Raw genomic sequence first — 57,671 nt, 5'->3', positions numbered from 1 at the left:
GCTCATCACGTTCGCCGTCACCCGACCCGGGCACGTCAACCTCGACCACGTCGTCGTCCGGCCCCGGGACCAGGCCGACGCGTACCACGTCGCAAGGGAGCTGGCCTCATGACCACCGACGCGCTCGTCACCACCGACGCCGCCCGGACGTACGCGATGGACCGCGCGCACGTCTTCCACTCGTGGGTGGCGCAGGACCTCATCACCCCGCTCGTCATCACGGCGGCCCAGGGGTCCTACGTGTGGGACGGGGACGGCCGCCGGCTGCTCGACCTGTCCTCCCAGCTGGTCAACACCAACATCGGACACCAGCACCCGAAGGTGGTGGCCGCCATCCAGGAGCAGGCGGGCCGGCTCTGCACGGTCGCCCCGCAGCACGCCAACGACCAGCGCAGCGAGGCGGCCCGGCTGATCGCCGAGCTCGCCCCCGACGGCATGGAGAAGGTGTTCTTCACCAACGGCGGCGCCGAGGCCATCGAGAACGCCGTCCGGATGGCGCGGCTGCACACCGGGCGCGTCAAGGTGCTGGCGCAGTACCGGTCCTACCACGGTGGGACGAGTACCGCGATCAACCTCACCGGAGACCCGCGCCGCTGGGCGAACGACTACGGATCCGCAGGGGTCGTGCACTTCTTCGGCCCGTTCCTCTACCGCTCGGCGTTCCACGCCACCACGGAGCAGGAGGAGTGCGAGCGCGCGCTGGAGCACCTGGAGCATCTCATCCGCTTCGAGGGGCCGGACACGATCGCCGCGATCGTGCTCGAGAGCATCCCCGGCACCGCCGGCATCATGGTGCCCCCGCCGGGATACCTGCGCGGGGTGCGGGAGATCTGCGACCGCTACGGCATCATCTACATCGCCGACGAGGTGATGGCCGGCTTCGGCCGCACCGGCGCGTGGTTCGCCTTCGAGCACTTCGACGTCGTCCCCGACCTCATCACCTTCGCCAAGGGCGTCAACTCCGGCTACGTCCCGCTCGGCGGCGTCGTCATCAGCGAGGAGATCGCGGCGACGTTCGGCACCCGCGCGTACCCCGGTGGGCTGACGTACTCCGGCCACCCGCTGGCGTGCTCGGCCGCGGTCGCGACGATCGGCGCGATGCACGACGAGGGCATCGTGGAGAACGCCGCGCGGCTCGGGGAGACCGTCCTCGGCCCAGGCCTGCGCGCGCTGGCGGAGAAGCACCCGAGCATCGGAGAGGTCCGTGGCCTCGGCGTGTTCTGGGCGCTCGACCTCGTCAGTGACAGGGAGACGAAGGAACCGGTCGCGCCGTACGGCGGCACCAGCCCGGTGATGAGGGAGCTCGTCGCGGCCTGCCTCGCCGGCGGGGTCCTGCCGTTCACGAACTACCACCGCCTGCACGTCGTGCCGCCCTGCACGGCGACGCCGGAGGAGCTCGCCGAAGGGCTCGCGGTGCTCGACGCGGCGCTCGACGTCGTGGACGCTGCGGTCTCGGCGGGGTGACCTCCTCCGTTCCGGCTCCGGCCCGCGCCGCTCTCCCCTAGGGTGCGGGCCGGAGAGCGCGACGGTGCGCTCCGCTTACGGCTGGAGGCGTTCGTGCGCAAGCTGCTCACCGAGTTCAAGACGTTCGCGTTCGGGGGCAACCTCGTCGACATCGCGATCGGCATCGCCATCGGCGCGGCCTTCGCCGGGGTCGTGCAGTCGCTCGTCGACCACATCATCCTGCCGATCGTCGCGGCCGTCTTCGGCCAGCCGAGCTTCCACTCGCTGCACGGCTCGATCCGCGGGACGCGCATCCCCTACGGCGACTTCCTCACCGACCTCGTGAGCTTCCTGCTCCTCGCGCTGGTGATCCTGCTGCTGGTCAAGCTCATCAAGCGGCTCACCGGCGTCGAAGCCGCTGGCGCGCAGGGCAACCGCGAGTGCGACCACTGCAAGTCCTTCATCCCGGTCGACGCCACGGTCTGCATGTACTGCACGAGGGACATCGAGCCGGTCGTCGCCTGACCCCTGCGCGCATGCGCCCGCGCCTCTTCCCGTGATCATGCAGATCCTGGGGGGGTGCGCGAGGCCGCTACTCCTCGCTCGGCGCCCGCTCCTCCCGCCCGCCCTTCCGGCGGTGATCATGCACATTCTGGGTACCGCAGCGGCTCCTGGCGGGGAGGGGTGTGCGCGAGGCCGCCGGCGGCCGCTCGTCACGCCCACGCTCGTGGGGTCAAGCGGTGGTTGCACCAGCGGCTGTGACTAGCTCAGCGAACGCTTTGGCGGGGGTGCGGAAGTCGAGGACTTTGCGGGGGCGGCCGTTGAGCCGGTCGGTCGCGGCTTGGAGGTCCTCGGCGCTGACCTTCGTGAAGTCGGTGCCCTTCGGGAAGTACTCGCGGATGAGTCCGTTGGTGTTCTCGTTGGTGGGCCGCTGCCACGGGGAGTGCGGGTCGCAGAAGTAGACCTCGATCTGCGGGTCGAGGGCGAGGTCGAGGTGACGTGCCATCTCGCTGCCCTGGTCCCAGGTCAGGGTGCGGCGAAGGTCAGCGGGGAGGGACCGCATCCGCGCCTGGATCGCGGTGATGACCTGCTCGCTGGTCTTGCCGTGCGGGAGCAGCGAGGTGATCAGGTAGCGCGACTGCCGCTCGACCAGCGTGATGATCGCCGAGCGCGAGGCCCGGTTGCCCTCGACCAGGTCGCCCTCCCAGTGCCCGGGGACCGCTCGGCCGGCGACCTCGTCCGGGCGGTCCGCGATCCCGACCATGCCGAGGAACCGCGGCGTGTCCCCGGCAGCCCGGGTCGCGGCCCGCGACATCCGGCGCAGCCGCCCGGTCCGCAACGCGACGTCGAGCTCGACGTTTATCCGGGCGCGTCCCAGCACGTAGATGGCGTTGTAGACGGTGGAGTGCGACACCTTCCATCGTGACTGCCCCGGGTGCTCGGGGGCGACCCGCCCGCATGCCTGCATCGGTGAGGCACCCGCCCGCAACCAGTGCGAGACCTCCGCGCGCAGCTCGTCGTCGGCCTCGAGGCGCAGCACCTTGGGGCGCCGGGCACGCTCTCGCGCCCCACCGTTCGCCCGCCGCGGGTGGTAGGCGCCCGCCCGGTCACGGTCAGCGTTCACCTCACGAGCGACCGTCGTGTGCGCGCGGCCCAAGATCGCCCCGATCGCCCGGAAGCTCAGCCTCCGCTTCACCAACTCCGAGATCGCGACCCGCTCATCGAACGACAACCGCTCCGCCACCACGCACCCGCCTCACAGCTCAACGACTGGTGCAACCACCCTAGGAACCGCCCCTCCCTTGGTGATCATGCACACCTTGGGTTAGCGCAGCGGCTCCAGGTGCCGCTTACACCGTTGAAGTGCCTGACAGGCAGAGCTTTCTGCTTGTATCCGAACACATGTTCGAGTATGATGCAGCCATGGGATCGGGGGCAGGCGAGTTGGTGCGGCAGGCCCGCGCCTGCCTTGCCGAACTCGCCGCGCTTGACCTGTCCGAGGTCGACCTGCCGGAGCTGGGCCCGCTGCTGAAGGAGCTGCACGCGACCCGCGCGGTGCTCGACGCCGCTGACGCGAAGGTGCTGGAGGCGTTCGACTCCCGGCAGGCCCACCGCTCGGACTTCGCGGTGACGGCAGCGTCGTGGCTGCGGCACCACACCCACGTCGGTGAGGCCGATGCCCGTGCGCGGGTACGCGTCGCCCGGGCGTTGCGCTCCCTGCCGCTCGCCGCGGACGCACTGGCCGGAGGTGAGGTGTCGTGGCAGCACGTCCGCCGGATCGCCCCGGTGGTCGGCTACCTCGCCGACACCCCGGACGAGCTGGCTCGCCTGGAGAAGACGCTGGTGGACTTCGCCCGGGACAACACCCCGGACGACCTGACCCGCCTGGTCCAGGCCGCGGCGGAGGCCGCCGGTGTCGGGGAGTCCGCGGCGGAGCGGGAGCAGCGCCGGCTGGCGCAGCGCTCCTTCACCACCACGAAGAGCCTGGACGGGTGGCGGCACGTGACCGGTCTGCTCGCCCCGGAGCTCGGGGACCTGCTCGAGCAGGTCCTCACCGGCCTCGCCACCCCGGTCCCGGGCATCGACGGCGCCCCCGATCACCGGACGGCGCCGCAGCGCCGGCACGACGCGCTCGCTGACGCGATCGGCCTGGTCGCCGACCTCGACACCGTGCCCGAGGTCAACGGCTCCCGCCCCCGGCTGACGCTGATCGCCGACGTGGCGACGATCCGGTCGGAGGACTCGGCGTGGGCCGCCCGCTCCCCGCTCGCCTCGGTCCTGACCCGCTCGCTCGGCCCACGAGCCCTCGAGCTGCTCACCTGCGACGCGATCATCACCCCGCTGCTCACCGACAGGCTCGGCGTCCCCCTCACCGAGGGCCGCGCCAAGCGGTTCGTGACGAACGCCCAACTCACCGCGCTCAAAGCGCGGGACGGTGGGTGCATCGTCCCCGGCTGCGACCGGGTCCGGCTCGAAGCGCACCACGTCATCCCGTGGTCGCAGGGCGGGCTCTCCGACGTGAGCAGCTACGTGCTGTTCTGCAAGCGACACCACCACCTCGCGCACGAGGACGGCTGGACCGTCGAACCCGACCCCGAACGGCCCGGGCTCTTCCAACTGAGACCACCCGACGACCGGCCATCCATCAAGGCGTGCCACACCATCGACCGCGACCCCGGCAGCACCACCCCCATCTGGTGAGGGAGGCCGACGGGATGCCCAGCTCGCCGCCCCCAAGATGTGCATGATCACGCGCAGGGCCGCGTACCCGACATGCGGCTGGGCGGCTTCGACGACTCGCAGCTCGTGGTCCGCGACTCGACCTGATCCGGCTAGGCCCGCCGCGCCAGCAGGTACGCCCGCCGGCTCGCGTGCTCCGCGCCCGGTACGGGCTCGCGCTCCAACCGCGCCTCCAGCGCCCACCCCGCGGCGAGCAGCAGGGCGGTCTCGTCGTCGGGGTCGAGGTAGCGGAACTCCAGCTCCACCGGCACGCCGAACAGCTCGTCGGCGTGGAGCACGCTGCCTGCCGGCTGGCCCGCGGCGCTCACGTGGAACGCGAGGAGCAGCCGGCCGCCGGGCGCGACCGCCCGCGCCAGCTCGGCGTACGCGGCTGCGCGCTCGGCGCGGTCGAGGTGGATGACGGCGTACACGCACACCGCCCCCGACCAGCCGGCGTCCGCGACGGCCAGGTCGAGCAGCGAGCCCACCGCGAAGGACAGCCCGGGGTGGCGGCGCCGCGCCTCGGCGACCATGGCGGGGGAGAGGTCCACACCGACGACCGGTGCGCCAAGCGCGGCGAGGTGGGCCGCGACGTGCCCGGGACCGCAGCCGACGTCGGCGAGCGGACCCTCGCCCGCGCGCAGCTCGACCAGCGCGGCGAGCATCGCGCGGTCCAGCGGCTTGCGGGCCAGCTCGTCGGACAGCTCCGCTGCGTACGCAGCCGCGACCGCGTCGTAGCTCGCCCGGACCCGCTCCACGGCGCCAGTCTGGCCCGCGCGGGTGGGGCTCGTCATCCACAGGTTCGCGACGCACACTGGTCGGGGACATGCGAGCCAGGAGGCGGACCATGGAGGAGCTGCAGCGTCGCAGCACGGAGCCCGGACCGGCGCGGGAGCGCGGGCCCGTCGTGCTCGTCGGGGTGGACGGGAGCAGGGCCTCGCGGTGCGCCGCGCTGGCCGCGGCGAGCGCCGCGCGGCGGATGGAGGGCTCGGTCCTCGCGGTCCACGTCCCCACGCTGTCGCCGCTCGCCGCCCTCGCCTGCTCGATGGGGGCGGGTGCGCTGCTCGGCGAGGCGCAGCGCGAGGTGTCGCGCCAGATCGAGGACGAGCTCGCCAGCCTGCTCGAGCTGGAGGACGTCCCCTGGCGGTTCGTCGTGGAGACGGGCCCGGTCGGCCCGGCCCTCGTGCGCCTCGCCGCGAGCACGCGCGCGGCGGTCGTCGTCGTCGGCGCCCCGCGGCGGACCTGGCGGGGCCGGCTCGCCCACCTGCTCGTCCCGTCGGTCCCGCGCCTGCTGCTCCGTTCGGGGACGGACCGCCTGCTCATCGCCTGAGGCCCGACGGAGAGGACGCTGCCTCCGCTACGCTAAGCGGAGCGGAGGGTCCGCTTCAGGAGGCACGCATGTCCAGCGACGTCCGTCGCAGCTCGTCCAGCACGTCCAGCCCCCACTACTGGGTCACGTTCGCCGTGCTCGCGGCGTCCGTCGCCGCGTACGCGCTGCTCCAGTCGCTGGTCACCCCGGTCCTCTCGACCATCCAGCACGACCTGCACACCGACCAGGCGACAGTCACGTGGGTGCTCACCGCGTACCTCCTGTCGGCGTCGATCTCCACCCCGATCCTCGGGCGCATCGGCGACCGCGTGGGCAAGGAGCGGATGCTCGTCGCGACCCTCGTCGCCCTCGCGGTCGGCTCGCTGCTCGCCGCGGTCGCCTCGAGCATCGGCGTCATGATCGTGGCCCGCGTGATCCAGGGCCTCGGCGGCGGCGTGCTCCCGCTGTCGTTCGGCATCGTGCGCGACGAGTTCCCCCGCGAGAAGGTCGCTGGCGCCGTCGGCCTGCTGGCCGCCCTGCTCGCGGTCGGTGCCGGGCTCGGCATCGTGCTCGCCGGCCCGATCGTCGACCTGCTGGACTACCACTGGCTGTTCTGGATCCCGCTGGTCGTCACGGTGCTCGCCGCGGTGGCCGCGAAGCTGCTCGTGCCCGAGTCGCCGGTCCGTACGCCCGGCCGCGTGAGCCTGCTCCCCGCCGTCCTGCTCTCCGCCTGGCTCGTCTGCCTGCTGCTCGCCCTGAGCCAGGGCACCGCCTGGGGCTGGGGCTCGGGCCGGATCGTCGGCCTGCTCGTCGCGGCCGCCGTCCTCGCCGTCGCCTGGGTCGTGGTGGAGTCGCGCTCGTCCGCGCCGCTCATCGACATGCGCATGATGCGCCGCCCGGCCGTGTGGACCACCAACCTGGTCGCGCTGCTCGTCGGCGTGGGGCTGTACGCGACGTTCGGCTTCCTGCCCGAGTTCCTCCAGACGCCGAGCGCGGCGGGCTACGGCTTCGGCTCGAGCATCACGCAGTCGGGGCTGATCCTGCTGCCCTCGAGCGTGACGATGTTCATCGTCGGCATCGCCTCCGGGCCGCTCGCCGCGCGCTTCGGCGCGAAGGCGCTCGTCGTCGTCGGACCGGCGGTCGCGGTCGTGACCTTCGTGCTGCTCGCCTTCGCGCACGACTCCGTCTGGCAGGTCTGCGTCGCGACCGGCGTCATGGGCGTGGGCTTCGGCTTCGCGTTCTCCGCGATGTCGAGCCTCATCGTCGAGGCGGTGCCGGCGGAGCAGACGGGCGTCGCCTCCGGCATGAACGCCAACATCCGCACCATCGGCGGGTCCATCGGCGCCGCGCTCATGGCGAGCATCGTCACCTCGGGCGCGCGGCCCGACGGGCTGCCGCGCGAGGCGGGCTACACCCACGGCTTCGCCGTCCTCGGCGTCGTCACGCTGGCGGCCGCCGTCGCCGCCCTGCTCATCCCGCGTACGCGTCCCGCCGTCGTCGAGGAGCGGCACGCCGAGCTCGGGATCGTCGCGGCCGGCACCCTCGTGGGCAGCGAGCCGGAGTGACCACGGCCCCGAGCGCGGAGCGACCGCTGCGCAAGGACGCGGCGGAGAACCGCCGCCGCGTCCTCAGCGCGGCACGGGAGCTGCTCGGGCGGCACGGGCTCGACGTCAGCATGGACGCGATCGCCGCGGAGGCGGGGGTGGGCACGGGCACGCTGTACCGGCGCTTCCCCAGCAAGGAGGCGCTCGTCGACGCTCTCGTGGCCGACATCGCCGAGTCCGTGCGCGACGCCGCCGAGCGCGCGCTCGCCCGCGGCGACGGGACCGGGCTGGAGGCGTTCCTGCGCGAGGTGGCCGCCTCCTGCGCGAGCTGGCGGGGCTTCCTCGCCCGGCTCTGGGACGCGCACCGCTCGCCCGCGCAGTCCGCGGAGGTGCGCGCCCTGGTCGACCGGCTGCTCGCGCAGGCCCGGCAGCACGGGCGGGTCGGGCCGGGCGTCGAGCTGCGCGACGTGCTGCTCCTGCTCTGGGCGCTGCGCGGGGTCATCGAGACCACCGAGGACGAGGCGCCCGGCAGCTGGGAGCGGCACCTCGAGCTCCACCTCGTCGGGCTGCGGGTGGGGCTGCCGCCGGGGGAGCACCGCTCGGGGGGCGCTGTCGGCGCAGCGGGTTAGCGTGGCAGCGTGACGGTCACCCTCGAGGCGCGCGGCAGTGCACCGGTCGAGGGGGAGGCACCGGGCGCCGCGGACGGCGGCTGGCTGCGCCGGCTCGTGGGCTACTGCCTGCGCTACCGCGCCGACCTCGTGCTCGCGCTCGCCTCGGCGGTCGTGAGCTCGGGGGTCTCCGCGCTGACGCCGCTCGTCGCTCGCCACGTCGTCGACGAGGTGGTCGCTGACGCCACGGCCTCGGTGACCCCGTGGGTGGTGCTGCTCGTCGTCGCCGGCCTCGTGCGCTTCGCCGCGAGCGCGACCCGCCGCTACCGCGCCGGCCGGCTCGGGCTCGAGGTCCAGGACGCGATGCGCCGCGACGTCTTCGCGGCGATCTCCCGGCTCGACGGCCGCCGCCGCGCCGAGATGCAGACCGGGCAGCTGGTCAGCCGCTCGATCAGCGACCTCACGCTGGTGCAGGGGCTGCTGTTCTTCCTGCCCAACCTCAGCGGCAACGTCCTGCTGTTCCTCGTCTCGCTCGTCATCATGCTCGTGCTCTCGCCGGTCCTCACGCTGGTCGTGCTGCTGGTGGGGCCGGGGCTGTGGTTCGTCGTGTCGCGCAGCCGCACCCAGCTCTTCCCGGCCAACTGGCACGCCCAGCAGGTCGCCGCCGAGGTGGCCGGCGTCGTCGAGGGCGCCGTCTCCGGCGTGCGCGTGGTCAAGGGGTTCGGGCAGGAGGGCCGCGAGCTGCGCCGGCTCGAGCGCGTGGCGGGCGACCTGTTCGCCAGCCGGGTCCGCGTCGTCCGCCTCTCCAGCCGGTGGAACCCCACGCTCCAGGCCGTCCCCGCGCTCGGCCAGGTCGGCGTGCTGGCCCTCGGGGGGTGGCTCGCCCTGCGCGGGTCGATCTCGCTCGGGACCTTCCTCGCCTTCTCGACCTACGTCGGCCAGCTGGTCTCGCCCGTCCGCCAGCTCGGCGCCCTGCTGGTCATCGGCCAGCAGGCGCGCGCCGGGGTGGAGCGGGTGCTCGAGGTCGTCGACACCCGGCCCGACGTGCAGGAGGTGCCCGACGCGGTCGACGTCCCTGCCGGAGCGGTCGGGCTCGAGCTGCGCGACGTCGTCTTCGGCCACGACGCCGGCCGCCCGGTCCTCGACGGCGTCTCGCTGCGGGTGCGCCCCGGCGAGGTCGTCGCCCTCGTCGGCTCCTCCGGGTCCGGGAAGTCCACCCTGCTCCAGCTGGTGCCGCGCTTCTCCGACCCGCAGGCCGGCAGCGTCCTCGTCGGCGGCGTCGACGTGCGGCAGGCGCGCCTCGCCTCCCTGCGCGAGCGGGTCGGCCTCGTTCCCGAGGAGGCCTTCCTCTTCAGCGACTCCGTCCGCGCCAACATCGCCTACGCCCGCCCCTCCGCGACCGAGGAGGAGGTCGTCGCCGCCGCGGTCGCGGCGCAGGCGGACGGCTTCGTGCGCGACCTGCCGGACGGCTACGACACCGTCGTCGGCGAGCAGGGGCTGACCCTGTCCGGCGGCCAGCGCCAGCGCCTCGCGCTGGCCCGCGTGCTGCTCGCGCGCCCGGACCTGCTGCTGCTCGACGACGCGACCTCCGCGCTCGACCCCACGACCGAGGCCGCGGTCTTCGCGGCGCTGCGCCCGCTGCTCGCCGAGCGTGCCGCGCTGCTCGTCGCGCACCGGCGCAGCACGCTGCAGCTGGCCGACCGGGTCGTCGTCCTCGAGGCCGGCCGGGTCGTCGCCGAGGGCACCGTCGCGCAGCTGGACGAGCGCTCGCCGGTCTTCCGCCGGCTGCTCTCCGGCGAGCGCGACGAGGGCGAGGAGCCCGGCAGCGCCGTCCGCATCGCCCCCGCCGCAGCCCCTGCCGCGACCCCGCGTGCTGCGGCCCCGGTCGTCGGCGGCCCCGGCGGCGGCGGCAGCGGGATGCTCGCCGCGGTCCCGGCGACGGCCGCCCTCGTCGCGCAGGTCGAGGCGCTCCCGCCGGCGGACGCCCGGCCCGACGTCGACCTCGCTCGGGCCCGGGCGGCGGACCAGGCGTTCGACCTGCGCCGGCTGGTCGCGCCGTTCCGCGCCGCCCTGCTGCTCGGGCTGCTGCTCGTCGCGCTCGACGCGGGCGCGCAGATCGCCATCCCGGCCCTCGTCCGCACCGCGGTCGACCGCGGCATCAGCGCCCGCAGCACGGGCGTCCTGCTCGCGCTGGCGGCGGTCGCCGCGCTGCTCGTGTGCGTCGACTGGGCGGTCAACCGCTGGCAGCAGCAGGTGACGGGACGCACGGGCGAGCGGCTGCTGTTCTTCCTGCGCGTCAAGACCTTCGCCCACCTGCAGCGGCTCGGCCTCGACTTCTACGAGCGCGAGCTCGCCGGCCGGATCATGACGCGGATGACGACCGACGTCGACGCCCTCTCGCAGTTCCTCCAGCAGGGGCTCACCAGCGCGGTCGTCAGCCTGCTCTCCATCGTCGGCGTGCTCGTCGCGATGCTCGTGCTGGACCTGCACCTCGCCCTCGTGCTCGTCGCCGCGCTGCCGGTGCTCGCCGTCGGGACCTGGGTGTTCCGCCGCGCCTCGGTCCCGGTCTACGCCGAGAGCCGCGAGCGCATCAGCACGGTCAACGCGCGCTTCCAGGAGGCGCTCTCCGGGCTGCCCGTCCTCCAGCTCTCCCGCCGCGAGGACGCCGACGCCGCGGCCTTCGCGGCGGCCGGCCGCGCGTACGTCGCCTCCCGGCTGCGCGCGCAGCGCTACATCTCGACCTACTTCCCCGGCGTCGAGCTGCTCAGCGAGGTCACCACCGCCGTGGTCCTCGCCGTGGGCGCCGGAGCCGTGCGCTCGCGCGAGATCAGCGCGGGCGAGCTCATCGCCTTCCTGCTCTACGTCGACCTGTTCTTCGCCCCCGTCCAGCAGCTCTCGCAGGTCTTCGACGGCTACCAGCAGGCGACGGTCGGCCTGCGCCGGCTCTCCGGCCTGCTGCGCACGCCCACCTCGACGCCGCGCACCGACGACCCGCGCGAGCTCGGCCGGCTGCGCGGCGCGCTCGAGCTGGACGACGTGCGGTTCCGCTACTCCGCGAGCGCGCCCGAGGCCCTGCGCGGGATCACGCTGCGCATCGAGCCGGGCGAGGACGTCGCCCTCGTCGGCACGACCGGGGCCGGCAAGTCCACGGTGCTCAAGCTGCTCGCCCGCTTCTACGACCCGACCGGCGGCGCGGTCCGGGCGGACGGCATCGACCTGCGCGAGCTCGACCTCACGGCCTACCGCCGCCAGCTGGGCTACGTGCCGCAGGAGCCGTACCTCTTCGAGGGGACCGTGCGCGAGGCCATCGCCTACGGCCGGCCCGACGCCACCGCGGAGGAGGTCGAGGCCGCCGCGCGGGCGGTCGGCGCGCACGAGATGGTGCTCGCCCTGCCCTACGGCTACGACAGCCCCGTCGGCGAGCGCGGGCGCGGGCTCTCCGCCGGCCAGCGCCAGCTGATCTCGCTCGCCCGGGCCGAGCTCGTCGACCCGGCCGTGCTGCTGCTCGACGAGGCCACCGCGGCGCTGGACCTCGCCACCGAGGCGGCGGTCACCGAGGCGACCACGCGGGTCGTGCGGCGGCGTACCACCATCGTGGTGGCGCACCGCCTGCAGACCGCGGCCCGCTCGAGCCGGATCGTCGTGCTCGACGCCGGGCAGGTCGTCGAGGACGGCTCGCACGAGGAGCTCCTCGCGGCCGGCGGCGCGTACGCCATGCTCTGGCAGGCCTACGGCGCCGCCCAGGTCACCGGCTGACCCCACTTTCCCCCGTGATCATGCAGATCCTGGGGTTCCTGGCACCTCGACCGCCACGGCGCGCGTCGATGTGCTGAACCGGTCAAGCAGTCCCCGGTCACATTTCGAGAACGAATCCGGGCGGACCCTTCCCACCCGGGAGAGCGCTCTCTAGGTTCAGGGGCGCACCAGGGAGCAGGCCGGGCAGGGGGAAGCGGAGCACGTGACGCGCGTCCTCGTCCTGCGCCGGCTCCTCCAGCAGCGTGGCGTCCTCCTCGTCGTCACCCTCGTCGCCCTGCTCGCGACCACCGCCCTCACGACGATGGCCACCCTCGCCGTCTCCTCGGACACGAGCGCCGTACGCCGCACCCTGGGTGACGCCTCGCCCGAGCAGCGCCAGGTCGAGGTGGAGGGCGACCTCGGCGGCGGGGCGTACGCGCCGGCGGACCAGGTCGTCGTCGCCCAGCTCCGCGCGGCCTTCGGTGCCAGCCCGGTGCGGATCGTGCGCCAGGTCACGACCGCGGCGTACGCGCCGGCGGGGACGGACGCGAGCTACGAGGTGCCGCCGCTCACCTACGTCGCGGGCTACGACGGCGCCGAGCGCGAGGTGCGCCTGCTCTCCGGGCGCTGGCCGCGGGCGACGGGCACCGGTCAGCCGGTCGAGGTGCTCGCTCCGGTTGCCGCCCTGGCGCCGTTCCGGCTCGCGACCGGGCGGACGACGCGCGTCACGACCGTGAGCACGTACGCCGCAGCCCGCGTCCGCGTCGTCGGCACCTACGCCGTACGCCACCCCGGGTCGGCGTACTGGGACGACGACCCCACGAAGGGGGCGACGCGGCGCGGGAACTGGCCGCTCAGCGCCTTCTCCCGTACGACGATCTACGGCCCGCTGCTCGGGGACCCGGCGGTGGTGCGGACCCGCCTCCCGGGCGACCGCGTCCGCTGGCTCGCCGACCCCCAGCTGGCGGGGCTGCCCGCGGCGCAGGTCGAGCCGCTGCGCCGCCGGGTGGCCGGACTGCAGCAGGCCCTGCAGGCGCCGCTGGTCGGGCGAGCCTCCCGCGTCTCGGCGTGGACCCCGCTCCCGGCGCTGCTCGAGGGGCTCGGGCGCCAGCGGCTGGTCACCCGCGGCACCGTGCTCGTCGCGGCGCTGCTGCTGGTCGTGCTCGCGGCCAGCGTCCTCGCGCTCACCGCGCGCCTGCTGGCGGAGCGGCGTGCCACCGAGCACGCGCTGCTGCGCGCCCGGGGCGCCTCGGGCCGCCAGCTCGTGCGGCTGGCGCTCGCGGAGTCGGTCCTGCTGGCCGCCCTCGCCGCCGTGCTGGCGCCGCCCCTCGCCCTCGGCGCGTACGCCGTGCTGGCCCGGGTGCCGGCCCTCGCCCGCGGCGGGCTGGCGGCGCCCGGAGCCGTGCCGCTCGACGCGGAGCTGACGGCGCTCGCGACCGCGGCCGGGCTGGTGCTCCTGCTGACCGCACCGGTGCTGCGCCAGCGCGCCTCCTTCGCCGCCGTCGAGTCCCGCCGCCCGGGGCGCCGCGCCGCGCTGAGCCGCGGCGGGCTCGACCTCGCGCTGCTCGCCCTCGCGGTCGTGGGCTACCTGCAGCTGCGGTCGTACCGCAGTCCGCTCGCCGGGTCGGGCGCGCTGCGCCTGGACCCCGTGCTCGTCGTCAGTCCGGCGCTCGCCCTGCTCGCAGGCGGGGTCCTCGCGCTGCGCGTGCTGCCGCTGGTCGCACGGGCGGGAGGGGCGCTCGCCGCCCGGTCCCGCGGTGCTGCGGGTGCGCTCGCGGGCTGGCAGGTGGGGCGGCGCCCGGCGCGGGCGGCGGCCTCCGTGCTGCTCGTGGCGCTGACCGTCGGGGCGGGCTCCTTCGCCGCGTCGTACCGCGCGACCTGGCTGCAGGCCCAGCGCGACCAGGCCGCGGCACTGACCGGGCCGGACGTCTCGCTCGACGGCCTCCCGACCGCGCCGCTCGGTACGGCCGCGGCGCTGCGCGCGCTGCCGGGCGCGACCGCGCAGGGGCCGGCGGCCGAGCGCGACGTCGAGCTCGGCGGCGGTGGTCCCGGCGAGCGCTCGGGCGACTCCGGCCCCACGACGCCCGGCCGGCTGGTCGCGGTAGACGCCAGCCTCGCCGCGGCGGCGCTGCACGTGCGCCGCGACGTGCTGGGCGCCGACCCCGCGGCCGCGCTCGCGCCCCTGCGGGCGACCGCCGCGCCGGCCGGCACGCTCCTGCCCGGCTCCCCGGCACGGCTGTCGCTGCGGCTCGCGCTGCACGTCGGCGCCGGGGCCTCCGGGGCCAGCAGCTCCGAGGTCGCGGTGGTCGTGCAGGACGCCGCGGGCGTCCCGGCCACGCTGCCCCTCGGTGTCGTCACCGCCGCTCGGCCGCGGACCGCCGTGCTCGACCTCGCCGCCGCCGCCGGCGGGCGCGCCCTCGCGTACCCGCTGCGGGTGGTGTCGGTGCGCGCGCTCACCGCGCTCGACCCGCTGCCCGTGCGCCGGGGCGACAGCGCTCCCGCCCGCGCGGACTGGTCGTTGCGAGTGGACCAGCTGCGCACGGCGGCCGCGCGCGGAGCCTGGGGCGCTCCGCTCACCCTGCCGAGGGCCGAGTGGCACGGGCAGGCCCCTCCCGCGGACCCCTTCGGTGACGACCCCGCGCCCGGCGACGGGTCGGGCCCGGCGACCGCGGGCGGCGCGACCCTGCTCGCGACGGGCGGGTCGCTCCCGCTCGGGCCCGACGGCGCGCCGGACGCCGGCACCTGGACGGCGTGGCCGGAGCAGCCGGCCGTCCCGGCCGTCCTCGACCGCGCCCTCGCGGAGGCGCTGGGCGTGGCCGCGGGTGCGGACGTCCCGCTCCACCTCGACGACACCGACGCGCTGCTCGTCCGCGTCGCCAGCGTCGTGCGCGTGCTCCCGCCGTTGCAGGAGCAGCCCTACGCCGACCGCCGCCCCCACCTGCTCGTCGACCGCGGCGCGCTGCTGCGCGCGACGCTCGCGCTGGGCCTCGACGACGCGTACGCCGACGCCTGGTGGGCGGCCGTCCCCGACGGAGCGGCGCGCGGGTGGGCAGCGCGGGCGGCGGCGGCGGTCGGGGCGCGCTCCTCGCTGTCGCGTACGGGCCTCGCCGCCGCGCTGAGCACCGGCCCGGCGCGGGTGGGGGGGTCGGCCGGCCTGCTCCTCCTCCTGCTCGCCGCCCAGGCCTGCGCCGGGGTCGGCCTCGCCGTGCACGCCACGGTCGCGCTGCGGCTGCGCCGGCTCGAGCTCGCCCAGCTGCGCGCGCTGGGCCTCGGCCGCGGGCAGCTCGCCGGGGTCCTCGCTGCCGAGTACGCCGCCCTGGCCCTGCTCGGCGCCGTTGCGGGCGTCGCCGTCGGCGTCGGGCTGGGCCGGCTCGTCGGACCGCTCGTGACCGTCGGCGCCGAGGGCGGCGCGCCGGTGCCGGCGGTCCGCGTCCTCGTGCCCTGGGCCCCGGTGCTCGGCCTCGCCGCTGAGGTCCTCGTCCTCGTGCTGCTCGTCGTCGGCGGCGTCGTCCTCGCGCTGCGCCGCTCGGGGCTCGGCACCGCGCTGCGCATCGGGGAGGAGCGGTGAGCCTGCTGCCGCTCGCCGTGCTGCTGGCCCGCCGCCGGCTGCGCGCCGACACGGGCCTCGCGCTCGCGACCGCGCTGCTCGTCGCCCTGTGCGCCGCGCTCGCCGCCGCCGTCCCGGCCGAGCTGCGCCGCTCGCTGGACGCGGGAGCCCGGGCCGAGCTGGCAAGCGCACCGGCCCTCGTCTCGGCCTCCGAGCAGCTCGTCCGCCACGACGAGCCCGCGGGTTCCGACGTCACGACGGTGACCTACGCGGGGAGCCGCGTCGACTCGCGGGTCGCGCTGCTGCGCCACCTGCCGCCCCGCCTCGCGCGCGTCGCCGGCCCGGTGACCGGGACGGCGGTCAGCGTGGCCTTCGACGGGCGGACCGGGACGCGCGCGCTCGGGACGGTGCGGGTGGCCTACGGCGCCGGAGCCCTGGCCGGTGCGCGCTGGGTGACGGGGCGCGGGCCCGCGCGCGACGACGCGCCGAGGGGGTCGGGCACCGTGCCCGTGGCGCTCTCCGTCGGTGTCGCCCGCGGCCTCGGCCTGGCCGTCGGCGACCGCGTGCGGCTCACCCGGCCCGGCGCCTCCGAGCAGGCCGAGCTGCTGGTCACGGGCACGTTCATCCCGGCCGACGCGACCGCTCCGGTGTGGTCGCGGCTGCCCGGGGCGCTCGCACCAGCAGGGGCCGCGGTCGCCCTGCTCAGCGGCTCGTCGACGACCGCTGCCCTCGCGGCGCTGCCCGGCACCGGGCTGCAGGCGTCGTACGCCGTGGCTCCGGCGCCCGGGCGGCTGACCGCGGCCGGCGTCCCCGCGCTGCGGGCGGCGGCCGCGCGCTGGGCGGTCCGCCCCGACCTCGCCCTCTCCGGCGTCGACGACCCGCCGGTGCTGCACGACGACGTCGAGGGCCCGCTCGCGCGCGCCGTCGCCGCGCAGCGCGCGGCCACGGCCCTCGTCTCGCTGCTGGTCGCGGCCCTGCTCGGCGTCGGCGGGCTGGTGGTCCTGCTCGTCGGGCGGCTGCTCGCGGCCCGTCGGGGCGCGGCGCTGCACCTGCAGGTCGCCCGCGGCGCCTCCCTCCGGCAGGCCGCGCTGCTCGCCCTCGTCGAGGCGCTCCCGCTCGTCGTCGGCGCCGCGGCCCTCGGCGGGCTGGCCGCGCTCGCGGTGGGGCCGGCGTACCCGGTCGTCCCGGTGCTGCTCGTGGGCGTGGCCGCGGCGCTCGCCGCGGTCGCCGCCGTGGTGACCACGGTGCTGCGGCGACCTCCGGCCGGTGCGGCGCGGGTCGTGCTCGAGGCCCTGGTCGTCGTCCTCGCCACCGCCGCGCTGGTGGCGACCCGAGGGCGCGGAGCGTCCGCTGCGGACGGGCTGGACGTGCTGCTCGTGGCCACGCCGCTGCTGCTCGTGGGGGCGGTGACCGTGGTGCTGCTGCGCTGCTACCCGCTGCTGCTGCGCGGCCTCGCGCGCGGCGCCGCCCGGCTGCGCGGCGCGGTCGCGCTCGTGGGCGTCACCCGCGCCCGGACCTCCGCCGCCGCCACGCCCCTGCCGCTGCTCGTGCTCACCCTGGCGGTCGCCCTCGGCGTCGGCGACGTGCTGCTCGCCTCCGGGCTCGCCTCCGCGAGCGCGACGGCTGCCCGCGAGCGGGTCGGTGCCGCCGCCCGCGCGACGACGGGGACCTCGGCGCAGGCGACGCGGCTCGCTGCCGCCGTGCACCGGCGCGCTCCCCGGGCGTCGGTGACGGCCGTCGCCGTCGTGGCGGGAGCCGACCTCGACATCCGCCAGGACTACTCCGGGGTGACGGTGCTCGCCGTGGACCCCTCGTCGTACGCCGCGGTGCTGCGCGCGAGCGCCGAGCCCGGGGCGGGTGCGCTCGCCACCCTCGGCCGGCGGCGCGACCCCGTCGACCTGCTGCTCACCGGCGGCGTGCTGCTCCGGGCCCGCGGCGCGCACGTCGCGCTCGTGCTGGCCAAGGACCGGCTGCCCGCACGTGTCGCGGGGCGCGCGCCCGCCGACCCCCGGGCCTGGCTGCCGGGGGAGGTCGTCCTCGCGGACGCGGCGGCGCTGCCACCCGCAGTCGTCGCGCAGGCGTCCGGCCTGGTGCTGGCCGGCGGCCCCGGAGCCGAGGAGGCCCTCGCCGCGCAGGCGGCGCCGGGGGTGCAGGTGGTCACCCGCAGCTCCTGGCGCGACGGCGACCCCGCCCGCCGGCTGCTGGCGGGCGTCACCCGGCTGCTGCGCGCCGGCAGCATCGCCCTGCTCGTCCTCGCCGGGGCGGCCCTGCTCCTCGTCGTCGTCGCCACCGCCCGCGGGCGGGGCGCCGAGCTCGCCGTCGCGCGGGCCCTCGGGCTGCGCGCGGGCCAGTTGCGTGCCACCGGTGCCGTCGAGCTCGTGCCCCCGGTGCTCGTCGCCGGCGTCGTGGGCGCGGCCTGCGGAGCCGCGCTGCCCCGCCTGCTCGACCCGGTCCTCGACCCGCTGCCCCTCACCGGCGGTGCCTTCGCCCCCGCTCCCGCCGACCCGCTCGCCACGGCCGTCGCTGCGCTCGGTGCGCTGCTCGGGCTGCTCGTCCTCGCCCTGCTCGTCGACGGCTCGCTCCGCCGGCGCGTACCCCGCACGCCCCTGGAGGCCCTGTGACCGCGCCGCCCCTCATCGTCTGCGAGCAGCTCGTGCGGGTCTACCAGGTGGAGCGGATCGAGGTGCAGGCCCTGCAGGGGCTCGACCTCGTCGTGGAGCGCGGCGAGCTCACGGCGGTCGTCGGAGCGTCCGGCTCCGGGAAGTCGACGCTGCTCAACGTCCTCTCCGGCCTCGACGTGCCCACGGCCGGGCGCGTCTCGGTCGCGGGCCACGACCTGCTGCGCATGCGCGCCCGGGACCGGCTGCGCTACCGGCGCCGCGTCGCGGGCTTCGTCTGGCAGCAGACCGGGCGCAACCTGCTGCCCTACCTCTCCGCGCAGGAGAACGTCATGGTGCCGCTCGGCTTCGCGGGCGCCCGGACGCGCGCGGCCAGGGCCCGGGCCGCTGAGCTGCTGGACCTGCTGGCCGTGGTGGACTGCGCGGGCCGGCGGCCGGGGGAGCTCTCCGGCGGCCAGCAGCAGCGGGTCGCGATCGCGGTGGCGCTCGCCAACGAGCCGGAGGTGCTCTTCGCCGACGAGCCGACGGGCGAGCTCGACGTGGCCTCGTCCGAGCAGGTGTTCGCCGCCCTCCGCGGGGCCAACGAGCAGCTGGGCGTCACCGTGGTGGTCGTGACCCACGACGCCACGGTCGCGGAGCAGGTGCGCCGCACCGTGCGCATCCGCGACGGCCGCATCGCGACCGAGACCCTGCGCCGGGCGGTCGGCGAGGTGGAGGACGCCGTCGCCGAGGAGTACGCCGTGCTGGACCGCGCCGGTCGGCTCCAGCTGCCCGAGGACTACCGCGCCGCGCTCGCGCTGCGCGACCGGGTCCGGCTGGCGCTCGAGGACGACCACGTGGGGGTGTGGCCCTCGTGACCGGGCGGCACGTGCGCGTGGCGGCGGTCCCGCAGCTGCCCAGCCAGGGCGCGCGCGGACCGGTGGTCGCGGTGCGCGGGCTGGTGCGCACCTACGGCAGCGGCAGCGGCGAGGTCCACGCCCTGCGCGGTGTCTCCCTCGACGTCGAGCCGGGCGAGCTCGTGGCGGTGGTCGGGCGCTCGGGCTCGGGGAAGACCACGCTGCTCAACGTCATCGGCGGGCTCGACCGGCCGACCGGTGGGTCCGTACGCGTCTGCGGGCAGGAGGTCGCCGAGCTCGACGAGCGCGGGCTGGCAGCGCTGCGCCGCGACGTGCTGGCGTTCGTCTTCCAGACCTTCGGGCTGCTGCCGATGCTCAGCGCGGTCGAGAACGTCGGCATCCCGCTGCGCCTGCTGCGGGTCCCGGCGCGCCAGCGCGAGGCCCGGGCGCGCGAGGTGCTCGAGCGGGTCGGGCTCGGCGCGGCCGCGGACCAGCGCCCGCCGGAGATGTCCGGCGGCCAGCAGCAGCGGCTGCTCCTCGCCGACGAGCCGACCGGTCAGCTCGACACGACGACCGGTGCGGAGGTGCTCGACCTGCTCCGGGAGCTGGTGCACACCGAGGGCATGACCTGCATGGTCTCGACCCACGACCCGGCGCTGACGGCTGCGGCGGACCGGGTGGTCCGGCTGCAGGACGGCGTGCTCGTCCCCTCCTGACCAGCGTGATCATGCAGGTCCTGGGGCCTCGACTCCCGTGATCATGCACGTCATGGGTGCCCGTGACGTCCACGACCACGGAGATCGGGGTGGATCACGAGCTGCCCTGGGTAGTCGACGTTGCGCAAGCAATGACCCGATCCTGAGGAGCCCGCCCATGAAGGCCGTCGTCTACCGGGGCCCGCGCGCCGTCGCCGTCGAGGAGCGCCCCGACCCGACGATCCAGCGCCCGAACGACGCGATCATCCGCATCACCACGACGAACATCTGCGGCTCCGACCTCCACATGTACGAGGGCCGGACCGCCGTCGAGGAGGGCAAGGTCCTCGGCCACGAGAACATGGGGATCGTCGAGGAGGTCGGCCCCGGGGTCGAGCGGATCAAGGTCGGCGACCGCGTGAGCGTGCCGTTCAACATCGCCTGCGGCACCTGCCGCAACTGCACCGGCGGCTGGACGTCGTTCTGCCTGCGCACCAACCCGACCGAGGGCATGGACGGCGCGGCGTACGGCTACGCCAACATGGGCCCGTACGACGGTGGCCAGGCGGAGTACCTCCGCGTCCCGTACGCCGACTTCAACCTGCTCGAGCTGCCCGCGGGCACCGAGCACGAGAACGACTTCACGATGCTGTCCGACATCTTCCCGACCGGATACCACGGCACGGAGCTTGCCGGCGTGCTGCCGGGCGACAGCGTCGCCGTGTTCGGGGGCGGCCCCGTCGGGCTCATGGCCGCGCACAGCGCCTTCCTGCGCGGCGCCTCCCGCGTCTTCGTCGTCGACAAGGAGAAGGACCGCTTGGGACTGGCGGAGCGGTTCGGCGCCACAGCCATCGACTTCTCGGCAGGTGACCCGGTCGAGCAGATCCTCGAGCAGACGCAGGGCATCGGCGTCGACAAGGGCGTCGAGGCGGTCGGCTGGCAGGCGCACGACCCGAGCGGCGAGGAGCACCCCGAGCTCGTCCTCGACAACCTGGTCAAGGTCGTCCGGTCCGCAGGCGGCATCGGCGTCGTCGGCGTCTACGTCCCGCAGGACCCGGGCCTCGACGACCCGTCGTCGGCCGGGAAGATCGGCTGGGACTACGGCACCTTCTTCACCAAGGGCCAGCGGATGGGCACCGGCCAGGCGCCCGTCAAGCGCTACAACCGCCAGCTGCGCGACCTCATCATCACCGGCCGGGCCACCCCCGGCCTCATCGTGAGCCACGAGGTCGGCCTCGCGGAGGCTCCCGACGCGTACGCCCGCTTCGACGCGCGCGAGGACGGCTGGACCAAGGTGCTGCTGCACCCCGCCGCCGCCTGACCCTCCACCTCCCCCGTGATCATGCACATCCTGGACCACCAGGACGTGCATGATCACGGGGATCTAGGCGGTGACGAGGACGACCTCCAGGCGCCGGGGGCCGTGCACGCCCTCGACGCGGTCGAGCTCGATGTCGCTCGTGGCGCTCGGCCCGCTGATCCACGTCTGCGGCCGGGTGGGCTCCAGGCCGGCCAGCGCGTCGGGCAGGCCCGCGACCACCTGGTCGCTGCGCACGACGACGACGTGGAGGTCCGGGACGAGGCTGAGCGCCCTCCTGCCCTGGCCGGGGCCCGCGTCGAGCACGATCGTCCCGGTCTCGGCGACCGCCAGCGCGCACGCCGTCACGACGCCGTCCGTCTCGTCGAGCTGGTCGGGGGTGAGCTGCGGCTCGTCACGTACGCGCTCGATCCCGCTGCCCTGCAGCCACTCCTCGGGCAGGCCGGCCGGCACGACCAGACGTCGTACGCGGTGGCGGGCCAGGACTGCCTTGATGGCAGTGGCTTCCCCGCCCGGCGCGCACCGGGTGACCGTGGCCTTGTACTCGACGAGGCGGTCCTCGAGCAGGGTGGCGAGCTCGGCCGCGCTGGCGGTCGACGCCCCCGCCGGACGGTACGCGCGGGGCACGACGACGTCGGCAACCGCCTGGGCCCGCCGGATCCGGGCGAGCACCTCCTCGCGGGCGCTCACGACCGACCCCCGTGCTCGCGCACCCACCAGTCGCGGAAGGACTCCGGCGGTGGCACCGGGAGGTCGCGCGTACGCGTCCAGCGCGTCAGCGGCGGCGGGACAGCGGCGATGCGGCCGTCCCTGCCGAGCAGCCGGCCGAGCTTGGCGCTGCGCAGCGCGAGCGTCCAGCGGCGACGGTCGCTCATGGCGAAGGCGGCGGCGCGCATGGCCGTCGCCTCGGCTCCGGGGAGCGGACCGTGCGCCTCCTTCGCCTCCGTCACCCGGTTGCGCAGGTGCACGAGCATCGTCGGGATGTCGATGGCCACCGGGCAGGCGTCGAAGCAGGCGCCGCACAGCGTGGATGCGTACGGCAGGGTCGCGTTGTCCTCGACGCCGGTCAGCTGCGGGGAGAGCACCGCGCCGATCGGGCCGGGGTAGACCGAGCCGTAGGCGTGGCCGCCGGTCCGCTCGTAGACCGGGCAGACGTTGAGGCAGGCCGAGCAGCGGATGCAGCGCAGCGCCGCCCGGCCCTCGGGGTCCGCGAGCGTCGCGGTGCGACCGTTGTCCAGCAGCACCAGGTGGAACTCCTGCGGACCGTCGCCGGGGGTGACGCCGGTCCAGAGCGAGGTGTAGGGGTTCATCCGCTCGCCGGTGCTCGAGCGAGGCAGCAGCTGGAGGAACACCTCGAGGTCCTGCCACGTGGGCACGAGCTTCTCGATGCCCATGACGGTGATGAGCGTCTGCGGCAGGGTGAGGCACATCCGCCCGTTGCCCTCGGACTCGACGACCGCGAGCGTCCCGCTGTCGGCCACGGCGAAGTTCGCGCCCGACACGGCGACCCGCGCCGAGAGGAACTTGCGCCGCAGGTGCAGCCGCGCGGCCTCGGCGAGCGCCCGCGGCTCGTCGGTGAGGCCCTCCGGAGCGGGCCGCCCGACCTTCCCCATCTCCCGCAGGAAGATCTCCCGGATCTCCGCGCGGTTGCGGTGGATCGCGGGCACGAGGATGTGCGAGGGCTTGTCGTGGCCGAGCTGCACGATGAGCTCGGCGAGGTCGGTCTCCCAGGCCGCGATGCCCGCGGCCTCGAGGGCCTCGTTGAGCCCGATCTCCTGCGTGGCCATGGACTTGACCTTGACCACCTCGTCGGCGCCCGTCGCCTGGACGAGGCGCGTGACGATGGCGTTGGCCTCGGCCGCGTCGCGCGCCCAGTGCACGGTCCCGCCGCGCGCCGTCACCTGCTCCTCGAGCTGGACGAGCAGTTCGGGCAGGCGCGCCAGGACGTCGTCCTTGATAGCGGCACCGGCGGCGCGGAGCTCCTGCCAATCAGGCACTTCTGCCACGACCGAGGCTCGCTTGGCGCGGATGGTGCGCGTCGCGTGGCCGAGGTTGCGCCGCAGCTGCGGGTCGGCGAGTGCCGTACGCGCCGCCGCGGGGAAGCCCTCCTCGCCGCGCAGGTTGCCGACCCCGCGCGGGGCGGTGGGCATGCCGAGGTAGGTGCTCACGAGGCGACTCCCTGAGCAGTCCCGGTCGCGTGCGTCGCGCCCGACTCCGCGTCGTCCTTGGTGGAGGCCAGGATCTCGGCGAGGTGGACCGTACGCACCCCGGTCGACAGGCGGCCGAGCCCGCCGCCGATGTGCATGAGGCACGAGGAGTCGCCGGCAGTGCAGACGTCGGCACGCGTCGAGAGCACGTGCCGCATCTTGTCGGCGAGCATCGCCGCTGACACGTCGGGGTTCTTCAGCGCGAACGTCCCGCCGAACCCGCAGCACGACTCGGCCTCGGGCAGCTCGACCAGGTCGAGCGCCTCGACGTTCCTCAGCAGCCGCAGGGGCTTCTCGCCCACGCGCAGCACGCGCAACGAGTGGCACGTGGGGTGGTAGGTCACCCGGTGCGGGTAGTAGGCGCCGACGTCGGCCAGCCCGAGCACGTCGACGAGCAGCTCCGAGAGCTCGTACGTCCGGGCCGCCACCTCCTTCGCCGCCCGGGCGAGCCCCTCGTCACCGGCGGCGCGGGCGAGCGCCGCGTGCTGGTGGCGCACGCTGCCGGCGCAGGACCCGGAGGGCACGACGACCGCGTCCACGTCGGCGAAGGCGTCGGCGTAGCGACGCACGAGCGGGAGCGCGAAGCGGCCGTAGCCCGTGTTGATGTGCATCTGCCCGCAGCACGACTGCTCGAGGGGGAAGACGACCTCGTGGCCCAGGCGCTCGAGCAGCCGCACGGTGGCCCTGCCCACCTGCGGGAACATCCCGTCGACGAGGCACGTGGCCTCGAGCCCGATCCTCACGCGTCCGCTCCCGTCCGGCTCGAGTCCCGCACGACCAGCTCGGGCTCGAAGACCACCTGCTGGTGCTGGTGCGGGCCGTCGGCCGCACCGATCTCCTCGAAGAGCAGCCGGGCGGCCGTCTCGCCGAGCAGCTCGCGCGGCTGGCGCACGGAGCTCAGCGGGACCGCTGCGGCGGCCGCGTAGTCGATGTCGTCGTAGCCGACGAGCGCGATGTCGTCGGGGACCCGGAGGCCCGCCCGCGTCATGGCCTGCAGCACACCGAGGGCGAGCAGGTCGTTGGCGCAGATGATGCCCGTGGGCCGGCGCTCAGCGGGCAGCGCCGCCAGGGCGGCTCCTGCGTCGCGACCGGCCGCGACGGTGAGCGCGGGCGTCTCCACGAGGCGCAGCACGGCGTCAGGGGAGCCGTCGAGGGCGGCGACGGCGCCGCGGTAGCGGTCGGCCACCTGCTGGGTGGACAGCGGGCCGCCGAGGAAGGCGAGGCGCTCGCGCCCTTGCTCCAGCAGGTGCGAGGCGGCGAGCCCCCCGCCGTGCACGTCGTCGACCGCGACCGAGCAGTGGTCGGCGCGCGGCCAGCTGCGGTCGACGAGGACCACCGGCGTACCGGCCTCGACCAGGCTGCGGATGGCGGCGTTGCCGAGGTCGACCGGCGTGAGCAGGACGCCCTGCACCCGCTGCTCCTGCAGGTGCTTGAGGTGCGTGGTCTCGCGCCGCGGGTCCTCGGCGGTGTTGTAGAGCGCGAGCACCGAGTGGTGCGCGGTGACGACCTCCTCGACGCCGCGCGCGACGTCGGTGAAGAAGGGGTTCGCGACGTCGAGGACGAGCATCCCGACCGTCCGGCTGCGCCCGGCACGCAGGGCGCGGGCCGACTCGTTGCGGACGAAGCCGAGCTTGGCGATGGCCTGCTCGACGCGCTCGCGCGTCACGTCGCTGACGACCTCGGGGCGGTTGAGCACGTTGCTCACGGTCCCGACCGAGACGCCCGCGAGCGAGGCCACGTCCTTGATGCTCGCCGCTGCCATGCTCTCCTGCCCGCTCGCTGGGGTGCCCGGCGCCACCGTACCGCCCGGATGAAGCCACCCTAGCCTGAAACGTCCACAACGCCAGAGCCCTGCCGGCGTCTCTGCATGAGCCAGGTCACGGAGCGGTAACGAATCAGGAGCGGCTGTTGACCGCCTCCACGCCCGCTCCTACTGTCATCGGCAACCCGACTGAAACGTTCGAACGAAGGGAACTGCGACGTGGCTGCTCCCCCTGCCGGCGGCGCCCCCGTGCTGTCCCTGGAGGGCGTGACGAAGTCGTACGGCGCGGTGGCCGCGCTGCGCGGCGTCGACCTGGACCTCTACCCGGGCGAGGCGCACGCGCTGGTGGGCGAGAACGGCGCCGGCAAGTCGACCCTGGTCAAGATCCTCGCCGGGGTGCACGAGCCCGACGGCGGCAGCTTCCGCATCGCCGGCCAGCCGGTGCGCCTGGCGAGCCCGGCAGCTGCGCGGGATGCCGGCATCGCCGTCATCTACCAGGAGCCGACGCTCTTCCCGGACCTCTCGGTCGCGGAGAACATCTTCATGGGTCGCCAGCCGCTGGCGGGGCTGCGCCGCATCGACAAGGCGCGCATGCGCGAGGAGTCCCGGGCGCTGTTCGCCCGGCTCGGCGTCCCGCTCGACCCCGACCGTCCGGCGCGTGGCCTGTCCATCGCCGACCAGCAGCTCGTGGAGATCGCCAAGGCGATGTCGCTCGACGCCCGTGTCCTCGTCATGGACGAGCCGACGGCCGCCCTGTCGGGCGTCGAGGTGGAGCGGCTCTTCGCCGTCGCCCGCTCGCTGCGCGACTCCGGCGCGGCGGTCCTGTTCATCTCTCACCGCTTCGACGAGGTCTTCTCGCTCTGCCAGCGCATCACGGTCATGCGGGACGGTGCCTGGGTCTCCAGTGACGCCACCAGCGAGCTGACGGTCGAGGCGGTCGTCCGCCGCATGGTCGGGCGAGACGTCTCCACGCTGTTCCCCAAGCAGGACACCGAGGTGCGGGACACCGTCCTGGAGGTGCGCGGCCTCACCCGCCGGGGCGTCTTCGAGGACGTCTCCTTCGACGTGCGCGGGGGCGAGATCGTCGCCCTCGCCGGGCTCGTGGGCGCCGGGCGCAGCGAGGTCGTACGCGCGGTGTTCGGGGTCGACCGCTACGACGACGGGGAGGTACGCGTCGGTGGCCAGCCGCTGCCGGGCGCGAACCCGGGTGCGGCGATGGCCGCCGGGCTCGCGCTCGTGCCAGAGGACCGGCGCCAGCAGGGCCTGGTGATGGAGCTCTCCGTCGAGCGCAACATGACGCTCACCCGGCGCTGGGGGCTCTCGCGTGCGGGCCTGCTGACCGGCGGGGCCGAGCGGCGTACGGCGGCGGACTGGGCGAAGCGCCTGCAGGTCAAGACGAGCGCACTCACCGCTCCGGTGTCCACGCTCTCCGGAGGCAACCAGCAGAAGGTCGTGCTGGCCAAGTGGCTCTCGACCGACCCGAAGGTGCTCATCGTCGACGAGCCCACTCGCGGCATCGACGTCGGCACCAAGGCGGAGGTCCACCGGCTGCTCTCGCAGCTGGCTGGCGAGGGGATGGCCGTCGTCATGGTGAGCAGCGAGCTGCCCGAGGTCCTCGGGATGGCCGACCGGGTGCTCGTCATGCACGAGGGCCGGCTCGTCGACGAGATCCAGCGCGACCGCGCCGACGAGGAGAGCGTGATGCTCGCCGCCACCGGCCAGAAAGGGGTCTCCGCGTGAGCTCGCCGATGTCGCTGTCCGCACCACCGGCCCTGCCGGCCACGGTGTCGAAGCAGGACTCGCTGCTGCACCGGGCGTTCGTCGCCCGCGAGCTCGGGATCGTCGTGGCGCTCGTCGCGCTGCTCGCCGTGACCACGGCGAAGAACTCGCGCTTCCTGGAGACGCAGAGCATCCAGGACCTCCTGCTGGGGGCCTCGATCCTCGTCATCCTCGCGATCGGGCAGACCTGCGTCGTCATCACGAAGAACGTCGACCTCTCCGTCGGGTCCGTCCTCGGGCTCGTGGCCTTCGCGGTCGGCAAGTTCTTCGTCACCTGGCCGCACGCGAACCTCCTGGTGGCGTTGGTCATCGGGCTCGGGATGGGTCTCGCTTGCGGCGTCGTCAACGGCGCGCTCATCGCCGTGGCCAAGGTGCCCGCGCTCGTCATCACCCTCGGCACGCTCTACGTCTTCCGCGGCCTGGACTACTCCTGGGCCTCGGGCCAGCAGATCAACGCGGCGGACATGCCCGCGTCGTTCCTGCGGCTCGGGACTCGGACGCTGCTCGGCGTACCCGTCCTCGCGATCGTCGCGGTCGTCGTCCTCGTCGCGGCGGGGATCGTGCTGCGGTCCTACCGCAGCGGCCGCGAGCTCTACGCCATCGGCTCCGACGCCACGGCAGCCCGCCTGTCCGGCATCCCCGTGTCGCGCAGGGTGTTCGCCGCCTTCGCCGTCAGTGGCGCGCTCGCCGGTCTCGCCGGCGTCATGTACGCCGCGCGCTTCGGCACCATCGACGCGTCCGCTGGCAACGGCATCGAGCTCCAGGTCGTCGCGGCGGCCGTCGTCGGCGGGGTCGCGATCGTCGGTGGCAGCGGCAGTGTGTGGGGCGCCGCGCTCGGCGCGCTGCTCCTCACGACGATCGGCAGCTCGCTCTCCGTCCTGCAGATCACGCCCTTCTGGCAGCAGGCCATCAACGGCGCCCTGATCCTCGCCGCGATCGGGCTCGACCGCCTGCTCGCCCTCCGCCTCGCCTCCAGCCTCCGAGGAGGTCGCCCCCATGGCGCCTGACCGCACCGGCACCCTGCGCCGCTCGCTGCTCACCTGGGACGTCGCCGTCGTCGTCGTCCTCGCGGTGGTCATCGCCGTCGCCTCGGGCAGCGTGGACAGCTTCGCCAGCCAGCGGAACTGGGGCTTCCTGCTGCTCGACCTGGTCCCGATCGCGCTGATCGCCCTGCCGATGACGCTCGTCGTCATCACCGGCGAGATCGACCTCTCGGTCGCCAGCACGCTCGGTCTCGTCAGCGCGGCCGCCGGCAAGATGTGGGCGGACACGACGCTGCCCCTGACCCTCATCGTGGTGCTCTGCGTCCTGCTCGGCGCGCTGCTCGGGGCCGTCAACGGGGTCTTCGTCACCCGCTTCGGCCTCCCGTCCCTCGCCGTGACGATCGGGACGCTGGCGCTCTACCGCGGGCTCGCGTTCGTCGTGCTCGGGGACCGCGCCGTCGCCGACTTCCCGACCGGCTGGACGGACGGGGCCGTGGGCTTCCTGCCCGGCACCCGCATCCCGTGGGTGGTGCTCCCGCTCCTCGCGCTCGTGCTGGTGTTCGCCCTCGTGCTCCACGCGACGCCGGTCGGGCGTGCGCTGTACGCCATGGGCAACAGCACCGACGCCGCGACCTTCGCGGGCATCGACGTCGCCCGGACGAAGATGTGGCTGTACGTCGTGATCGGCGCCGTCTCCGGGGTGGCCGGGGTCTTCTGGACCTTCCGCTACGCCAGCGCCCGCGCCGACAACGGCAACGGCCTCGAGCTCCAGGTCGTCGCCGGCGTCCTGCTCGGCGGCGTCTCGATCTTCGGCGGCAGGGGTGGGCTGCTCGGCGTCGTCGCCGGGGTCCTGCTCCTCGGGACGCTGCGCAACGCCCTGCAGCTCGACAACGTCTCCGCCGACGCGCTGACGGTGGTCACAGGAGGGCTGCTCATCGTCTCCGTCCTGCTGCCCAACGCCGCCGCCTGGCTGCGGAGCACGACGGCCCAGCGCTCGCGGAGGGCGGGGGCCAACCCGGTCACGCCGGCCAGCAGCGCGAACCCCGCCTGACCAGCTCGTCCCCGTGCACCCCGGCCGCCACGGCGGCGGCCGGCCCGACCAAGGAGGTCCGACCCCATGCTCGCTTCCCGCAGGAGACTGCGCGTCATCACCACCGCCGTGGCCCTGTCGTGCAGCGTCGCCGGCCTCTCGGCCTGCGGCTCGCGCGCGGACTCGGGCTCCAGCGCCTCGTCCGGGTCGGGCGGCAGTGCCGCCGCGGCACCGGCCGGCTCGGCTGCCGCGTCCACGGACACCGGCAGCAGCGCCGCGTCCAGCGGCGGCAGCAGTGCCGCCGCCTCGACCGGCAGCGACGCCTCGGGCAGCGCGGCCGCCGGGGGGACGACAGCGGACTACAAGACCGGGCTGAAGATCGCCTTCCTGCCCAAGCAGGTCAACAACCCGTACTTCACCGTCGCCGACGGCGGCGGCAAGGCCGCGGTCGCCGAGCTCAAGGGCACCTACAAGGAGACGGGCCCCTCGGACGCCAGCGCCTCGTCGCAGGTGTCGTACATCAACACCCTCAGCCAGCAGGGCGAGAACGTCATCGCCACCTCCGCGAACGACCCGAACGCCATCTGCGGCGCGCTCAAGCAGGCCAAGTCCGCGGGCGCGAAGATCGTGACCTACGACTCCGACACCACGCCCAGCTGCCGCGACGTCTTCATCAACCAGGCGACGCCGCAGGGCCTCGCCGACGTCGAGATCAAGATGATGTCGGACGAGATCGGCGGCAAGGGCAAGATCGCGATCCTGTCCGCGACGCCCAACGCGACCAACCAGAACGCCTGGATCGCCCTCATGAAGGCCGACCTGAAGAAGCCGGAGAACTCCGGCATGCAGCTCGTCACCGTGGCCTACGGAAACGACGATGACCAGACGTCCTTCCAGAAGACCCAGGGACTGCTGCAGTCCTACCCCGACCTCAAGGGCATCATCTCGCCCACCACGGTCGGCATCGCTGCGGCCGCGCGCTACCTGTCGGGCAGCAAGTACAAGGGCAAGGTCCAGCTGACCGGCCTCGGCACCCCGAACCAGATGCGCCAGTTCGTCAAGGACGGCACGGTCAAGGAGTTCGCGCTCTGGGACCCGGCGCAGCTCGGCTACCTCGCGGCGTACGCGGGGGCGGCGCTCGCGTCCGGCACCATCACCGGCAAGCAGGGTGAGTCGTTCTCGGCCGGCAAGCTCGGCAGCCGCACGATCGGCGCTGACGGCGTCGTCATCCTCGGCCCGCCCACGGTGTTCCAGGCCTCGAACATCGACCAGTTCAAGTTCTAGTACCGCCAACCACGGGAGACGCACGTGCGGCGTGTCTGCTTCACCCTGCAGGTCCGGCCAGACCGGCTGGAGGAGTACAAGGAGCGGCACGCCGCCGTGTGGCCCGACATGCTCGAGGCCCTCGCAGCGACCGGCTGGCAGGACTACTCGCTCTTCCTGAGGGCGGACGGTCTCCTCGTCGGCTACCTGGAGGCCGAGGACTTCGCTGCGGCGCAGGACAGCCTGGCCCGTACCGAGGCCAGCCGGCGCTGGGAGGAGTCCATGGCGGAGTTCTTCGTCGCCCAGAGCGCGGCGAGCAAGGAGCCCCTCGAGGAGGTCTTCCACCTCGAGGAGCAGCTGGCGCGGGTCCGTGCCGGCAGACCAGCAACTGCACGACCAGGAGCAGGGGAGTGACATGACGACGACAGCACGGGACCCGATCGCCGCGGTGCGCGAGGGACTCGCCGAGTTCACGGTCGAGGTGCCGTCGTGGGCCTACGGCAACTCGGGTACGCGGTTCAAGGTCTTCGCGCAGCCCGGTGTCCCGCGGGACCCGTACGAGAAGCTCGCGGACGCGGCGCAGGTCAACGCCTACACCGGCGCGGCTCCCCGCGTGTCCCTGCACATCCCCTGGGACCTGGTGGACGACTTCGGCAAGCTCGCTGCCCATGCGGCTGACCTCGGGGTGTCGATCGGCGCGATCAACTCGAACGTCTTCCAGGACGACGCGTACATGCTGGGGTCGCTGACCAACGCGGACCCGGCGATCCGCGCGAAGGCGGTCGCGCACCACGTGCAGTGCATCGAGGTCATGCGCGCCACGGGGTCGAAGGACCTCAAGCTCTGGCTGCCGGACGGGCTGAACTACCCCGGGCAGGACTCGCTGCGTGACCGGCAGGAGCGGCTCGCCGACTCGCTGCAGCAGATCTACGCCGCGATGGACGAGGACCACCGGTTGCTGCTGGAGTACAAGTTCTTCGAGCCGTACTTCTACGCGATGGACATCCCCGACTGGGGGACCTCGCTGCTCCACTGCCTCGCGCTCGGCGAGCGGGCAACGGTCGTGCTCGACACCGGGCACCACGCGCCCAACACCAACATCGAGTTCATCGTCGCGCAGCTGCTGCGCCAGGGGCGGCTGGGCGCGTTCGACTTCAACTCGCGCTTCTACGCCGACGACGACCTCATGGTCGGCGCGGCCGACCCGTTCCAGCTGTTCCGGATCATGCACGAGATCGTCGAGGCCGACGCGCACCTGCCGTCGTCGAGGGTGAACTTCATGCTCGACCAGTGCCACAACATCGAGCCGAAGGTCCAGGGCCAGATCCGCTCGGTGCTCAACGTCCAGGAGGCCGTGGCGAAGGCGCTCCTCGTCGACAGGGAGGCGCTGCGCCAGGCGCAGCTCGCCGGTGACGTGCTGGGCGCGAACGGGCTGCTCATGGACGCGTACAACACCGACGTGCGCGGCATCCTCGGCGACCTGCGCGAGGAGAAGGGGCTGCAGCGCGACCCGATCGCGGCGTACCGCGCGTCGGGCTACCAGGAGCGGATCGCCGCCGAGCGCGTGGGCGGGCACCAGGCGGGGTGGGGAGCATGAGCACGGTCGACGACCTGCTGGGCCGGTCGAACCGGCTCGGCGCCGACCCGCGCAACACGAACTACGCCGGCGGCAACACCTCCGCCAAGGGCAGCGAGCGCGACCCGGTGACCGGCGAGCCGATGGAGCTGCTGTGGGTCAAGGGGTCCGGCGGTGACCTCGGCACGCTGACCGAGAAGGGGCTCAGCGTCCTGCGGCTCGACCGGCTGCGTGCCCTCGTCGGCGTCTACCCCGGCGTCGAGCGCGAGGACGAGATGGTCGCGGCCTTCGACTTCTGCCTGTTCGGCAAGGGCGGTGCGGCCCCGAGCATCGACACGGCCATGCACGGCCTGGTCGAGGCGGCGCACGTCGACCACCTCCACCCCGACGCCGGCATCGCGCTCGCCACCGCTGCCGACGGCGAGGCACTGACCAAGGAGTGCTTCGGGGACAGCGTGGTCTGGGTGCCGTGGCGCCGCCCGGGCTTCCAGCTCGGCCTCGACATCGCGGCGATCCAGCGCCAGCACCCACAGGCGATCGGCTGCATCCTCGGCGGCCACGGCATCACCGCCTGGGGCAGCACGAGCGAGGAGTGCGAGCAGCGCTCCCGCGAGATCATCGCGCGGGCGGCGGCGTACCTGGAGGAGCACGGCAAGGCGGAGCCCTTCGGCCCCCTCCTCGAGGGGTACGCGCCGCTCCCCGAGCAGGAGCGCCGCCTCCGCGCCGCCGCACTGGCGCCGGTCATCCGCGGGCTGGCGTCGACGGACCGCCCGCAGGTGGGGCACTTCACCGACAGCGACGTGGTGCTGGACTTCCTGGGGCGCGCCGAGCACCCCCGGCTCGCGGCGCTCGGCACGAGCTGCCCGGACCACTTCCTCCGCACCAAGGTGCGCCCGCTGGTCCTCGACCTGCCTCCGACGACCTCACCCGAGGACGCCATCGGCCGGCTGCACGAGCTGCACGCGGCGTACCGCGCGGACTACGCGGCCTACTACCAGCGGCACGCGACCCCCGACTCGCCCGCGATGCGCGGGGCTGACCCGGCGATCGTGCTCGTGCCGGGCGTCGGCATGTTCTCCTTCGGTGCCAACAAGCAGACAGCCCGCGTGGCCGGCGAGTTCTACGTCAACGCCATCAACGTCATGCGCGGCGCCGAGGCGGTGTCGAGCTACTCCCCGATCGAGGAGAGCGAGAAGTTCCGCATCGAGTACTGGGCGCTGGAGGAGGCCAAGCTCCAGCGGATGCCCAAGCCGAAGCCGCTCGCCACCCGGGTCGCGTTCGTCACGGGCGCCGGCTCGGGCATCGGCAAGGCGGTCGCCCAGCGGCTCGCCGCCGAGGGCGCCTGCGTCGTCATCGCCGACCTCAACGCCGAGAACGCAGCCGCTGTCGCCGAGGAGATCGGCGGCCCGGACGTCGCCGTGCCCGTCGTCGCCGACGTCACCGACGCCGAGCAGGTGGCGGCTGCGCTGCGCGCGACCGTCCTCGCGTTCGGCGGAGTCGATCTGGTCGTCAACAACGCCGGGCTCTCGATCTCGAAGCCGCTGTTGGAGACCACCGAGCGCGACTGGGACCTGCAGCACGACGTGATGGCGAAGGGCTCGTTCCTCGTGGCCCGGGAGTCGGCCCGCATCATGGTGCAGCAGGGGATGGGCGGCGACATCGTCTACATCTCCAGCAAGAACAGCCTGTTCGCCGGACCCAACAACGTCGCGTACGGCGCGGCCAAGGCCGACCAGGCGCACCAGGTCCGGCTGCTCGCGGCCGAGCTCGGGGAGCACCAGATCCGCGTCAACGGGATCAACCCCGACGGGGTCGTCCGCGGCTCGGGCATCTTCGCCGGGGGCTGGGGCGCCTCGCGCGCCGCTGTCTACGGTGTCCCCGAGGAGGATCTGGGCGCGTTCTACGCGCAGCGCACCCTGCTCAAGCGCGAGGTCCTGCCGGACCACGTGGCGAACGCGGTCTTCGCGCTCACCGGCGGGGAGCTGACCCACACCACGGGTCTGCACATCCCCGTCGACGCGGGCGTCGCTGCCGCGTTCCTCCGCTAGCCGCCGCCGCAGCGCGCCACCGGCCTGGGAACGGGTGGCGCGTGCGGCGGCTCCCCTGACGCGTGAAGAGCGAGGACCTGCTGTGCCACAGGACGTGACGGTCGCTGCCGTCGACCTCGGTGCCTCCAGCGGCCGGGTGATGGCCGGCACCGTCGGCGCGGACCGGTTGGAGCTCCATGAGGCGCACCGCTTCGCCAACGAGCCCGTACGCGTCGGCGGGACCCTGCACTGGGACATCCTCGCGATCCACCGCGGGATGCTGGAGGGACTCCGCCGCGCCGCCGGGACGGCCGGTCGGCTCGACGGCGTCGGCATCGACTCCTGGGCCGTGGACTACGGGCTGCTCGACGCAGACGGCGCGCTGCTCGGGAACCCCGTGCACTACCGCGACTCCCGCACCGACGGGGTGCTCGAGAAGGTGCTCGCCGACGTCGGGGCCGAGCGCGTCTACGCGACGACCGGGATCCAGTTCCTGCCGTTCAACACGGCCTACCAGCTCGTCGCGGCGCAGGGCAGCGCCGCCCTCGCCGCGGCCGACCAGCTGCTGCTCATCCCGGACCTGCTCGCTTCGTGGCTGTCCGGCGCGCATGTCGCCGAGGTGACCAACGCGTCGACGACGCAGCTGCTCGACGTCACGCGCAGGGCCTGGGACGACGAGCTCGTCGCCCAGCTGGGCATCCGCCGCTCGCTGCTGCCCGACCTCGTCGAGCCCGGCGCCGTGCTCGGCGCGGTCATGCCGGACGCGGTCGCTGGGACCGGCGCTCCGGCGGGTGTCCCGGTCATCGCAGTCGCCTCCCACGACACGGCCTCGGCCGTCGTCGGTGTGCCGATGGCGGACGGGCGGACGGCGTACGTCTCGTGCGGCACGTGGTCGCTGGTGGGGCTCGAGCTCGAGGCACCCGTGTTGACGACAGCCAGCCGTGAGGCCAACGTCACCAACGAGCTCGGCGTCGACGGGACCGTGCGCTACCTGCGCAACGTCATGGGCCTGTGGCTGCTGCAGGAGTGCCTGCGCACCTGGACGAACGAGGGCCACGCCCCTGACCTGGCGAGCCTGCTGGCCGAGGCGGCGGCGCTCCCGCGGCTGCGCTGGGTCGTCGACCCGGATGCGCCGGAGTTCCTGCCGCCGGGGGACATGCCCGCGCGGATCCGTGCCGCGTCCCTCGCCGTCTCGGGTGATGCGCCTCGGACGCCGGCCGAGCACGTGCGCTGCATCATCGACAGCCTCGCCCTCGCGTACCGCCGTGTGCTGCGTACGGTGCAGGCGCTCGCCGACCGCGAGGTCGACGTGCTGCACATCGTGGGGGGCGGCTCGCAGAACTCCCTGCTGTGCCAGGCCGCTGCGGATGCGTGCGGGATGCCGGTCGTCGCGGGACCGGTCGAGGCAGCGGCACTCGGCAACGTCCTGGTGCAGGCACGTGCGCTCGGCGCCGTCGGCGGGGACCTGCCCGCGCTGCGCCGGCTGCTGCTGGAGACGCAGGCGACCCGGCGCTACGAACCGGCCGGCAGCAGTGCGGACTGGGACGCGGCCGAGCGCCTCCTCTGGGCGTGATCCTGCGCGCCCAGGACGTGCATGATCACGGGGTGGGGTCAGCCGACCGTCAGCCCACGGTCAGCCGCTGGGCAGCAGCCCCGCGCCCTCCCGCGCACGCAGCCACGGCAGGAAGTCCTGCGGCAGCATCGGGCGGCCGAGGTGCCAGCCCTGCCCGTACGTGCACCCGAGCGAGGCGAGGTAGTCCCACGTCGCCTGGTCCTCTATGCCCTCGGCGACGATCTCGAGGCCGAGGTTCCCGCCGAGGTCGATGACCGACCGCACGATCGCGGCGTCGTCGTCGCTCGTGAGCACGTTGGTGACGAACGACTTGTCGACCTTCACCTCGTGCACCGGCAGCTGCTTGAGGTAGGACAGCGACGAGTAGCCCGTGCCGAAGTCGTCGACCGAGAGCCGCACGCCGAGCTCGCGCAGCTGGCGCAGCAGGCCGATCGCGCGCTCGGGGTCGGACATGACGCCGCCCTCGGTGATCTCCAGGGTCAGCAGCCGGGCCGGTACGCCGTGGCGCTTGAGCCGCCGGGCCACGTCGTCGACCAGTTCGACGTCGAGCAGGCTGCGGGTCGAGAGGTTGACCGCGACGCCGACCTCGACGCCCTCGGCCAGCCAGGACGCGCAGGCCTTCAGCGAGGCGTCGAGCACCTGGGCGGTGAGCAGGCCGATGAGGCCGCTGCGCTCGGCGACCGGGATGAACTCGTCGGGCGGCACCATGCCGAGCTCGGGGTGCTTCCAGCGGACGAGCACCTCAACGGTGTCGACGTCACCCGTGCGCAGGTGGCCCTTCGGCTGCACGTGCATGAAGACATCGCCCGCGGTGAGGGCGGCGCGGAGCTCGCCGACGAGCGTGAGCCGCCGGGAGGACCCGCGGTCCATGTCGGCGGAGAAGACGCTGAGGCCGCGGACGGAGGCCTTCGCGTCGTACATCGCGAGGTCGGCGCGCTTGAGCAGCGCGCTGGGGTCGTTGCCGTGCAGCGGGCCGAGGGAGACGCCGATCGACCCTCCGACTTGGACCTGCATCTCGTCCAGCGCGATGGGCTGCTCCAGGGCGGACAGCAGCCGGCCGGCGACGCCGACGGCACGGTCCTCCGAGGGGCACGGCTCGAGCAGCACGGCGAACTCGTCTCCGCCGAGGCGCGCGACGAGCGCGTCGGGCCCGGCGGCGGTGAGCAGCCGCCGGCCGACCTCGACGAGGAGCCGGTCGCCCTGCTGGTGGCCGAGGGTGTCGTTGACGTCCTTGAAGCCGTCGAGGTCGAGCAGCATGACCGACAGCGAGACGCCCGCCGGATCGTCGGGCAGGGCGTCGAGCACCGCGCCGAGCCGTCGCTGGAACTGCGCGCGGTTCGGCAGCCCGGTGAGGGCGTCGTGGTTGGCCTCGTGGCGCAGCTGGTTGACCAGCGTGCCGTTCTGCAGGGCGACGCTCGCGTGGTTGGCGACCGTCTCGAGCAGCAGGACGTCCTGCTCGTCGAAGGTTCGGACGTCGCCGAGCCGGTCCGCGACGACGAGCACGCCAACGGTGCCGGCGCTCCCGCGCAGCGGCACCGCGACCGCCTCGCGGAGGTCGTGGCGCTGGAGCCACGCGAGCTCCTCGGTCTCGCGGGTGCCGCGCGGCAGCAGCAGCGCGTCGCCCTCCTCGAGCACGCGGCGCAGCACCCAGCGGGCGGCCTCGTCGTCCTGCTCGGTGCGGCGCAGCCGGCCGTTCGGGGTGAGCGTGATCCGGGCCGTACGGCCGTCGCCGCCGACGTCGGTCACGGTGATCTCGACGTGCTCGCAGTGGAGCAGGTCCTTGGCCTCGCTGAGCACGCTGACGAGGACCTCGTCGATCTCCGGCGAGCTCGTGACCAGCTGGCTGAAGCGGTAGAGCCGCTCGAGGCTGAGGTGGCGGTCGAACAGCGCGGCGTACGCCCGGTACGCGACGACGACCAGCGCGCCCGCGACCACGAGCAGCCACACGTTCTGCAGGCCGGCCTGCAGCGTCGCCACCGCGACGAGGGCGAGGGTGATGACGACTGGTGCGGCGGGCTGCCCGGTCACCGCGTCGAGCACGAGCGCGCGGACACGAAGGCCGCCCTCGTAGACCGCGATGACGAGCCCGAGGGACAGCGCGCTGACGGCGTTGGCGCCGAGGACGGCGGCGTACGTCGCGAGGGAGGCCGTGAACCCCTTGGCCCCCGGCGTCCCGCCCAGCGCGACGAAGACCACCTCGGCGAGCGCCGCCTCGGAGGCGACCATGGCGAGGTTGAAGGTGCACTTCAGCGGGGGCCGGCGCTGGATGAGGTACCCGGCCAGGCAGCCCACGCAGCGGCCGACCAGCAGGTCGCCCGGGGTGGCGAAGAACAGCGCGAGCACCATCGGCAGCTCGCCCATGGAGACGGCGAGGGCCTCGCGCCGTACCTGGATGTGGAGCAGGGTCAGCTCGGTCACGAGGAAGAGCGGGGCGACCGACCACCACTCCAGGTGGACCGGCAGGTGCGGCGACGGCGGCGTCAGCGCGGGGTCCAGCCGGAACGCCGCGACGGCGCCGGCGACCAGCAGGACGGTGAGGAGCAGCACGAGCTGCGTCTCGCGCGAGGGCAGGCGGGGGCGCCGCCCCCGCTCGGCTGTCGCGACCACGGTCCCCCCCTCTCGTCGTCACCCCTGTCGGCAGGGCGGCGCCCGGTCTGAGCCGGACCCCTCCGACAGGGACGAGCCGTCCCCCTCCCCGGGTGCGGGGAGGGGGACGGCTCGGTGCTACCGGACCAGCTGCATCAGGACCAGCTGGCGTCGGCCCAGCTCGCGTCGGACCACCCGCCCGTGCGCCAGCTGACGCTGTCCCAGCCGGCGGAGCGCCAGCTCAGGCTCGTCCAGTCGCTGTCGCGCCAGCTCCTGCTGTCCCACCCGCTGTCGCGCCAGCTGCGGCTGTCCCACCCGCTGTCGCGCCAGCTGCGCGAGTTCCAGTCGGTCGCGGTCCACGCGGCCTGGGTCCAGTTCCCGTCGGCGCCCAGGGCACCTCCGGTGAACGTCGTGCCGAGCCAGGAGCCGCCCGACCAGGCGGTGCCGGTGCCGGTGGCGAGCGCCCAGGCGCCGGGGTTCCACGGCCGGCCGAAGATGTCGACCTCGCCGGTCAGCGTGCTGACGCCGTCGGTGACGTACGAGCCGCCGCGGGCCGCGTCGAGGCTGCCGAGGCCGCTGGCCACGCCGGCCTGGACGGCCAGCGGGTTGGGCTTGTAGCCGAGCATCTTGTCGGCGTTGGGGACGCCGAGGCCCGTGAAGAGCTTCTTCGTGTAGGTCGGCGAGTCCGCGTTCTTCTTCAGCGCGTCCTTGATCTGGTCCGGCGTCGCGGTCGGGTACTTCGACGCGTACAGCGCCGCGATGCCGGAGACGACGGCCGCCGCCTGCGAGGTGCCCGAGCCGCGGAAGAAGCGGCTGCCGACGCGGGCGCCGGGGTTGTCCTGGTCGATGGAGCCGTTGGGCAGGCGCAGGCCGAGCACGTGCACCCCGGGGGCGACCACGTCGACCGAGCGCAGCGCCGTGCCGTGCTGGGAGAAGTCCGGGATGGTGTCGTTGCCGACCGCCGGGTCGCCGTTGGGGTCGTCCGCGCCGACGGCGACGACCATCGGGTCGTTGGCGGGGTCGGCGAGCGCCGGGTGGGTCGTGCCGTCGTTGCCGCCGGAGACGACGACGGTGACGCCCGCCTTCCAGGCCTGCTCGACGGCGTAGTCGAGCGGGTCCACCGACGGGTCCTGCGCGCTGTTGGTGCCGTAGGACAGGTTGAGCACCTTGATGTTGAAGCCGTCGGTGTGCGCGTGCTGAGCGACCCAGCCGATCGCCGCGATGACCTGCGAGACGTCCGCGGCGCCATCGCTCGCGGCGACCTTGATGCTGACGAGCCGCGCGTCGGGCGCGATGCCGACGAACTGGTGGCTGTCCGCCTTGGCGTAGACCGAGCCCGTCGCGGCCGCGTCGCGGCCGACGATGATCGAGCCCATGTGGGTGCCGTGCCCGAAGGTGTCCTTGCCGACGAGGGCCGGCGACTGCGACTCGAACGAGAGGTCGGGGCCCACGACGACGTTGCCGCTCGTGAGGCCCTGGACCGGCGCGACGCCGGAGTCGATGAGCGCGACGTCGACGCCCTTGCCGGTGACGCCCTTGCCCCAGACCGTGTTGGCGTGGACGACCTGCGCCGCGAGGAAGAGCGAGCCCGGGTCCTTCTGGACGTCGTAGCCCAGGGTCGGATCCACGGCCATGAGGTGGCCGTGGGCGTCCTCCGTGACGGCGCGCACCCCGGGCGCCTGGCGCAGCTGCGCGACCGCCGCGGCGGGGACGCGGGCGCTGACGCCGGCGATGACGGGGAGGGTGGAGCGGACCGTGCCGTGCGCGGCCCGCACCGCCGCCTCCACCTGGGACAGGGCGCCCGGCTGACCGCTGACGATGACGTCCTCGGTGCCCGACGGGGCGCTGACGGGCGTACTGGCGTGGGCGGGCGCGGCCGTCGCGCCCCCGGCCGCCGCAGCGACCGCTGCCAGCACTGCTCCGGCCGCCCGGTGGCGACGGGATGAAGCTCCTCGCACGTTGACCACACCTTCCGTGTCTGTGTGTGTACGCACAGTGGTAGGTCATGAGACGGGGGTGAGGAAGGGGACCGGGACCTTGGGACCATCCGCCCGGAGCAGGCGCGGGCCGAGGACCACCCGGACGGCAGCAGGACGACCGCTCAGGCCGCCGCCACCCCACTCCCCGTGATCATGCAGATCTTGGGGGTGCCTCAGGACGTGCATGATCACGGGGAAAAAAGGGGAGGCGGCGCTCAGGGCACGAAGCGGTAGCCCATCCCGGGCTCGGTCACGAGGTGGCGCGGGCGCTCGGCGTCGGGCTCGAGCTTGCGGCGCAGCTGGGCCATGTACTGGCGCAGGTAGTTGGTCTCCTCGCCGTACGCCGGTCCCCACACCTGCTGCAGCAGCTGGCGCGAGCCGACGAGCCGGCCGGGGTGGCGCACCAGCGCCTCGAGCAGGCGCCACTCGGTGGGCGTGAGCCGGACGGCCTCGCCGTCGCGTACGGCGGTGCGGGCCGCGAGGTCGACCTGGGTTCCGCCGACCTGCACGACGGGCTCGGCGCCGCTCGGGGTCGCGCGGCGCGTCACCGCCCGCGCCCGGGCGAGGAGCTCGTCGACGTCGAAGGGCTTGGTGACGTAGTCGTCGGCCCCCGCGTCGAGCGCCTCGACCTTGTCCAGGGAGTCACTGCGCCCCGACAGCACGATGACGGGCACGTCGGTCCAGCCGCGCAGCCCGCGCAGCACCTCGACGCCGTCCATGTCGGGCAGGCCGAGGTCGAGCAGGACGACCTCGGGGTGGGTGCGCGCTGCCGCCGCGAGCGCCTCCGCGCCGGTCGCCGCCGTCGTGACGTCGTACGAGCGGGCGCGCAGGTTGATCCGCAGCGAGCGCAGGATCTGCGGCTCGTCGTCGACGACGAGGATGCGCGTCACGGGGCCGAGGGTACGGCGCGCAGCACCAGCAGCATCGTGAGCCCGCCGCCGGGGGTGTCCTCGGGGAGCAGGGACCCGCCCATGGCCTCGGCCAGCCCGCGGGAGAGCGCGAGCCCGAGCCCGACGCCCGTCGTGTTGTCGGTGTCGCCGAGTCGCTGGAACGCCGCGAAGATCCGCTCCCGGTCCTCCGCGCGGACGCCGGGGCCGCGGTCGACGACGCGCACCTCGACCCGGTCGGCGTGCGCGCTCGCGGTGAGCAGCGGCGGGGAGCCCGCCGGGGCGTACCGCAGGGCGTTGGAGACGAGGTTGGCGAGCACCCGCTCGAGCAGCGCCCCGTCCGCGCGCACGGCGGGAAGCGTGGCGGGGACGTCGACGCTCACGGCACCGGGCTCCGCGCCCAGGCTGTCCAGCGCGAGCGGCACGACCTCGTCGAGCGCGACGTCGGCGAGGTGGACGCTGAGTGCGCCCGCCTGCAGCCGGCTGAGGTCGAGCAGGCCCGTGACGAGGCGGGCGAGCCGGTCGAGCGACTCCTCGGCGCTCTCCAGCAGCTCGGCCTCGTCCGCCGCGTCGAGCTCGAGGTCCGCCGCCCGCAGGGTCGCGACGGCGGCCTTCGCGGCCGCGAGCGGGGTGCGCAGGTCGTGCCCGACCGCGGCAAGCAGGGCGGTGCGCACCCGGTCCGCCTCGCGCACGGTCTCGGCCTGCTCCGCGGTCGCGGCCAGCCGCTCCCGCTCGAGCGCGACGGCGGCCTGCGCGGCGAACGCCCCGAGCACGCGGCGGTCCTCGGCGGGCAGCGGGCGGCCGCGCAGGGCGAGGACGACCCGGTCGCCCGCGGGCACGGACACGTCGGCGTCCTCCGGGCGCTCCGGGCCCTCGCCGGCGACCCGTCCCCACCCCTCCTCGCCGCGCTCGAGCAGGGCGACCGCGCTCATGCCGAAGGTGTCGCGCAGCCGGTCGAGCAGGGCGGGCAGCGCGCTCTCGCCGCGCAGCACGCTGCCGGCGACGGCCGACAGGGTGGCGGCCTCCGCCGAGGCGCGCGCGGCCTGGCTGGTCCGCCGTGCCGCGAGGTCCACCACGGCGCTGACCGCACCGCCGACGACGAGGAAGACCAGCACGGCCAGCACGTTGTTGCGCTCGGCGATGGTGAAGGTGTGCAGCGGCGGGGTGAACTCCCAGTTGAGCAGCGCGGTCGACAGCAGCGCCGCGACAGCCGCCGGGACGGCACCGCCGACGAGCGCGACGCCGACCACCGCGAGGAGGTACGCGAGGGCGTCGCTCGTGAGGTTCAACGACCCGCGCAGCGGGACGAGCGCGAGCGTGAGCAGGGCGGGCAGGGCGACGGAGAGCACGAGACCCCACACGCGGCGGCGCAGGTCCACGCCCGTGGTGAGCCGCGGCAGGCGGAGCCGGCCTCCCGTGTGCTCGTGGGTCACGACGTGCACGTCGATGTCGTCGGCGCGGCGGAGCAGGGCGGCGCTCACGCCGACCCCTCCGAGCAGCTGCCCCAGCCGGGACCGCCGGCTGGTCCCGAGGACGAGCTGGGTCGCGTTCTCCGCGCGGGCGAACTGCAGCAGCGAGTGGGCGACGTCGTCCCCCACGAGGACGTGGTACGTCCCGGCGAGCGACTCGACGAGCGCGCGCTGCCGAGCCAGCGCGGCGGGAGAACCCGCTGCCAGGCCGTCGGAACGAGCGACGTAGACCGCGAGGAGCTCGGCGCCGCGGGTGCGCGAGGCGATGCGCGCGGCCCGCCGGAGCAGGGTCTCGCCCTCGGGTCCGCCGCTCAGCGCGACGACGATCCGCTCGCGCGTCTCCCAGGTCTGCGTGACGCCCAGCTCCGTACGCTGCTGCTGCAGCCCGTCGTCCACCTCGTCGGCCAGCCAGAGCAGGGCGAGCTCGCGCAGGGCCGCGACGTTGCTGGGGCGGAAGTAGTTCGACAGCGCCGCATCGACGCGCTCCGGCGGGTAGATGTTGCCGTGGGCCATGCGTCTGCGCAGGGCCTCGGGGGTCGAGTCGACGAGCTGCACCTGGTCCGCGCGCCGGACGACCGCGTCGGGGACGGTCTCCCGCTGCACCGCCCCCGTGATCTTCGCGACGACGTCGTTGAGCGACTCCAGGTGCTGCACGTTGACCGTCGTGAGGACGTCCACGCCCGCGGCGAGGAGCTCCTCGACGTCCTGCCAGCGCTTCTCGTGCCCCGAGCCGGGGACGTTCGTGTGCGCGAGCTCGTCCACCAGCACGAGCTCGGGCTCGGCGGCCAGCACCGCGGCGAGGTCCATCTCCTCGAACGTGCTGCCACGGTGCTGGACCTCGCGGCGGGGCACGGTGGGCAGGCCGTCCAGCATCGCCGCGGTGTGCGGCCGCCCGTGCGTCTCCACGATCCCGACGACGACGCGCGTCCCGCGCTCGATGCGTCGGTGCGCCTCGCCGAGCATCGCGTACGTCTTGCCGACGCCGGGGGCGGCGCCGAGGTAGATCCGGAGGCTCCCGCGTGGCACGCACCCCATCGTGCTACTGCCGGGGGAGCGCCGCGAGGGCGAGGTCCAGGTCGAGCACGTTGACGTGGGGCTCGCCGAGGAAGCCGAGCTGGCGGCCCTGCACGTGCTGCTCGACCAGGCGCCGCACGACGGCGGGGTCGAGGCCGCGGGCCTCCGCGACGCGGCCGACCTGCTCGCGGGCGTAGGCCGGGGAGATGTCGGGGTCGAGGCCCGACCCGCTCGCGGTGAGGGCGTCAGGAGGTACGGACGCGGCCGGGACTCCGTCGGCGGCTGCTGCTGCAGTCCTGCGCTGCTGGACCTGCTGCAGGAGCGTCGGGTTCTCGGGCCCGAGGTTGGAGGCTCCGCTCGCGGTGCCGTCGTAGCCGTCCTTGCCGGCGGCGGACGGGCGCGGGTGGAACCACTGCGGGCCGGTGAAGCCCTGGCCCAGCAGCCGGGATCCCACGACCTGCCCGTCGCGGTGCACGAGCGAGCCGTCCGCCCGGTCGTGGAAGGCGAGCTGGGCGAACCCCGTGATGGCCAGGGGGTAGGCGATGCCGAGCACGGCTGTCAGCACGAGCAGGGCGCGGAGCCCGGCGAGGAGCTGCGGCCCCCAGCTCGCCCGGGTGGTGCCCTCCGAGGGGGCGACGGCTGGGGCGGCGATGAGCGTGGTCATGTCAGGCGATCCCGGGGAGGTACTGGAGGAGGAGGTCGAGCAGCTTGATGCCGACGAACGGCGCGATGACGCCGCCGACGCCGAAGACGAGCAGGTTGCGCTGCAGCAGCGCCGACGCGGACGACGGGCGGTAGCGCACGCCGCGCAGGGCGAGCGGGATCAGCGCGATGATGACGAGGGCGTTGAAGACGACCGCCGAGGTGATGGCGGACTCCGGGCTGTGCAGCTGCATGACGTTGAGCCGGTCGAGCCCGGGGAACCTCGCCGCGAACATCGCTGGCAGGATCGCGAAGTACTTCGCGATGTCGTTGGCCAGCGAGAACGTCGTCAGCGCCCCGCGGGTGATGAGCAGCTGCTTGCCGATCTCGACGATCTCGATGAGCTTCGTCGGGTCGGAGTCGAGGTCGACCATGTTGCCGGCCTCCTTCGCGGCCGACGTGCCGGTGTTCATCGCCACCCCGACGTCGGCCTGGGCCAGCGCGGGGGCGTCGTTGGTGCCGTCACCGGTCATCGCGACGAGCTTGCCGCCCTGCTGCTCGCGCTTGATGAGCGCCATCTTGTCCTCGGGCGTGGCCTCGGCGAGGAAGTCGTCGACGCCGGCCTCAGCCGCGATGGACGCCGCGGTGAGCGGGTTGTCGCCCGTGATCATCACCGTACGGATCCCCATGGCCCGCAGCTCGTCGAAGCGCGCGCGCATGCCGGGCTTGACGACGTCCTTGAGGTGGACGACGCCGAGGATGCGGGCCCCGGCGGGGCCGGACTCGGCGACGACCAGCGGCGTACCTCCTGCGGCGGCGATGGCGTCGACCGTCCCGCCGACCTCGGCGGGGATGACCGCGTGCCGCTCGCGCGCCCAGGAGATGACCGCGGCAGAGGCGCCCTTGCGCACCTCGCGCGTCCCTCCGGCGACAGGGAGGTCGACGCCGGACATGCGCGTCTGCGCGGTGAAGGGGACGAACGTGCTGCTGCTGAGGGCTTCCTCCTGCTGGACTGCCTGCCGCGCGAGCGTGACGATCGAGCGTCCCTCCGGCGTCTCGTCCGCGAGGCTCGCGAGGAGCGCGGCGGCGGCGAGCTCCTCACCGCGTACGCCGTGGACGGGGAGCAGCTCGCTCGCCTGCCGGTCGCCGAGGGTGATGGTGCCGGTCTTGTCCAGCAGCAGGGTGCTCACGTCACCCGCGGCCTCGACCGCGCGGCCCGACATGGCGAGGACGTTGCGCTGCACCAGCCGGTCCATCCCCGCGATGCCGATGGCGGAGAGCAGCGCACCGATGGTCGTCGGGATGAGGCAGACGAGCAGGGCGACGAGGATGACGAGCGACTGCTTCGCCCCGGAGTACGCCGCGAGCGGCTGCAGCGTCACGACGGCCAGCAGGAACACGATCGTGAGGCTGGCCAGCAGGATGTTGAGCGCGATCTCGTTCGGGGTCTTCTGCCGCGCGGCGCCCTCGACGAGCGCGATCATGCGGTCGAGGAAGGTCTCGCCCGGCTTGCTGGTGATGCGCACGACGATGCGGTCGGACAGCACGCGGGTGCCGCCGGTCACGGCCGAGCGGTCGCCGCCCGACTCGCGGATGACCGGGGCCGACTCGCCGGTGATGGCCGACTCGTCGACGCTCGCCACGCCCTCCACGACGTCACCGTCACCCGGGATGACCTGCCCCGCCTCGACGACGACGCGGTCGCCCACGCGCAGGTCCGTGCCGGCGACCTCCTCGCTGGTGCCGTCCGGAGCGAGCCGCCGGGCGACGGCCTCGGTACGCGCCGCGCGCAGGGTGTCCGCCTGCGCCTTGCCGCGCCCCTCGGCGACGGCCTCGGCGAGGTTGGCGAAGACGACCGTGAGCCAGAGCCAGGCGGTGATGACCCAGGCGAAGACACTGGGGTCCGTGAGCGCGATCGCCGTGGTGACGACGGAGCCCACCTCGACGACGAGCATGACCGGGTTGCGGGCCATGACGCGCGGGTCGAGCTTGCGCAGGGCGTCCGGCAGCGAGGTGAGCAGCAGGGCGGGGTCGAGCAGCCCGGCGGCGAGCCGCTGCGGGTGAGGCGCTTCCGGCGTCCCCTCCGTCGTCGGGCGTACGGGTGTGGTGGTGCTCATGACGACCGGTCCTTGGAGGAGTGGGTGGTCACCGGTGGAGTCCCTCGGCGAGCGGGCCGAGGGCCAGGGCCGGGAGGTAGGTGAGTCCGGTGACGATGACGATGGTCCCGCCGAGCAGCGCGACGAACAGCGGACGGTGCGTCGGCAGCGTCCCCTCCGTCGCGGGGACGGGGACCTGCCGGGCGAGGGAACCCGCGAGGGCCAGCACGAAGACGATCGGCAGGAACCGGCCCGCGAGCATCGCGATGCCGAGCGCGGTGTTGTAGAAGTGCGTGTTGACGCTGATGCCGCCGAACGCGCTGCCGTTGTTGTTGGCCGCGGAGGTGAAGGCGTAGAGCACTTCCGACAGCCCGTGCGCTCCCGGGTTGAGGATCGAGCCGCGCGGACCTGTGAGGGCCAGGGCGAGCCCGGTGCCGATGAGCGCGACCGCGGGTGTCACGAGGATGTAGAGCGACGCGAGCTTCATCTCGCGCGGGGCGAGCTTCTTGCCGAGGTACTCCGGGGTGCGGCCCACCATCAGCCCGGCGAGGAAGACCGCGACGATCGCGAGCACGAGGATGCCGTAGAGGCCAGAACCCGTGCCTCCGGGCGTGATCTCGCCCAGCTGCATGTCGAACAGCGTGATGCCGCCGCCCAATGACGTGAACGAGTCGTGGAACGAGTCGACCGCGCCGGTGGAGGTCATCGTCGTGCTGACCGCGAAGAGCGACGAAGCGCCGACGCCGAAGCGGGTCTCCTTGCCCTCCATGCTCGCGCCGACCGCACTCGGCACCGCGCCGTGGTGCATCGACTCCACCGTGAACATCGCCGCGACGGCGACGAGCCAGATGGCGCCCATGGTCGCGACCACGGCGTACCCCTGGCGGAGGTCGCCGACGAGTCGGCCGAAGGTGCGCGGCAGGCTGAACGGGATCACCAGCAGCAGCAGGATCTCGAACCAGTTGCTGAAGGCCGTCGGGTTCTCGAAGGGGTGGGCGGAGTTCGCGTTGTAGAAGCCGCCGCCGTTGGTGCCGAGCTCCTTGATGGCCTCCTGCGACGCGACCGGCCCGCCGGGGACGGCCTGCGTCGCTCCTGCCAGGGTGTGGGCTTCGGTGAAGCCGTGGAGGTTCTGCACCGCGCCGAGCGCGACGAGCACGACCGCGGCGACCAGCGAGAGGGGCAGCAGGATGCGCAGGCAGGTGCGGGTGAGGTCGACCCAGAAGTTGCCCAGCCGGTCCGTACGCGACCGGGCGAAGCCGCGGATGAGCGCGACGGCGACGGCCATGCCCACCGCAGCCGAGACGAAGTTCTGCACGGCCAGGCCGGCCATCTGCGTGAGGTGGCCCATCGCGGCCTCACCGGAGTACGACTGCCAGTTCGTGTTCGTCACGAACGACGCGGCGGTATCGAACGCCTGGTCCGGGGTGATGGCAGCGAAGCCCAGCGAGAGCGGGAGGTGCTCCTGGACGCGCTGGAGCAGGTAGAGCGCGAGCACGCTGACGGCCGAGAAGGCAAGCAGGGCACGCAGGTACACCGGCCAGCGCTGCTCGCCGTCGGGGTCCACGCCGACGAGGCGGTAGACGCCGCGCTCGAGGCGCAGGTGTCGCGGCGAGGAGTAGACCCGGGCCATGTAGTCGCCGAGGGGCCGGTGCGCCAGGGCCAGCACGAGCACGAGCGAGCCCGCGGTGAGGAGGAAGGGGACCGTCTCGCTCATCTCAGAACCGTTCGGGGAAGAGCAGGGCGACCACGAGGTACGCGACCAGCCCGACGGCGACGACGAGCCCGACGGTGTCGGCGACGGTCACAGCCGCTCGACCCCCCGCACGAGCAGGCCGCACACCGCGAAGAACGCGAGGACGGCGAGGACGAACACAGCATCAGCCACGGCTGCTCCTGCTGGACGACGGTGCCGGACGGTCCGACAGGACCAGCGAACCCCCGGCTCAGTGGCAGAGCGCCGTCCTTGACGCATCCTTGACGGCCGGCTCCGCGTTCTTGACGCGTTCCTGACAGCGGGGAGGCGGAGCGGAGCGTGGCGCCCTCCCCCCAGCTCGTGATCATGCAGATCCTGGGCCCCCACGATGTGCATGATCACGGGGAGGGGTGGAGGAGGGCGTCGGGGAGGGGGTGGGCGCCGGCGGTCGCGCCACCCTGGTGAGCGGGCGACCGCACGGGGTGGGCCTGGTCGGGGCTCGCGCCCCCGCGCACTGCCGTGATCATGCAGATCTCGGGGGCCCCAGGACGTGCATGATCACGGGGGTTGGTCGCGTCGGTGGGGCGGTGCGGCTACGAGATGCGCTGCAGCGCAGGCGCTCCTGCTTCCGGGCTCACGCGTTGTGCCGGCAGTGCAGCGACATCGGCGCCGAGGCAGACGAGCCCGAGCGCGGCGGCGATCTCCGCCGCGTCTCCACGGGCGAGCGCGTCGCGCTGGACGGTCGCGAGGGCGTTCGCGGGCGAGACCCCCGCCCGCAGCAGCTGGTGCAGGGCCACCATGAGCGGGGCGACTGCGCTGTCGACGACCGGGACGAGCGCCGCGATGAGCGTGCCCGTCCCCATGCCGAGGAACGCCGCAGCGAGGCCGAGGACCTCGTCGCCGAGGCACACCCAGGCTCGGGCGGCGTCGCAGGCCGCGAGCACGACGAGGCCGGGCGCGCTGTGCAGCGCCTCGAGGTCGTAGACCGTGAGCGGGCCGTCCGCGAGGCGCAGGTGCGAGAAGAGCGCGTTGTCGCCGCGGAAGGTCCCGTGCGCCGCGACGTGCAGGGTGCCCGAGCTCAGCAGGGCCTCGCTGACGGACGCGACGGAGGCCTCGGCGCCCGTGAGCAGCCGCGCCCCTGGGTGCAGCGCGGCCACCTGCCGCGCCTCGTCCTCCGCGCCCGGCAGGCCGGGTCCGGCGACGACCGTCACCCCGCCGGTACGCGGTGGCCGCAGCGCCGCCCGGAACCACAGCGCCGCGGACGGCGAGACCGTGAGCGGGCGCCCGAGGCACGAGGGGAGCAGCGCCCACGGCAGGCAGTGCAGCGCAGCGCTCGGGACGACGACGAGCGGGCGGTCCCCGACCTGGCCGGCGAGGGGCGCCACGAGCAGCGCGTCGAGCCGCGCCCCGACGTCGGCGAGCAGCGCGCGGGCGGCGTCGTTGGCCCGCTCGGACGCCGAGCGGCGGGTCAGCCGCTGGAGGGCGAGCGGGACGTGGGCGAGCAGGTCGAGGACGGGCTGCACCGGGCCGAGCGCGGTCAGCCGTGCCCGGCCGCCGACCACCGTGACGGCGTGCAGCTCGCCGCGGGACTCGACGTACTCCACCAGCGCACGCTCGCCCAGCGCGCTGGCGAGGTCCGAGACCGACGGGTGCTGCACCGCGACCGCCGATCCCGGCACCAGCCGGGCGCGGTCGCGGACCTCGCGCTCCAATGCGGCCTGGCGCCGCTGCAGCGCGGCCAGGTCGGTCCCCGCCTCACGCGCCTCCTCCAGCTCCGCGACGGCGGCACGCAGCTCGACCAGGCGCGCGGCGAGGACGTCATCCGCGGGCGGGCGCAGTGGGCGGGTGAGCAGCGCGGTCGCGCGTCCGCGCTCGGCCCAGCGCAGCACCTCGCGCGCACGGCCGGCGTCGAGGCAGAGGGCCAGGCCCAGGTCGACGAGCTCGGCCCGGTGCGACGAGACCGAGCTGCGCAGGTCGGCCGCCCCCATCGTCGCCTGGTGCTCCTCCACGAGGGCCACCCCGGCGCGCAGCGCGGCGAGCGCGGCCGCGGGTCGGCCGTCGGCGAGGCGGAGCAGCGCCTCGACGTGCCAGGCGCGGGCGCGCAGGTCGACCGGGCCCGTACGCCGGACGCCCCCGGGAGCGCGCAGCAGCGCCCGGGCGTGCTTCGCATCGCCCTTCTCCAGCGCGACGCGCGCCGCCAGCAGCCGGGTGTCGAGGGCCGGGACGCGCCACCCGGCGCCGTCGAGCCGGTCGGCGATGCCACCGAGGACGTACGCCGACACCCGGCCGCCCGCGGCGAGCCGGCAGCGCAGCTGGAGCTGCTGGGCGACCGCCTCCCACTCCGGCCGCTGCTGGCGCCGGAAGGCGGCGGCGGCTCCGGCGGCGGCGCGCTGGGCGGCGGGGAGGTCGCCGCTGCGCAGGCAGGCCTCGGCGAGGAGGAGCTGGGCCTGGGCACGGGAACCCGACCAGCGCGAGCGGGCGAGCCCGGCGACCGCGCGCTCCGCGACGTGGCGCGCCTCCTCGGCCACGCCCACGGCCAGGAGGAGTTCAGCCCGGTCGAGCAGGACGGTGCTGGCGTCGGCGCCGAGCGCCACGTGGGCGTCCTCCGCCTCCTCCAGCCGGCGCAGGGCCTGCGGGACGTCGCCGGCTCGCGCATGGAGGAAGGCGAGGTTCTCCAGGGCGAAGGCGAGCTGGAGGTCGAGCCCGTGCTCCCGGCAGATGGCCACGGCCGACACCAGGTCCAGCTCAGCGGCGTGGAGGTCCCCGCGGTAGACGTGCAGCAGCCCGCGGTTGCAGAGGACGCGCTGGACCCAGACCCAGTCCTCGTGCAGGCGCAGGACGGGCAGAGCGGCCGCGTAGTCCTCGAGGGCCCGGTCCAGCACGTCGAACTGGTGGTGGATGCCGCCCCGCTGCGCCAGCGCCTGCGACCGGTCGTGCCCGGTGAGCGCAGCGAGCGCCTGCTCGACGAGGGAGAGCGAGCCGGTGGCGTCACCGCGCCGCGCGAGCACGAAGGCCAGGCTCATCTGCGCCTTCGCCGCGAGGTCCGGGCGCCCCGCCCGGGTCCCGTCGAGGCGGGCGCCCTCGAGCAGGCTGCCGGCCTCGGTGAGCTCGCCCGTCTGCATCGCCGCGACCCCTGCGGCCCGGCCTGCGACGGACGAGGCCGCCAGCTCGCCGGCCCTCCGGCTGCGGGCGACGAGCTCGCGCGCGGCGCGCCCTGCCCCCTGAGGGTCGCGATCGAGCCGCGCCAGCAGTTCCTCGGCCTGCGGCAGGAGGGTGCCGTCCACGGCGACCTCCCTGCGAGAACGGCTTCCGAGACGCCTTCCTAGACGGTTGTATCAGAACCGGGGGCTCGCTGCTCCGAGTCTCGACAGGCCTGATCCCGCATCCCCGCGGCGTCCCGCGGGTGGAAAGGAGAGCACCATGCCCGCTGGCGCCCCCCCTCTCGACGCAACCCCCGACCAGGTGGTCGTGGCGACCGGGCACGTCGCCGCCGTGACCGCCGCTCTCGAGGCGATAGGTGCGCCGGCGGGCAGGACCGAGGACGCCCCCGAGCTCGGTCTCACCCTCGTCGACCTCGAGCGCGTCCAGGTCGACGCCCTCGGCGGCCTCGATGCCGTGCTCCAGGCCCTCTACGCGCGCTTCGACGAGCAGTACGGCTGGGTGCCGACGATCGGCAAGAACCGCGTCCTCGAGCGCGTCATCGCGCACCACAAGGTGGGGGGCGGGGACGAGGGCGACCCCGTGGTGGTGGCAGCGTCCACGTGGCCCAGCGGCGCAGTCGGCGCAGGGGTGCGGGTCGCCGTCGGCGACACCGGGATCGTGCCGGCCCCCGTGCTCGCGGGCCGCTTCCTCGCGGGCGAGGGGAGCCTGCTCGCGACGGCCCCGGAGGATCTCGACGCCGCGGCGGGGCACGCCACCTTCGTCGCCGGCCTCGTGCTGCGCGAGGCGCCGGGCGCCGACCTCCGCGTCCACCGCGTCCTGGGCGACGACGGGACGGCCGACAGCTGGACGGTCGCGCGCGAGATCGTGCGCCTGGGCCGTACCGGCGTCGACGTCCTCAACCTCTCGCTCGGCTGCTTCACCGACGACGGCCGCCCCCCGCTGGTCCTCGCGACCGCGGTCGACCGGCTGCCCCCGCACGTGCTGGTGGTCGCGGCCGCCGGCAACCACGCCGAGCAGTTCCCCAAGCGGCCCATGTGGCCGGCCGCGCTCGACGACGTCGTGGCGGTCGGGGCCGTCGACTCCGACGGGCAGTCGGCGCCCTTCAGCCCCGACCCGGCCCTGAACCCCTGGGTCGACGTGCTCGCGCCGGGCGTGGACCTGCTGAGCACGTACCTCTCGGGCGCGGTGCGCACCAGCGGCGGTGAGGCGGAGTTCGACGGGTTCGCCCGCTGGAGCGGGACCTCGTTCGCTGCCGCGCTCGTGACCGGACGCATCGCCGCGGCGGTCGGGGAGCACGAGTCGCCGGCCGACGCGTACCGTCGGCTGGTGGCCGGGGCGCCCACGCGCGCCGGCGTCGCGTGGCTCGGGTAGACGGGAGCGGGACCGTGGAAGCGATGCGGTGGTCGGAGGACGACGACGAGCTGGTGGCGCAGCTGCGCGCCGTCGTCAGCACGCCGGAGCCCGTGCCCGATGACGTCGTGACCGCTGCCAAGGGGGTCTTCACCTGGCGGACGATCGACGCGGAGCTCGCCGCGCTGACCTACGACTCCGTGGTCGACGAGGCGCTGGCGGGGGTCCGCTCGGAGACCGCGCAGGTACGCACGCTCACCTTCGAGGGCGGCTCGCTCGTCATCGAGCTCAGCGTGGTCGACGGCGGCCTGACCGGCCAGGTCTACCCCGCGCGGCAGGGCAGCGTGACGGTGCGCCGGCTCGACGAGGAGCCCGTCGAGGTCGCGCTGGACGAGCTGGGGTGCTTCCGCGTCGAGCCGCGGCCGACCGGGCTGTTCAGCCTGCAGGTGCTGGCGGCCGACGGCGTCGACGTGGTGACGGACTGGGTGTCGATCTAGCGGCTCAGCCGGGCGAGCAGCCCGTTGCGCACGGCGGGCCACTCGTGCTGCAGCACGGAGAACACCACCGTGTCGCGCAGGCTGCCGTCCGGCATGATCCGGTGGCTGCGGAGCACGCCGTCCTGCTTCGCGCCGAGCCGGGCGATCGCGGCGCGCGACTGCTCGTTCATCCAGTGGGTGCGCAGCTCCACGGCGATGCAGTCCCACGCCTCGAACGCGTTGCCCAGCAGCAGGTACTTCGCCTCGGCGTTGATGCCGGTGCCCTGCGTGGAGCGGGCGAGCCACGTGCTGCCGATCTCCAGCCGGCGGTTCGGCCGGTCGGCGTTGAGGTACGTCGTCTGCCCCACGACCTCGCCGGTGTCCCTGCGGCGCTGGACGAACGGCAGCACCGCGCCCGCGGACTGCTTGGCCAGCAGGTCTTCCACGGCGGCGCGCATCTGGTCGGGGGCGGGCACCGCGGCGTACCAGAGCCTCCAGAGCTCGCCGTCGCGGACCGCAGCGGCGAGCTCGTCGACGACCTCGAGCGTCATCGGCTCGAGCACGACGCGCTCGCCCTGCAGGGTCACCGGGTCGAGGAAGGCCATGCGCGCAGGCTAGCTGCGGGCGCTGAGCTCGGCCCAGACGACCTTGCCGCCATCGGTCGGGCGCCACCCCCAGCGCTCGGTCAGCAGCGCGATGAGCTCGAGCCCGCGCCCGCCCTCGTCCTGCTCGGCGGCGTAGCGGCGCATGGGCAGGTGGCCGCTGCCGTCCTCGACCTCGATGACGGCGCGCCGCGGGGAGACGCGTACGCGGAGGGCGGGGTCGCCGCGCCCGTGGCGTACGGCGTTGGTGACGAGCTCGCTCGCGACGAGGGTCAGCGAGTCCACGAGCCCGCCCTCGAGCTCCCCCTGCGCCGCCCGCTCGCGCACCCACGCACGGGCGTCCGCGACGACCTCGGGGTCGCGCCGCAGCCGCAGCCACTCCGCGGGTCGGGCTGCCGCGCCGAGCGGGCGGACGAGCAGCAGCGCGGCGTCGTCGACGGAGTCCGGGTCCAGCAGGTCGGCGACGAGCGCGTCCGCCGCCTGCTCCAGCGGCCGGTCGGCGACCGCGGCCAGGACCTCCTGCATCCGCTCGAGGCCGTCGGACGCATCACGGTCGCGCCGCTCGACGAGCCCGTCGGTGCAGAGGGCCACGCACGCGCCCGGGGGCAGTACCGCGACCTGCTCGACGTAGCCGCCGGCCCCGACGCCGAGGGGCGGCCCGGGGACCAGGGGAGCGAGTGCGCTCCCGCTGGGGCCTGCGATCACGGGTGGGAGGTGGCCCGCGCTCGCGACCGAGAGGGTGCGGTCCGCGGGGTCGAAGACGGCGTACGCGCAGGTGACGAAGCGCCCCTCGGCGACGTCCGCGACGACCGCGTCGAGGGAGGCGAGCACCTGCGCGGGCGGCAGGTCGAGCCGGGCGTAGGCCCGCAGCGCGGCGCGGACCTGGCCCATCGTCGCCGCCGCTCCGACACCCCGGCCCATGACGTCGCCCATGACGAGGCCCAGGCGACCGGCGCCGAGCTGCACCACGTCGTACCAGTCGCCGCCGACCTGCGTGCCCTCGGCTCCGGGGACGTAGCGCACCGCGACCTCGAGGTCCGGCACCGCGACGACGTCGGGGAGCAGCGAGCGCTGCAGGGTCGCCGCGATCGTCCGCTCGCGACTGCTCAGCCGCGCCCGGTCGAGGGCCTGCGCGCAGAGCCCGGCGAGCGTCAGCATGAATTCGCGCTCGTCCGCCTCGAAGCGCTGCTCCTCGGCGAACAGCACGATGATGGAGCCGATGACGCGCTGCTCGACCAGCAGGGGCAGGGCGACGAGCGCCTTGGTGCGCTCATCGACGTCGCGCTCCAGGTGCGGGTGGCGCGTGAGCAGCTCGGCGCGCGTGGGGTAGAGCAGGGGCTCTCCCGTCCGCGCGCTGATCATCATCGGGACGTCGACGTCGAGGGGGTGCAGCCCGGTCCAGCGCTCCTCCACCCCGTCGCCGAACTCCCGCAGCTCCAGGACGTCGAGGTGGCGGCCGTCCTCGGTGACGAAGCCCACGCCACCGCCGTAGCCGCCGAGCAGGCCGAAGCCGCGCACGAGCACGACGTCGATGACCTCGGGCAGCGTCTGCGCGCGGGACAGCTCGGCGACGACGTCGAGCAGTCGCTCCGCCCGCTGGCCCGAGCGCTCCCGGCTGACGACGAGCTCGGCCCGCTCCTGCTCGACGGCCTGCTCGAGGTCGATGCTGCGGAACCACACGACCAGACGGTCGTGCAGGGGGACGGCGCGGGCGCGGAACCAGCCCTCCAGCGGGCCGTACCAGAGCCGGAGCTCCTGCGGCTCGCCCGTCGCGAGCGCCTGCTGGTACGCGGTCCACACGACCGTGTCGCGGCCCTCGGGGTAGAGCTCGAAGAGGCGCTCGCCGAGCAGGTCGCTGACCGGGCGCTGGAGCAGTCGTGCGGCGGTCTCGTTGCACCACTCGAAGGTGAAGTCGCGGTCGAAGACGCACAGGCCCTCGTCATGCCCGACCAGGACGGTCTCGAGCAGCGCGGGGTCGAGCTCGCCGATCACCCGCGCAGCCTAGGGGCAGCGCGGACGGGCCGCCGCTCCGGCTTGCGCCCGAGCCGTTGTGGGGTCACAATCGTTGTGTGAGCACAACCGAGCCGAACCGCTGGATGGTCCTCGCCGTCTGCTGCATGAGCCTGCTGCTCGTCAGCCTGGACGTGACCATCGTCAACATCGCGCTGCCCGCGATCCGCACGGACCTCTACGCCTCCCTCAGCGGGCTGCAGTGGACGGTGGACGCGTACACCCTCGTGCTCGCGATGCTGCTCATGCTCTCCGGCTCCCTCGGGGACCGGCTCGGCCGGCGGCGCGTCTTCCGCGTCGGGCTCGTGCTCTTCACGCTCGGCTCGCTGCTCTGCAGCATCGCCCCGGGGCTCGGCTGGCTCGTCGCCTTCCGCATGCTGCAGGCGGTCGGTGGCTCGATGCTCAACCCGGTGGCGATGGCCATCCTCGTCAACACCTTCCGCGACCCTGCGGAGCGGGCCCGCGCCATCGGCGTGTGGGGCGCCGTCGTCGGCGTGAGCATGTCCCTCGGCCCCATCGTGGGTGGCGTCCTCGTCGACGGGCTCGGCTGGCGCTCGATCTTCTGGGTCAACGTGCCGATCGGGATCCTCGCGCTCGTGCTCACGGGTCGCGTGGTGCCCGAGTCCCGCGCTCCCCGGGCCCGCGCGGTGGATCCTGCGGGGCAGGCGCTCGTCGTGGTGCTGCTGGGATCCTTGACGTACGCGATCATCGAGGCACCCGACCGCGGCTGGCTCTCGCTCTCCACCGTCGTGCTGTACGCCGTGGCCGCCGCCGCCCTCGTCGCGCTGCTCGCCGTCGAGCTGCGCCGCCGCGAACCCCTGGTGGAGCTGCGGTTCTTCCGCTCGGTGCCGTTCAGCGCTGCGACGCTGACGGCCGTCGCCGCCTTCGCGGCACTCGGGACCTTCCTCTTCGTCAACACGCTCTACCTCCAGCAGGTGAGGCACTTCTCGCCCGTCGAGGCGGGGCTGCGGACGCTGCCGATGGCCGTGCTCGCAGGGATCACCGCGCCGCTCTCGGGGCGGCTCGTCGCGACGCGCGGCGCCCGGGTGCCCCTCGTGCTCGCCGGGATCGCCACGGCAGCTGGTGCTCTGCTGCTCGTGCGGGTCTCGACGACGACGCCGCAGGCGCAGCTGTTCGCGGCGTACGCGCTGATCGGGCTGGGGTTCGGCCTCGTCAACGCGCCGATCACCAACACGGCGACGTCGGGCATGCCCCGGGCGCAGGCCGGCGTCGCGGCAGCCGTCGCCTCCACGAGCCGGCAGGTCGGTGCCTCGCTCGGCGTCGCGGTCAGCGGCTCGCTGGTGGCAGGCACCGAGGGCGCGCGCTTCGCCTCGGCCAGCCACGTGGTCTGGATCCTCGTCGCCGGGTGCGGCATCGTGGTCGTCGCGCTCGGGCTGCTCGCGACCGGGGCCCGCGCGCTGGGCACCGCGGAGCGCACGCGCGCGCTGTTCGAGCAGGAGGGAGCCGCCCGTGAGCTCGCCGACGCCTGAGCAGGTCTGGGCCGAGCTGCAGGGCTTCGTCGAGGCCCACGCCGTGCGCAAGCGGCTGCGCGAGCGGCTCGGCACCGCGATGGGGACCGGTGGCGGCAAGGTGAAGCTCCTGCTGCTGCTGGAGTCCAGCGCCCTGAGCCACGGAGAGGTCGCGGAGGCGCTCGGCGTCGACCGGCCGTACACGACCGTCCTCGTCAACGCGCTCGAGGAGCAGGGCCTCGTCGAGCGGCGTACGGACTCCGACGACCGGCGCCGCAAGCTCGTCGCGCTGACCGAGCAGGGGCGCCGGACCGTCTCCGACGCCCGCGAGGTGATCGACACGCCGCCCGCCGCGCTGGACAGGCTGTCCCCGGCAGAACTCACGTCGCTGTCGAAGATCCTGGCCAAGCTGCACGGATGAGCCTCTCCAGCTCCGAGGCCCTGCTCGCCGCCAGCGCGCTGCACGCGGGGTTCCAGCTGGTCGTCACCGGTGTCGTCTACCCGGCGCTGGCCGAGGTGCCCCCGGAGCGCTTCGCCGCGGCGCACGAGCGGCACTCCCGCCGCATCACCGCCGTCGTCGCGCCCGTCTACCTCCTGCTCGCCGCCGCGTGCCTGTGGGTGATCGTCGGTGGCCCGTACTCGCCGGGGGCGTGGGTCTCCGTCGTCGCTGCGGCCGGAGCGGCTGGCACGACGGCACTCCTCGCCGCCCCCGCGCACAGTCGGCTCGGTCGCGACGGCCGCTCGGACGGCCTGGTGCGCCGCCTGCTCGCGGTGGACCGGGTCCGCTGCGCGTTCGCAGTGCTGGGGGCGCTGGCCGCGCTCCTGCTCTAGCCGCTCGCCTCGCCCGACACCCTTCCCGTGATCATGCACATCCTGGGCGTCGGCGGACCGCTGGGCCGCGCTGTTCGTCTAGCCGCGGACCAGCGGGGCGACCTCGGTGCCGAGCCGCTCGATCGCGCGGAGCACTTTCGCGTGCGGCAGCGTGCCCACGCTGATGTGCAGCATGAAGCGCTCGATGCCGATGGTCTCCTTCATCAGCAGGATCTTCTCCGCCACCTGCTGCGGGGAGCCGATGACGAGCGAGCCCTCGGGCCCCGCCATCTGCCGGTACGCCGCCGGCGTCATCGCCCCCCACCCGCGCTCGGCGCCGAGGCGGGTCATGGC

44 protein-coding genes (2 of these 44 only partly in view) are annotated in these 57,671 nt (G+C 74.4%); 26 read left to right on the top strand and 18 right to left on the bottom strand.

The features are described 5' to 3' along the window. The 3 genes from EV189_RS01565 to mscL all read left to right on the top strand — a co-directional run. Positions 1 to 112 carry the 3' portion of an SDR family NAD(P)-dependent oxidoreductase gene (locus EV189_RS01565; RefSeq protein ID WP_130491191.1) on the top strand. It extends 647 nt beyond the left edge of the window, so the window shows 112 of its 759 coding nt (coding positions 648–759); its start codon lies beyond the left edge, outside the window; it ends in the stop codon at positions 110 to 112. Next, the gene (locus EV189_RS01560; RefSeq protein WP_130491190.1) at positions 109 to 1,464 is read left to right on the top strand and encodes an aspartate aminotransferase family protein; all 1,356 of its coding nucleotides are present in this window, start codon (positions 109 to 111) and stop codon (positions 1,462 to 1,464) included. Before EV189_RS01565 ends, EV189_RS01560 begins: the two co-directional genes overlap by 4 nt. Positions 1,465 to 1,557: 93 nt before the next feature. Next, positions 1,558 to 1,968 carry a large conductance mechanosensitive channel protein MscL gene (mscL, locus tag EV189_RS01555; protein ID WP_130491189.1) on the top strand — a complete coding sequence of 137 codons (411 nt, stop codon included), beginning with the start codon at positions 1,558 to 1,560 and terminating at the stop codon, positions 1,966 to 1,968. 208 nt (positions 1,969 to 2,176) lie between these two features. Here mscL and EV189_RS01550 read toward each other — a convergent pair whose 3' ends face one another. Then, entirely contained in the window at positions 2,177 to 3,187 is a 1,011-nt protein-coding gene (locus tag EV189_RS01550; RefSeq protein WP_407938103.1) for an IS30 family transposase, read from the bottom strand. Positions 3,188 to 3,366: 179 nt separating this feature from the next. Between EV189_RS01550 and EV189_RS01545 the strand changes: the two genes are divergently transcribed. Then, positions 3,367 to 4,644, top strand: a complete 1,278-nt coding sequence (locus EV189_RS01545) for an HNH endonuclease signature motif containing protein (protein WP_165400070.1) — start codon at positions 3,367 to 3,369, stop codon at positions 4,642 to 4,644. A 131-nt stretch (positions 4,645 to 4,775) separates the two neighbouring features. Here the strand turns inward: EV189_RS01545 and EV189_RS01540 are convergent, their stop codons facing one another. Further along, positions 4,776 to 5,420: a class I SAM-dependent methyltransferase gene (locus EV189_RS01540; protein WP_231115966.1), complete on the bottom strand. Its 645-nt coding sequence runs from the start codon at positions 5,418 to 5,420 to the stop codon at positions 4,776 to 4,778. Positions 5,421 to 5,509: 89 nt separating this feature from the next. Here EV189_RS01540 and EV189_RS01535 point away from each other — a divergent pair, with 89 nt between their 5' ends. From EV189_RS01535 to EV189_RS01495, 9 genes are all read left to right on the top strand, one after another. Further along, the gene (locus tag EV189_RS01535; RefSeq protein ID WP_165400069.1) at positions 5,510 to 5,992 is read left to right on the top strand and encodes a universal stress protein; all 483 of its coding nucleotides are present in this window, start codon (positions 5,510 to 5,512) and stop codon (positions 5,990 to 5,992) included. Between the two features lie 68 nt (positions 5,993 to 6,060). Beyond that, positions 6,061 to 7,536 (top strand): MFS transporter, encoded by a 1,476-nt coding sequence (locus EV189_RS01530; protein ID WP_130491184.1) that lies wholly within the window; start codon positions 6,061 to 6,063, stop codon positions 7,534 to 7,536. Beyond that, positions 7,533 to 8,144 carry a TetR/AcrR family transcriptional regulator gene (locus EV189_RS01525; protein WP_130491183.1) on the top strand — a complete coding sequence of 204 codons (612 nt, stop codon included), beginning with the start codon at positions 7,533 to 7,535 and terminating at the stop codon, positions 8,142 to 8,144. Before EV189_RS01530 ends, EV189_RS01525 begins: the two co-directional genes overlap by 4 nt. Before the next feature lie 9 nt (positions 8,145 to 8,153). Beyond that, entirely contained in the window at positions 8,154 to 11,879 is a 3,726-nt protein-coding gene (locus EV189_RS01520; protein ID WP_130491182.1) for an ABC transporter ATP-binding protein, read from the top strand. A gap of 202 nt (positions 11,880 to 12,081) precedes the next feature. Continuing rightward, positions 12,082 to 15,426, top strand: a complete 3,345-nt coding sequence (locus tag EV189_RS01515) for an FtsX-like permease family protein (RefSeq protein WP_130491181.1) — start codon at positions 12,082 to 12,084, stop codon at positions 15,424 to 15,426. Further along, complete coding sequence (locus EV189_RS01510; RefSeq protein WP_130491180.1) at positions 15,423 to 18,026, top strand: FtsX-like permease family protein; 2,604 nt, start codon at positions 15,423 to 15,425, stop codon at positions 18,024 to 18,026. The genes EV189_RS01515 and EV189_RS01510 overlap by 4 nt, the downstream gene beginning before the upstream one ends. Next, the gene (locus EV189_RS01505) at positions 18,023 to 18,880 is read left to right on the top strand and encodes an ABC transporter ATP-binding protein (protein WP_130491179.1); all 858 of its coding nucleotides are present in this window, start codon (positions 18,023 to 18,025) and stop codon (positions 18,878 to 18,880) included. The genes EV189_RS01510 and EV189_RS01505 overlap by 4 nt, the downstream gene beginning before the upstream one ends. 11 nt (positions 18,881 to 18,891) lie before the next feature. Continuing rightward, complete coding sequence (locus EV189_RS01500; protein ID WP_407938102.1) at positions 18,892 to 19,575, top strand: ABC transporter ATP-binding protein; 684 nt, start codon at positions 18,892 to 18,894, stop codon at positions 19,573 to 19,575. 157 nt (positions 19,576 to 19,732) lie between these two features. Further along, complete coding sequence (locus tag EV189_RS01495) at positions 19,733 to 20,875, top strand: glutathione-independent formaldehyde dehydrogenase (RefSeq protein ID WP_130491178.1); 1,143 nt, start codon at positions 19,733 to 19,735, stop codon at positions 20,873 to 20,875. A 63-nt stretch (positions 20,876 to 20,938) separates the two neighbouring features. Here the strand turns inward: EV189_RS01495 and EV189_RS01490 are convergent, their stop codons facing one another. The 4 genes from EV189_RS01490 to EV189_RS01475 are packed head-to-tail and all read right to left on the bottom strand — an operon-like array spanning position 20,939 to position 24,841. Further along, positions 20,939 to 21,562 (bottom strand): LutC/YkgG family protein, encoded by a 624-nt coding sequence (locus EV189_RS01490; RefSeq protein WP_130491177.1) that lies wholly within the window; start codon positions 21,560 to 21,562, stop codon positions 20,939 to 20,941. Further along, positions 21,559 to 23,022 carry a LutB/LldF family L-lactate oxidation iron-sulfur protein gene (locus tag EV189_RS01485; protein WP_130491898.1) on the bottom strand — a complete coding sequence of 488 codons (1,464 nt, stop codon included), beginning with the start codon at positions 23,020 to 23,022 and terminating at the stop codon, positions 21,559 to 21,561. Before EV189_RS01485 ends, EV189_RS01490 begins: the two co-directional genes overlap by 4 nt. Positions 23,023 to 23,036: 14 nt before the next feature. Next, the gene (locus EV189_RS01480; RefSeq protein WP_130491176.1) at positions 23,037 to 23,822 is read right to left on the bottom strand and encodes a (Fe-S)-binding protein; all 786 of its coding nucleotides are present in this window, start codon (positions 23,820 to 23,822) and stop codon (positions 23,037 to 23,039) included. Then, positions 23,819 to 24,841, bottom strand: coding sequence for a LacI family DNA-binding transcriptional regulator (locus EV189_RS01475; RefSeq protein ID WP_130491175.1), 1,023 nt, complete (start codon positions 24,839 to 24,841; stop codon positions 23,819 to 23,821). The genes EV189_RS01480 and EV189_RS01475 overlap by 4 nt, the downstream gene beginning before the upstream one ends. Before the next feature lie 219 nt (positions 24,842 to 25,060). Here EV189_RS01475 and EV189_RS01470 point away from each other — a divergent pair, with 219 nt between their 5' ends. The 8 genes from EV189_RS01470 to EV189_RS01435 all read left to right on the top strand — a co-directional run bounded on the left by EV189_RS01470 (position 25,061) and on the right by EV189_RS01435 (position 35,072). Next, positions 25,061 to 26,581, top strand: a complete 1,521-nt coding sequence (locus tag EV189_RS01470; RefSeq protein WP_231115963.1) for a sugar ABC transporter ATP-binding protein — start codon at positions 25,061 to 25,063, stop codon at positions 26,579 to 26,581. Next, positions 26,578 to 27,627 carry an ABC transporter permease gene (locus EV189_RS01465; RefSeq protein ID WP_231115962.1) on the top strand — a complete coding sequence of 350 codons (1,050 nt, stop codon included), beginning with the start codon at positions 26,578 to 26,580 and terminating at the stop codon, positions 27,625 to 27,627. The genes EV189_RS01470 and EV189_RS01465 overlap by 4 nt, the downstream gene beginning before the upstream one ends. After that, on the top strand, positions 27,617 to 28,654 hold the full coding sequence (locus tag EV189_RS01460; RefSeq protein ID WP_130491174.1) for an ABC transporter permease: 1,038 nt from the start codon (positions 27,617 to 27,619) through the stop codon (positions 28,652 to 28,654). The genes EV189_RS01465 and EV189_RS01460 overlap by 11 nt, the downstream gene beginning before the upstream one ends. A gap of 66 nt (positions 28,655 to 28,720) precedes the next feature. Beyond that, positions 28,721 to 29,917, top strand: a complete 1,197-nt coding sequence (gene rhaS / locus EV189_RS01455) for a rhamnose ABC transporter substrate-binding protein (protein WP_130491173.1) — start codon at positions 28,721 to 28,723, stop codon at positions 29,915 to 29,917. Positions 29,918 to 29,941: 24 nt separating this feature from the next. After that, positions 29,942 to 30,310: an L-rhamnose mutarotase gene (locus EV189_RS01450; RefSeq protein ID WP_130491172.1), complete on the top strand. Its 369-nt coding sequence runs from the start codon at positions 29,942 to 29,944 to the stop codon at positions 30,308 to 30,310. A 1-nt stretch (position 30,311) separates the two neighbouring features. Then, entirely contained in the window at positions 30,312 to 31,493 is a 1,182-nt protein-coding gene (gene rhaI, locus EV189_RS01445) for an L-rhamnose isomerase (protein ID WP_130491171.1), read from the top strand. Then, on the top strand, positions 31,490 to 33,520 hold the full coding sequence (locus EV189_RS01440) for a bifunctional aldolase/short-chain dehydrogenase (RefSeq protein ID WP_130491170.1): 2,031 nt from the start codon (positions 31,490 to 31,492) through the stop codon (positions 33,518 to 33,520). Before rhaI ends, EV189_RS01440 begins: the two co-directional genes overlap by 4 nt. An 82-nt stretch (positions 33,521 to 33,602) precedes the next feature. Then, positions 33,603 to 35,072: a rhamnulokinase gene (locus tag EV189_RS01435; protein WP_130491169.1), complete on the top strand. Its 1,470-nt coding sequence runs from the start codon at positions 33,603 to 33,605 to the stop codon at positions 35,070 to 35,072. Between the two features lie 60 nt (positions 35,073 to 35,132). Here EV189_RS01435 and EV189_RS01430 read toward each other — a convergent pair whose 3' ends face one another. The 9 genes from EV189_RS01430 to EV189_RS20895 form a co-directional block, all read right to left on the bottom strand. Continuing rightward, on the bottom strand, positions 35,133 to 37,679 hold the full coding sequence (locus EV189_RS01430) for a putative bifunctional diguanylate cyclase/phosphodiesterase (RefSeq protein WP_130491168.1): 2,547 nt from the start codon (positions 37,677 to 37,679) through the stop codon (positions 35,133 to 35,135). A gap of 134 nt (positions 37,680 to 37,813) precedes the next feature. Beyond that, positions 37,814 to 39,574 carry a S8 family serine peptidase gene (locus tag EV189_RS01425; RefSeq protein ID WP_130491167.1) on the bottom strand — a complete coding sequence of 587 codons (1,761 nt, stop codon included), beginning with the start codon at positions 39,572 to 39,574 and terminating at the stop codon, positions 37,814 to 37,816. Positions 39,575 to 39,852: 278 nt separating this feature from the next. Continuing rightward, positions 39,853 to 40,527, bottom strand: coding sequence for a response regulator (locus EV189_RS01420; protein WP_130491166.1), 675 nt, complete (start codon positions 40,525 to 40,527; stop codon positions 39,853 to 39,855). After that, positions 40,524 to 43,019: a DUF4118 domain-containing protein gene (locus EV189_RS01415; RefSeq protein WP_130491165.1), complete on the bottom strand. Its 2,496-nt coding sequence runs from the start codon at positions 43,017 to 43,019 to the stop codon at positions 40,524 to 40,526. The genes EV189_RS01420 and EV189_RS01415 overlap by 4 nt, the downstream gene beginning before the upstream one ends. A gap of 13 nt (positions 43,020 to 43,032) precedes the next feature. Further along, positions 43,033 to 43,671 carry a potassium-transporting ATPase subunit KdpC gene (gene kdpC, locus EV189_RS01410; RefSeq protein ID WP_130491164.1) on the bottom strand — a complete coding sequence of 213 codons (639 nt, stop codon included), beginning with the start codon at positions 43,669 to 43,671 and terminating at the stop codon, positions 43,033 to 43,035. A 1-nt stretch (position 43,672) separates the two neighbouring features. After that, positions 43,673 to 45,766: a potassium-transporting ATPase subunit KdpB gene (kdpB, locus tag EV189_RS01405; protein ID WP_130491163.1), complete on the bottom strand. Its 2,094-nt coding sequence runs from the start codon at positions 45,764 to 45,766 to the stop codon at positions 43,673 to 43,675. 28 nt (positions 45,767 to 45,794) lie between these two features. Beyond that, positions 45,795 to 47,459, bottom strand: coding sequence for a potassium-transporting ATPase subunit KdpA (kdpA, locus tag EV189_RS01400; protein ID WP_130491162.1), 1,665 nt, complete (start codon positions 47,457 to 47,459; stop codon positions 45,795 to 45,797). A gap of 1 nt (position 47,460) precedes the next feature. Continuing rightward, on the bottom strand, positions 47,461 to 47,550 hold the full coding sequence (gene kdpF, locus EV189_RS01395) for a K(+)-transporting ATPase subunit F (RefSeq protein ID WP_130491161.1): 90 nt from the start codon (positions 47,548 to 47,550) through the stop codon (positions 47,461 to 47,463). 481 nt (positions 47,551 to 48,031) lie between these two features. After that, positions 48,032 to 50,722 carry a CHAT domain-containing protein gene (locus tag EV189_RS20895; protein ID WP_130491160.1) on the bottom strand — a complete coding sequence of 897 codons (2,691 nt, stop codon included), beginning with the start codon at positions 50,720 to 50,722 and terminating at the stop codon, positions 48,032 to 48,034. Positions 50,723 to 50,858: 136 nt separating this feature from the next. On the opposite strand from EV189_RS20895, the gene EV189_RS01385 reads away from it, so the two are divergent. Beyond that, positions 50,859 to 51,971, top strand: coding sequence for a S8 family peptidase (locus EV189_RS01385; RefSeq protein WP_130491159.1), 1,113 nt, complete (start codon positions 50,859 to 50,861; stop codon positions 51,969 to 51,971). Positions 51,972 to 51,994: 23 nt separating this feature from the next. Further along, complete coding sequence (locus EV189_RS01380) at positions 51,995 to 52,447, top strand: hypothetical protein (protein WP_130491158.1); 453 nt, start codon at positions 51,995 to 51,997, stop codon at positions 52,445 to 52,447. Here the strand turns inward: EV189_RS01380 and EV189_RS01375 are convergent. Together EV189_RS01375 and EV189_RS01370 are read right to left on the bottom strand one after the other, a co-directional pair. Then, complete coding sequence (locus EV189_RS01375; protein WP_130491157.1) at positions 52,444 to 53,031, bottom strand: GNAT family N-acetyltransferase; 588 nt, start codon at positions 53,029 to 53,031, stop codon at positions 52,444 to 52,446. The genes EV189_RS01380 and EV189_RS01375 overlap by 4 nt on opposite strands. 9 nt (positions 53,032 to 53,040) lie before the next feature. Further along, positions 53,041 to 55,020 (bottom strand): SpoIIE family protein phosphatase, encoded by a 1,980-nt coding sequence (locus EV189_RS01370; protein WP_130491156.1) that lies wholly within the window; start codon positions 55,018 to 55,020, stop codon positions 53,041 to 53,043. A 104-nt stretch (positions 55,021 to 55,124) separates the two neighbouring features. Between EV189_RS01370 and EV189_RS01365 the strand changes: the two genes are divergently transcribed. Genes EV189_RS01365 through EV189_RS01355 form a run of 3 tightly spaced genes read left to right on the top strand, consistent with a single transcriptional unit; the run spans position 55,125 to position 57,338 of the window. Continuing rightward, the gene (locus tag EV189_RS01365; RefSeq protein ID WP_130491895.1) at positions 55,125 to 56,528 is read left to right on the top strand and encodes an MFS transporter; all 1,404 of its coding nucleotides are present in this window, start codon (positions 55,125 to 55,127) and stop codon (positions 56,526 to 56,528) included. After that, complete coding sequence (locus EV189_RS01360; RefSeq protein WP_130491155.1) at positions 56,509 to 56,928, top strand: MarR family winged helix-turn-helix transcriptional regulator; 420 nt, start codon at positions 56,509 to 56,511, stop codon at positions 56,926 to 56,928. Before EV189_RS01365 ends, EV189_RS01360 begins: the two co-directional genes overlap by 20 nt. Beyond that, positions 56,925 to 57,338 carry a hypothetical protein gene (locus tag EV189_RS01355; RefSeq protein WP_130491154.1) on the top strand — a complete coding sequence of 138 codons (414 nt, stop codon included), beginning with the start codon at positions 56,925 to 56,927 and terminating at the stop codon, positions 57,336 to 57,338. The genes EV189_RS01360 and EV189_RS01355 overlap by 4 nt, the downstream gene beginning before the upstream one ends. 78 nt (positions 57,339 to 57,416) lie before the next feature. Here the strand turns inward: EV189_RS01355 and EV189_RS01350 are convergent, their stop codons facing one another. Beyond that, positions 57,417 to 57,671, bottom strand: partial view of an LLM class flavin-dependent oxidoreductase gene (locus EV189_RS01350; protein ID WP_130491894.1) — the 3' portion only. 759 nt of this gene lie beyond the right edge of the window; the window shows 255 of its 1,014 coding nt (coding positions 760–1,014); the start codon falls outside the window, past its right edge; it ends in the stop codon at positions 57,417 to 57,419.

The sequence above is a fragment of the Motilibacter rhizosphaerae genome (genome assembly GCF_004216915.1).
Taxonomy (GTDB): domain Bacteria; phylum Actinomycetota; class Actinomycetes; order Motilibacterales; family Motilibacteraceae; genus Motilibacter; species Motilibacter rhizosphaerae.
The sequence above is the reverse complement of the archived record's forward strand: the minus strand, read 5'-3'. Positions and strand labels throughout refer to the sequence as shown.

Bases quoted from the DNA above. Each gene is read 5' to 3' on its own strand.
- rhaS (WP_130491173.1), top strand. From the start codon at position 28,721: ATGCTCGCTTCCCGCAGGAGACTGCGCGTCATCACCACCGCCGTGGCC.
- kdpA (WP_130491162.1), bottom strand. From the start codon at position 47,459: ATGAGCGAGACGGTCCCCTTCCTCCTCACCGCGGGCTCGCTCGTGCTC.
- EV189_RS01385 (WP_130491159.1), top strand. From the start codon at position 50,859: ATGCCCGCTGGCGCCCCCCCTCTCGACGCAACCCCCGACCAGGTGGTC.
- EV189_RS01365 (WP_130491895.1), top strand. From the start codon at position 55,125: ATGGTCCTCGCCGTCTGCTGCATGAGCCTGCTGCTCGTCAGCCTGGAC.
- EV189_RS01375 (WP_130491157.1), bottom strand. From the start codon at position 53,031: ATGGCCTTCCTCGACCCGGTGACCCTGCAGGGCGAGCGCGTCGTGCTC.
- EV189_RS01495 (WP_130491178.1), top strand. From the start codon at position 19,733: ATGAAGGCCGTCGTCTACCGGGGCCCGCGCGCCGTCGCCGTCGAGGAG.
- EV189_RS01475 (WP_130491175.1), bottom strand. From the start codon at position 24,841: ATGGCAGCGGCGAGCATCAAGGACGTGGCCTCGCTCGCGGGCGTCTCG.
- rhaI (WP_130491171.1), top strand. From the start codon at position 30,312: ATGACGACGACAGCACGGGACCCGATCGCCGCGGTGCGCGAGGGACTC.
- kdpC (WP_130491164.1), bottom strand. From the start codon at position 43,671: ATGACCACGCTCATCGCCGCCCCAGCCGTCGCCCCCTCGGAGGGCACC.
- kdpB (WP_130491163.1), bottom strand. From the start codon at position 45,766: ATGAGCACCACCACACCCGTACGCCCGACGACGGAGGGGACGCCGGAA.
- EV189_RS01530 (WP_130491184.1), top strand. From the start codon at position 6,061: ATGTCCAGCGACGTCCGTCGCAGCTCGTCCAGCACGTCCAGCCCCCAC.
- EV189_RS01440 (WP_130491170.1), top strand. From the start codon at position 31,490: ATGAGCACGGTCGACGACCTGCTGGGCCGGTCGAACCGGCTCGGCGCC.
- EV189_RS01545 (WP_165400070.1), top strand. From the start codon at position 3,367: ATGGGATCGGGGGCAGGCGAGTTGGTGCGGCAGGCCCGCGCCTGCCTT.
- EV189_RS01355 (WP_130491154.1), top strand. From the start codon at position 56,925: ATGAGCCTCTCCAGCTCCGAGGCCCTGCTCGCCGCCAGCGCGCTGCAC.
- EV189_RS01460 (WP_130491174.1), top strand. From the start codon at position 27,617: ATGGCGCCTGACCGCACCGGCACCCTGCGCCGCTCGCTGCTCACCTGG.
- EV189_RS01485 (WP_130491898.1), bottom strand. From the start codon at position 23,022: ATGCCCACCGCCCCGCGCGGGGTCGGCAACCTGCGCGGCGAGGAGGGC.
- EV189_RS01560 (WP_130491190.1), top strand. From the start codon at position 109: ATGACCACCGACGCGCTCGTCACCACCGACGCCGCCCGGACGTACGCG.
- EV189_RS01380 (WP_130491158.1), top strand. From the start codon at position 51,995: ATGCGGTGGTCGGAGGACGACGACGAGCTGGTGGCGCAGCTGCGCGCC.
- EV189_RS01535 (WP_165400069.1), top strand. From the start codon at position 5,510: ATGGAGGAGCTGCAGCGTCGCAGCACGGAGCCCGGACCGGCGCGGGAG.